This is a genomic window from Burkholderia sp. HI2500, assembly GCF_002223055.1.
Lineage (GTDB): Bacteria > Pseudomonadota > Gammaproteobacteria > Burkholderiales > Burkholderiaceae > Burkholderia.
Genome location: NZ_NKFL01000004.1, coordinates 739988 through 797658, shown reverse-complemented (window position 1 = coordinate 797658; position 57671 = coordinate 739988). Strand labels below are relative to the sequence as shown.

The window sequence follows — 57671 nt, the reverse complement described above, 5'->3', positions numbered from 1 at the left end:
CGTCGACGCCCCCACACCGCCCCCCAACGATTTCCTCCCGCGCCGCAGCATCCCCGATACAATCGAGTCCGCGTCGTCCGACGGCCCTATCCGTCAGACGTTTGTGTCGTGCTTTTCGCGAAACAAGCGTCGCCTAAGTCATCGCGAAGTCACAAACGTTTTCGATAATTTCCCGGCCGAAAACGTTTACATCGCAAGCTTTCATGACCTCGACCATCAAGGACGTCGCTGCCCTCGCGGGCTTCTCGATCGCCACCGTCTCGCGCGCGATCAACGCCCCGCATACCGTCAGCCCCGCCACGCTGCAAACGATCCGCACCGCGATCGACACACTGCAGTTCCGCCCGAGCCCGCTCGGCCGGCAACTGCGCGGCGAGCGCACGCGGCTCGTCGGCGTCGTCGTGCCGACGTTGTCGAACCCCGTGTTCGCCGACTGCCTGCAAGGCATCGACGAGCTCGCGACCGCGGCCGGCTTCAAGCTGATCCTGATGACGACCGAATACGACGCGGCGCGCGAGCGCCACGCGATCGAGACGCTGCGCGAGCAGCGCGTCGAAGGGCTGATCCTCACCGTCGCCGATGCGGATACCCACCCGCTGCTCGACATGCTCGACCACGACGGCCCGCACTACGTGCTGATGCACAACGACACGCAGCGTCGCCCGTCGGTGTCGGTCGACAACCGCCGTGCCGCGTATGACGGCGTGCGGCTGCTGACCGCGCGCGGCCACCGCCGCGTGCTGATGCTGGCCGGCTCGCTCGCCGCGTCGGATCGCGCACGCCAGCGTCATCTCGGCTATGCGCAGGCCCTCGACGAAATCGGCGTCGCCACGCTGCCGCCGGTCGAAGTCGACTTCAACGCGCCCGAGCTGCCCGACGCGGTGCTCGCGCATCTCACCGCACACGCGACGCGCCCGACCGCCCTCTTCTGCAGCAACGACCTGCTCGCGATGGTCGTGATGCGCGGCCTGCGCCGCGCGGGCTTCTCGATTCCCGACGACCTGTCGGTGCTCGGCTTCGACGGGATCGCGCTCGGCGAACTGCTCGCGCCGCCGCTCGCGAGCGTCGCGACGCCGAACCGCGACATCGGCCGCCACGCATGGCAGCGTCTCGTCGAAAGCATCGGCGGCGCAGCGATCGAACGCACGTCGCTGATCCTGCCGCACGTAGTGCGCGACGGCGCAACCGTGGCGCCGCCGGCCACCGACCTGCAATTGCGCAAGGCCTGAACCCGCGCCGCGCACCCTGTACACCACCCCACCACACCAGCGCCTCACCCTCGCCCGGAGACCTACCGTGTCCTTTCGCCTGACCTCGCTGCTGCGCGCGCTTGCAGCGCCCGTCGCCTGCGCCGCGCTCCTCGCCGGCGCGCCCGCCGCCCACGCCGACGAAACGGCGATCTGCTACAACTGCCCGCCCGAATGGGCCGACTGGGCCGCGCAGATCGCGGCGATCAAGCAGAAGACCGGCATCCGCGTGCCGTTCGACAACAAGAACTCGGGCCAGTCGATCGCGCAGCTGATCGCCGAGCAGAAGAGCCCGGTCGCCGACGTGGTCTACCTCGGCGTGTCGTCGGCGTTCCAGGCGAAGGACAAGGGCGTGATCGCGCCGTACAAGCCCGCGCACTGGAACGACATCCCCGCGAACCTGAAGGACCCGCAAGGCTACTGGTTCGCGATCCATTCGGGCACGCTCGGCTTCTTCGTGAACAAGGACGCGCTCGACGGCAAGCCGGTGCCGCGCTCGTGGGCCGATCTGCTGAAGCCGGAATACAAGGGCATGGTCGGCTACCTCGACCCGTCGAGTGCGTTCGTCGGCTATGCGGGCGCGGTGGCCGTGAACCAGGCGCTCGGCGGCAGCCTCGACAATTTCAAGCCGGCGCTCGACTGGTTCAGGAAGCTGAAGGCGAACGCGCCGATCGTGCCGAAGCAGACCGCGTATGCGCGCGTGCTGTCGGGTGAAATTCCGATCCTGCTCGACTACGACTTCGACGCGTATCGCGCGAAGTACAAGGACAGCGCGAACGTCGAGTTCGTGATTCCGAAGGAAGGCACGATCGCCGTGCCGTACGTGATGAGTCTCGTGAAGGGCGCCCCGCACGACGCGAACGGCAAGAAGGTGCTCGACTTCGTGTTGTCCGACGAAGGCCAGAAGCTGTGGGCCAACGCGTACCTGCGCCCGGTGCGCGCGCAGACGCTCGGCGCCGACATCGCATCGAAGTTCCTGCCGGCGAGCGAATACGCGCGTGCGAAACCGGTCGACTTCGGCAAGATGGCAGCCGGCCAGCAGGCATTCGGCCAGCAATACCTGCAAGTCATGCAGTAAGCGGCCGGACCTCATCGATGCTTGACCTGACCTTCCCGCTGCGCTGGCGCGTCGCGCTCGTCGCGCCGGCGCTCGCGGTGTTCGCCGCGTTCTGGCTGCTGCCGATGGCGGCACTCGTGCAGGTGTCCGCCGACGGCGCGTTCTTCCCGCACTACGCGGCGCTGCTCGGCAATGCGCGCTACATGAAGAGCCTCGGCGAGACCATCGCGCTGTCCGCGGGCGTCACGCTCGCGACGCTCGTGCTGTCGACGATCTCGGGCCTCCTGCTCGCTCGCCGCGAATTCGCGGGCAAGCGCGTGCTGCTCGCGCTGCTCACGTTCCCGCTCGCGTTCCCGGGCGTCGTCGTCGGCTTCATGGTGATCATGCTCGCCGGCCGGCAGGGGCTGATCGGCATGCTGTCCGCGAAGCTCACCGGTGACAAGTGGGTCTTCGCGTACTCGGTCGCCGGGCTGTTCATCGGCTACCTGTACTTCTCGATTCCGCGCGTGATCGTCACCGTGATCGCGGCGGCGTCCAAGCTCGACGCGTCGCTCGAGGAAGCCGCGCGTTCGCTCGGCGCGTCGCCGTGGCGCATCTTCGTCGACATCGTGCTGCCCGCGCTCGCGCCCGGGCTGATCGCGGCCGGCGCGATTTGCTTCGCGACCGCGATGGGCGCGTTCGGCACCGCGTTCACGCTCGCCACCGACCTGAACGTGCTGCCGATGACGATCTATACCGAGTTCACGCTGAACGCGAACATCGCGACGGCGGCCGGCCTGTCGATCGTGCTCGGCATCGTCACCTGGGCCGTGCTCGCACTCGCGCGCCGCTTCACCGGCCACACCGCCGCCGCCGCGGCCTGAGGATTCCTGCATGCAATCGCTTTCCGGCTCTTCCGCGCCGTCGCCGTCGCCGGCTCCCGCTCCCGTGCAGGCGAGCGGCGTCGCCCGCCGCGCGCCGCGCGTCACCGGCGCGCGCGCGATCGCCGTGCTGCAATGGGGCGTCACGCTGCTGCTGTGCGCGTTCCTGATCGTGCCGGTCGTGATGTCGGTGCTCGCGGGCCTCACCGTCAACTATTTCCGCGGCCTGTCGAGCGGCCTCACGCTGCGCTGGCTCGAACAGGTGTGGCAGCAGTATCACGGCTCGGTCGCACTGTCGCTTTACGTGGCCTTCGCGACGCTCGCGATCGTGCTCGCGGTCGGCGTGCCGGCCGGCTACGCGCTCGCACGCAGCAAGAGCCGCGCCGCGCGCGCGATCGAGGAGGCGCTCGTGCTGCCGGTCGCGCTGCCCGGCCTTGCATCGGCGCTCGCGCTGCTGGTCGTGTACGGCGGCTTCACCGCGTTCCGGATGAGCCTGTGGTTCATCGTCGTCGGCCACGTCGTGTTCACGCTGCCGTTCATGGTGCGCGCGGTGGCGGCCGTCGCGGCCGGCGCCGACCTGCGCACGCTCGAGGAAGGCGCGGCCAGCCTGGGTGCGTCGTTCGTCACGCGCTTCGTCACGATCGTGCTGCCGAACCTGCGCCCCGGCATCGTCGCGGGTGCGCTCGCGGTGCTCACGCTGTCGATCGGCGAATTCAACCTCACGTGGATGCTGCACACGCCCGACACCAAGACGCTGCCGGTCGGGCTCGCCGACACGTATGCGTCGCTGCGCCTCGAAGTCGGCAGCGCGTACACGATCCTGTTCCTGCTGATGACGCTGCCGCTGCTCGTCGCAATGCAGTGGCTCGGCGTCGATCCGTCCGGCACGCGGGCACTCAAGAAGCGCCCGCGCTGAATTTCTCGCAGACATGAAACTCGATTCCACTCCCATCACCCTCACCCGCTGCGCGAAAACGTTCCGCGGCACGCGCGTGCTCGAGCCGCTCGACCTGTCGATCGGCGCGGGCGAAACGCTCGTGCTGCTCGGGCCGTCCGGCTGCGGCAAGACCACGACGCTGCGCCTGATCGCGGGCCTCGACACGCCGGACGCCGGCGGCACGATCGCATTCGGCCATGACGACGTGACCGCGCTGCCGATCGAGCGCCGGCAGGTCGGCATGGTGTTCCAGAACTACGCGCTGTTTCCGAACCTGACGGTGCGCGGCAACGTCGGCTACGGGCTGAAGATCCGCAAGACCGAGCCGCGCGCGCTGCGCGAACGTGTCGACGAGTTGCTCGCGATGATGCGGCTCGACGCGCATGCGGACAAGCCGATCGACCAGTTGTCGGGCGGCCAGCGCCAGCGCGTCGCACTGGCCCGCGCACTGGCGGTGCGGCCGCGCGTGCTGCTGCTCGACGAGCCGCTGACCGCGCTCGACGCAAAGCTGCGCGACACGCTGCGTCGCGAGATGAATGCGCTGCTGCGCGAACTCGGCGTGACGACGGTCTACGTGACGCACGACCAGGCCGAAGCGATGGAGCTCGGCGACCGCATCGTCGTGATGGGCGCGGGCCGCATCGAGCAGATCGGCACGCCGCGCGACATCTACTACCACCCGGCCAACCGCACGGTCGCGCAGTTCATCGGCACGCTGAACCGGCTCGCCGGGCAATGGCGCGACGGCACGCTGGTGACCACGGGCGGCGCGATCGCGACGCCGCACGCCGCCGACGAGTGGTTCTTCCGCCCCGAGGATGCGCAACTGGCCGATCCCGCGCATGCGCCGTTGCGCGGCGTCGTGAGTGCATGCGCGTTCCTCGGCGAGCGCACGCGGCTCACGATCGAGCACGCGGCCCCCGACGCGCTCGTGATCGACGTGCCGGGCCGCATCGCACTCGCACGCGGCACGGCGGTCGGCCTCACGGTCGCGCCCGAAGGCCTGATCGCGCTCGGCGCCTGATCCGTCCTTCCGGCATCATTCATGCAGCACCCCACCGCGGCGCACGACGCCGTGACAACAATCAGACAATTCCGAGGAACGACGATGCTGCTTGCTCAAATCAGCGATCTCCACATCAAGCGTCCGGGACAGCTCGCGTACCGGCGCGTCGACACCGCGGCCGCGCTCACGCGCTGCATCGAAAAACTGAACGCGCTCGTGCCGCGCCCGGATGCGGTGCTCGTCACCGGCGACCTGACCGATTTCGGCCACGACGAGGAGTACGGCAACCTGCGCGGGCTGCTCGCCGCGCTCGAGATTCCGTACTACCTGATGATCGGCAATCACGACGACCGCGCCGGGCTGCGCCGCGCGTTCGCCGATCGCGCCGAGCTGCAGGCGGGCGAATTCGTGCAATACACGCTCGACATCGGCGCGGTGCGCGTGCTCGCGCTCGATTCGCAGGTGCCGGGCGCAAGCTACGGCGACCTGTGTGACGCGCGGCTCGCCTGGCTCGCCGCGCAACTCGACGCGGCGCGCGACCGCCCGGTGATCGTCGCGCTGCATCACCCGCCGTTCGCGTCGGGAATCGGCCACATGGACAAGCTGCGCCTCGCGCCGGCCGCCTCCGCGAAACTCGACGCGCTGCTGCGCGGCCATCCGAACGTCGAGCGCGTGCTGTGCGGCCACGTGCATCGCACGATGTTCACGCGCTTCGGCGGCACGCTCGCCGCCGCGGTGCCGTCGCCCGCGCATCAGGTCGCATTCGACCTGCGGCCCGATGGGCCTTCCGCATTCCGGCTCGAACCGCCGGCGTTCGCGGTCCATCACTATGTGCCCGATGCGGGGATGACGTCGCATCACGTGTATGTCGATGAGGGGGCCGGGCCCTATCCGTTCTATGAACCGACGGGTGAGCTGGTCGACTGACGGGTTGACGCACGCACGATGACGGGCAGCGGCCGGCCGGTTACACAGATTTGGCCGGTTTGGCCGATCTGCCCCCGTCCGGCAGGATTCCCGTCGCTCCGGTATGATCGGCAGCCTCGACGGCGCCCCGCCCGCCTGCGCACCCGACGCGTGCGCCGCGCGCTGCGCCGCCCCACTTCCGTTCGCGCAGCCATGTCCACCGCCCCCACCGACCGTCCGACCGACGCCGCCTCGCCTCACTATTCGCGCAGCCTGCTGTTGCTGCTCGCGACGATCGCGGGGGTGTCCGTCGCGAACATCTACTACAACCAGCCGCTGCTCGACAGCTTCCGCTCGGCGTTTCCCGACGGCGCTTCGTGGATCGGCGCGGTGCCGACCGCGACGCAGCTCGGCTATGCGGCCGGCATGTTCCTGCTCGCGCCGCTCGGCGACCGCTTCGACCGCCGCGGGCTGATCCTGATGCAGATCGCCGGCCTGTCGGTCGCGCTGATCGTCGCGGCCACCGCGCCGTCGCTGGCCGTGCTTGCCGTCGCGAGCCTCGCGATCGGCGTACTCGCGACCATCGCGCAACAGGCCGTGCCGTTCGCCGCCGAGATCGCGCCGCCCGCCGAACGCGGGCATGCAGTCGGCACCGTGATGAGCGGCCTGCTGCTCGGCATCCTGCTCGCGCGGACGGCCGCCGGCTTCGTCGCCGAGTATTTCGGCTGGCGCGCGGTGTTCGCCGCGTCGGTCGCGGCGCTCGTCGCGCTCGCCGCCGTGATCGTGCTGCGGCTGCCGCGCAGCTCGCCGACGTCGACGCTGTCGTACGGCAAGCTGCTCGGCTCGATGTGGCATCTGGCGATCGAATTGCGCGGGCTGCGCGAGGCATCGCTGACGGGTGCCGCGCTGTTCGCGGCATTCAGCGCGTTCTGGCCCGTGCTGACGCTGCTGCTCGCCGGCGCGCCGTTCCATCTCGGCCCGCAGGCCGCCGGCCTGTTCGGGATCGTCGGCGCGGCGGGTGCGCTCGCGGCACCGTACGCGGGCCGCTTCGCGGACAAGCGCGGCCCGCGCGCGATCATCTCGCTCGCGATCGCGCTGCTCGCGCTCTCGTTCGTGATCTTCGCGCTGTCGGGCTCGAGCCTCGTCGGGCTCGTGATCGGCGTGATCGTGCTGGACGTCGGCGTGCAGGCCGCGCAGATCTCGAACCAGTCGCGCATCTATGCGCTGAAGCCCGAGGCGCGCAGCCGCGTCAACACGGTGTACATGGTGTGCTATTTCATCGGCGGCGCGCTCGGCTCGTCGGCCGGCGTCGCCGCATGGCACGCGTTCGGCTGGATCGGGATGTGTGCAACCGGGCTGATGTTCACCGCGCTCGGGGGATGGTTCCACCATCGCGGCGGCCGGCGCGACTGAGCGCGACCGGCCACGGCCGCGTCACGCGTCGGCGCGGGGTGCGGCCGGTTCGGCGGCGGGTGATGGAGCGAACGCCGGTGCCGGTTCGGCGATGGGCGGCGTGGCGAACGCCGGTGCGGGTTCAATGACCGCGGCAGGATCCATCACGGCAGCCGGCGTCGGCACGGCCAGCGGAACGGCGGAAGGCGCCAGGATCGGCGCCGCCTCCGGCACCGCGATCTGTTCGGGCGCCGCTGCAGCCTCCGCCGTCGACGCAGCCGCCACGGCCGCCGAGCTGGCAGCCGCCGCGCGCGCCGCGGGCCGGCGCGCCGGATCGAATACGAACGACAGCCCGACGCTGCCGAGGATCGCGACGGTCGCGACCACCGTCGCCATCGTCACCGGCTCGCCAAGCAGCAGCGCACCGAGCGCGACCGCGACGATCGGGTTCACGTACATGCAGCTGCTCGCGATGATCGGGCTCGTGTGGCGGATCAGGTAGCCGTACGCGACGTACGCGGCCATCGTGCAGAACACCATCAGGTACAGGAACGCGAACACCGGCCCCACCATCAGGTGCTCGACGCGCTCACCGACCAGCCACGCGACGAGCGTCGAGATCATGCCGCCGAGGCCGATCTGCAGCGACGTGGACAGGAACAGGTCGGACGGCAGCTTGAGCCGCGTCGCGAGATGCGCGCCACCGGCCCAGAACAGGGCGCCGGCCAGCACGCAGATCGTGCCGAGCGCCGAATTGTGCGCGGCCGCGCCGCCCGAGTTCAGCACGACGATGCCGACCATCCCGAGCGCCACGGCCGACCACTCGCCTTTCGTGACCGGCCGCCCGGCAACTGCGGCGATCACGGTCGCGAACAGCGGCACCGTGGCCACCATCACCGCGGCCGAGCCGCTGCTGACCAGACTGATCCCGAGCGCGATCGTGCCGGACGACAGCGCGACGAGCATCGTGCCGACGATCCCCGCATTGCGGATTTCGAGCAGCGTCGGCCATTCGGGCTTGCGCCGCAGCGCGAAGATGAACAGGCCGATCCCGCCGAGCAGGTTGCGCAGCCCCGACAGCAGCAGCGGCGGGAACGACTGCAGCGCGAAATGCAGGCCGCTGTAGGTCGAACCCCAGACGAAATAGATGAAGACGAGCGCCAGCGCGACGCGACCGCCGCGGCTTTGCGGCAGCCGGATCCGGAACGAGAAGCGGGCGAAGAAATCGAGGAGGCGGTCGAGCGGCGTCATCGAGCAGCCTGCCCGCACGTCACGCCGCGTGCTCCGCTGAAAGGCGCCGGCGATGCCGGCAAACGGCCCTGGCGGGACCGGGAAGGCAGAGCGAACGTGCGGAACGACATGGCAGTGCGAACGGCGACGAAAGAGAACCGGCAAGCGGCGGCAGAGGGACAAAAAAAACGCGCGCAACCGTTTCGGCTGCGCACGCTCGGCATTATGGCATCAAGGATTCGAAAGCATCGTCGGACCAGTCTGAAAGGATCGCGAATGATGTTTCCGCGCGACATTTCCCGGCCGGCGGGCGGGTGAAATCGGGGGCCGGATACGCGACGCGCGTGCGTTGCCAGGGTGTCAATCCGACCCGCCATCCACGCCATCCGTCGCGATCGAGTCAGCCATCGGCCGAACGGCCAGTCCTGCACGCCGGCCCGCGCTTCCCCCTTATCGTGACGGTCGGCTCACGCGCGTCATGCGCTGGACGACCTTCCTTCGACACCCGCACCGCCCATACAAAATTTTGTATAATCCAACCATTCTCCCGCCGAAGCCTGTTGTCTTCGTCGGCAGCGCGCTAGCGGATCTTCGCGGCTTTCCGCTGCCCGCACGACGCGAAGCCGGCCACCAGATCGACCAGGTACAACGCGGGTTCGCGCCCGACGACTGGAAGCCGATGCGCACCGTCGGCATCGGCGTGCGGGAAATTCGCCTGCGCGATGCGAGCGGCGCGTTCCGGATCATTTACGTCGCGACATTCGCCGACGCCGTCTACGTGCTGCACCGCTTCCGGAAGCAAGCGGCGCGCACGACCAGGGCCGATATCGAACTGGCCGCCCGGCGCTATCGCGCGCTGACGATGGAGAGGAAACGATGACCAACGACCGTCATTCAAGCGTCTGGGACGCAATCGAGGGCCAGCCGGCTGAAGCCGAGAACATGAAGCTGCGATCCGAGCTGATGATCGCGCTCAAGCAGCGCATCGCACAGCTCGAGCTCAGTCAGGCCCAGGCCGCGAAACAACTGGGCGTCACGCAGCCGCGCGTCTCCGACCTGATGCGCGGCAAGATCAACCTGTTCGGGCTCGACGCGCTCGTGAACATGGCGGCGGCCGTCGGCCTGCGCGTCGACCTCCAGGTGCGCGAATCCGCGTGACACGTCACGTGCGATGCCGCGATGCCCGACGCATCGCGGCACGCGCATGCGCCGCCACCGCCCGCCACGCACCGCACCGCACCGCACCGCTCACGATCCGCCGAACCAGTTGTACCCCTGGTCGACCCAGTAGCCGCCCGGAAACGTATCGGTCACGAAGATCTCCATGATGTGCTTCGGATTCTTGTAGCCGAGCTTGGTCGGCATCCGCAGCTTCATCGGGAAACCGAACTCCGGCGGCAGCCGCTGGCCGTCGTAGTCGAACGCGAGCAGCGTCTGCGGATGCAGCGCGGTCGGCATGTCGATGCTTTCGTAGTAATCGTCCGCGCACTTGAAGCCGACGTACTTCGCCCGCGTGTCGGCGCCGGCGCGGGCGAGAAACGCGCCGAACGGCGTACCGCCCCAGCGGCCGATCGCACTCCACCCTTCCACGCAGATATGCCGCGTGATCTGTTCCGCGTGCGGCAGCGCATACAGTTCGTCGAGCGTCCACACGCGCTTGCCCGTCACGCGGCCGGACAGCACGAGCCGATACGTCGACGCGTCGACGTGCGGCACGTCGTCGATCCCGTAGTACGCGTTGAACGGGAACGGTCGCGTGATGTCGGCTTCGGTGTAGGTCGGCGCGAGCCGCTCGCCGCTGAACAGCCAGGCCTGCACGCGGTCGTTCATGCGCGACACCGTCTCAAGGAACGTGTTGACCGACGCGTCGTCCTTCAGCGTGCAGCCGGTCAGCATCGTCAGCCCGCCGAGCGTCAGCACGCGCCGGTTGAACAGCCGCCGCGACGGCATCTCGAGCTCGCGGCGCACGTCGAGTTCGAGCGACTTCCGGTCGAGCGTCCAGCGCGAACCGTCGCGCTTGGTTTCGGATTCCGACATGATGATTTCCTTCACCCGAGGTTGACGGGTCAGCGCCCGCGCAGCATCGCGAGCAGCGAGCGCGGCACCAGCAGCGCCATCGCGACGTGAACGGCAATGAATGCGACGAGCAGCGACATCGCCCAGAAGTGCACGACTCGCGCGTTGTCGTAGCCGCCGAACAATTCGCGCAGCAGCGGGAATTGCACGGATTTCCAGATCGTGAGCCCCGACAGCACCAGCACGACGAGATCGACGATCGCGGTCAGGTAGGCGGCGCGCTGCACCGCGTTGTAGACGCTCAGGTCGGCGTGCGACAGCCGCCCGCCCAGCGCGGCACGGATGTCGCGCCAGATCGACGCCGGCGTGACGGGCAGCATCTTGCGCGCGAGGCGCCCCGTCGCGATCGACATCGTCAGGTAGAACAGTCCGTTGAAGACGAGCAGCCACATCGCCGCGAAATGCCATTGCAGCGCGCCGCCGAGCCAGCCGCCGATCGTGATCCCGTGCGGGAACGTGAACGGCGGATAGATCGGCGACGCGTCGTAGATGCGCCAGCCGGACAGCACCATCAGGATCGCCGCGAGCGCGTTGAGCCAGTGGCTCGCGCGCACCCACAGCGGATGAATCGGGCGCACGGGCGGCGTGGCGGCCGCGCGGCCGGTGGCGGGAACGGTTTGCATGATGAAGACTCCCGGAATGAGTCAACGGGACGGGACGCGATGCGGGCGGCCGCCGTGCGACGCACGCGCCGGCCGCGCCGCGTCCGCCTTTCGTCAGTTCGACGGCGCCATCTTGTCGCCCGACGGCTTGCCCATCTCGTCGTGCGACATCGCGTCCTTCTTCATCGCGTCTTTCTTCATCGCATGCTTCTTCATGCCGTCCTTCTTCATCGCGTCATGGCCCATTGCATCCTTGGCCATCGCGTCGTGGCCCATCGCGTCCTTCGACATCGACGAGCCCGGCTGCGACATCGCATCGTTCTGCGCATACGCGCCCGTGGCGATCGTGGCGAAAGCGGCAACGCAAGCGGCAATCAGTACTTTTTTCATGACATCTCTCCAAAACAACATGGGTTTAAGGAGCCGAATAGACGGACGACGTCGCGGGAAATGACAGCCGCTGCGAAAATTTTTTTTGAAGTTGCGCGAAAGCGCGTCATGCTGCACCGCTTTGCCGCGGCCGGCCAAGCCGGGAGGCCATGCGGCAGCGACGCGCGCTGCCATTTCGACGGGCCACCGTACCGCCCGCCATGCTGCGGCCGCACCGGGGCAGCCGATCCTCTCCCGGTTGAAACCGCCGCCAAGCCAGTGTATCGTGTGCCCTGCTAACGCGGGGGTCCTGCAATGCGCCCGGTCAAACAACCGGCATTGCGGGTGAGAAATACCCTTTGAACCTGATCTGGATAATGCCAGCGCAGGGAAGCGTACGGATTTCGCCGCCATCCTTCTGACGAAATCCGCCGCCTCACCAAGCCTCGTCTCCTGCTTAGCTCGAGCCCCACATACGTCAAGGGCTCCGGGCAAGCGCCGAAGCGCCTGTCCGGCGCTCACACAGGAGATTGCATGAACGCCAATCCGAAGTTTCTGTCCGCCGACGCTCATGTCGATGCCGCGGCCGTCGCCCCGCTGCCGAATTCCCGCAAGGTTTATGTCACCGGCTCCCAGCCCGACATCCGCGTGCCGATGCGTGAAATCACGCAGGCCGACACGCCGACCGGCTTCGGCGGCGAAAAGAATCCGCCGATCTACGTGTACGACACATCGGGCCCCTACACCGATCCGGACGCGAAGATCGACATCCGCGCGGGCCTGGCCGCGCTGCGTCAGGGCTGGATCGAGGCACGCGGCGACACCGAAGTGCTCGGCGGCCTGTCGAGCCAGTACGGCCTCGAGCGCGCGGCCGACCCGGCCACCGCCGACCTGCGCTTCCCGGGCCTGCACCGCAACCCGCGCCGCGCCCAGGCCGGCAAGAACGTCACGCAGATGCACTACGCGCGCCAGGGCATCATCACGCCGGAAATGGAATACATCGCGATCCGCGAGAACCAGCGCCGCGCCGAGTACCTCGAGAGCCTGAAGGCGAGCGGCCCGAACGGTGCGAAGCTCGCCGCGATGATGGGCCGCCAGCACCCGGGCCAGGCGTTCGGCGCAGCGGCCTTCGGCGCGAACGCACCGGCCGAGATCACGCCGGAATTCGTGCGCTCGGAAGTGGCGTGCGGCCGCGCGATCATCCCCGCGAACATCAACCACCCGGAATCCGAGCCGATGATCATCGGCCGCAACTTCCTCGTGAAGATCAACGCGAACATCGGCAACTCGGCCGTCACGTCGTCGATCGGCGAGGAAGTCGACAAGATGACGTGGGCGATCCGCTGGGGCGGCGACACGGTGATGGACCTGTCGACCGGCAAGCACATCCATGAAACGCGCGAGTGGATCATCCGCAACAGCCCGGTGCCGATCGGCACGGTGCCGATCTACCAGGCGCTGGAAAAGGTCAACGGCAAGGCCGAGGACCTCACCTGGGAAATCTTCCGCGACACGCTGATCGAACAGGCCGAGCAAGGCGTCGACTACTTCACGATCCATGCGGGCGTGCGCCTGCAATACGTGCCGCTCACCGCGAACCGGATGACCGGCATCGTGTCGCGCGGCGGCTCGATCATGGCGAAGTGGTGCCTCGCGCATCACAAGGAAAGCTTCCTGTACGAACACTTCGAAGAGATCTGCGAGATCATGAAGGCGTACGACGTGAGCTTCTCGCTCGGCGACGGCCTGCGCCCCGGCTCGATCTACGACGCGAACGACGAAGCGCAGCTCGGCGAACTGAAGACGCTCGGCGAGCTCACGCAGATCGCGTGGAAGCACGACGTGCAGGTGATGATCGAAGGCCCCGGCCACGTGCCGATGCAGTTGATCAAGGAGAACATGGATCTCCAGCTCGACTGGTGCAAGGAAGCGCCGTTCTACACGCTCGGGCCGCTGACCACCGACATCGCACCGGGCTACGACCACATCACGTCCGGCATCGGCGCCGCGATGATCGGCTGGTTCGGCACCGCGATGCTCTGCTACGTGACGCCGAAGGAGCACCTGGGCCTGCCGAACAAGGACGACGTGAAGGAAGGCATCATCACGTACAAGCTCGCCGCGCACGCCGCCGATCTCGCAAAGGGCCACCCGGGCGCGCAGGTGCGCGACAACGCGCTGTCGAAGGCGCGCTTCGAGTTCCGCTGGGAAGACCAGTTCAACATCGGCCTCGATCCGGACAAGGCGCGCGAATTCCACGACGAAACGCTGCCGAAGGATTCGGCGAAGGTCGCGCACTTCTGCTCGATGTGCGGCCCGCACTTCTGCTCGATGAAGATCACGCAGGACGTGCGCGAGTTCGCGGCGCAGCAGGGCGTGTCGGAAACCGAGGCGCTGAAGAAGGGGATGGAAGTGAAGGCGGTCGAGTTCGTCAAGACCGGCGCCGAAATCTATCATCGCCAGTAAGCGAATGCGCGGTCCGGCGCTCCCCGCCGAATCGTCTCGCCAGGCACGAAGCCCGCTTTCGAGCGGGCTTTTTTGCGCATGTCGCGTGCCTGCCGGCCTATGCGAAACAATTGATTACGAAACCGCGCGAGCCTTAACAAGTCCTTACAGCAGCAGCGCGGGACGGCGCGTAGATTGGGGACATGCACGGCCGCCAGCCGGTCGTGCGCCTTCCGTTCACTACCACAAGGACAACGATCATGAATTCGATTCGGCGTTTTGGGGTATACGCTCTCCTCGTCGCGACAGTGGCCAGCCTGTCGGCCTGCGATTCGATGTCGCGACGCCAGCGTGATACGGCAATCGGTGCGGGCGTCGGCGGCGTCGCCGGCGCGGCGATCGGCGGCAACGCGCTGTCGACGCTGGGCGGCGCGGCGGCCGGCGGCATCATCGGTAACCAGGTCGGCAAGTAAGCAGTCCGACATCGGCCGGCCGGGCGTCGTCGCCCAGCGGCGGGCCGGGCGGTTCAACGGCGTTTCCGCGGGGCGGAAGCGCCGTTTTCGTCTGTCGCGCCGCAACTGGCGCGGCCGCCCCCCCGGAAATGATCGGTTACCGTTTCTCATACCGTGTCATCGGGACTCGGCCTAAGCTTCAAGCATCTGCCGATAGCCGGCTCCGCCGGAGACACATCATGAACAGGACCCTCGTCGCCGCGGCGCTTGCCTGCACGACGCTTGCCGGCTGCTATTACCCGTACGGTTACTATCCGGGCGGCTATTACACGGCGGCGCCGGTGCCGGTACAGCCCGCGCCCGTGTATGTCGATCCGGCCCCCGCCTACTACTATCCGGCGCCGGCCTATGCGCCCGCATGGGGCGGTTATTGGGGCCCGGCGCTGTCGCTCAATTTCGGCTTCGGCGGACGCGGCGGCTGGCGTCATCACTGACCTGATCGGCCGCGCCGCACGTGGCGGCGCGGCCGCCGGCCGGCGGCAAACCGGCGGAATGGCCGTTTCTTGTCGTTTCATCCGATCGTGAAACGACGGGGCGGTAACGCGGTGTAAGATTCCTCGCATCCCGTCCCCGCCCTCGCCGATCGATGTCACCCAAGAACGCTCTCCTGCTGACCGTGCTCGCCGCCCTGTGGGGCGCGTCCTTCCTGTTCATCCGAGTCGGCGTGGTCGATTTCGGCGTCGCGCCGCTGATGGCGTTGCGGGTGGGCATCGGCGCGCTGTTTCTCGCCGGCTTCGCGCTCACGCGCTTCAAACCCGCCGATCTCGGCGCCCGGCTGCGCCGTCATGCGTGGCCATTGTTCGTCGTCGGCGCACTGAACTCGGGCATTCCGTTCTGCCTGTTCGCGTTCGCCGAACTGACGCTGTCGGCCGGCGTGACGTCGGTGATCAACGCGACGACGCCGCTGTGGGGCGCGCTCGTGGCCTACCTGTGGCTGAAGGACAAGCTGTCGCTGCCGCGCGCGCTCGGCCTCGTGATCGGTTTCGCCGGCGTGCTCACGCTCGTGTGGAACCAGATCGCGAATGCGCACGGCGAAACGGGCGCCGCCGCGACCGCGCTCGCCGCCGCCGCGGCGCTCGGTGCGACGCTGCTGTACGGCATCGCAGCCAACTACACGAAGCGCAAGTTGACCGGCGTCGATCCGCTCGTCAACGCGACCGGCAGCATGATCGGCTCGACCCTCCTGCTGCTGCCGTTCGCGATCGCCACCTGGCCGGCCGCGCCGGTCAGCGCGCACGCATGGGGCTCGGTGCTCGCGCTGGGCGTCGCCTGCACCGGCATCGCGTATTTCATCTTCTTCCACCTGATCGCGCACATCGGCCCCGCGCGAGCGATTACCGTGACGTTCGTGATTCCCGTGTTCGGCCTGCTGTGGGGCGCGCTGTTCCTCGGCGAACACGTGTCGGCCGTGATGATCGAAGGCTGCGCGATCGTGCTCGTCGGCACCGCGCTCGCGACCGGCGCGATCAAGCGGATTCCCGGGATCCGGCCGCGCAGCGGCGAAGCGACCTGACGATACATTCGGGGGCACGCGCCGCCATCGCTGCGGCCGTGATGCGTGACGACCGGGCGCAGGCTGTTGATCGCCGCGCCCGCGGATAGTGCCGCGGCGCGACCGGCATTCGTCTGACGGCGACCTTCGCTCGCCACTTGCCGGCCGCCAGGATTTCCCGCCTCGCATGGCATGGCATGGCATGGCATGCTGCCGGATTGTCATGTGCGGCGGCGACGCCCGATGCTGCGCGGCGGTCATGCGCGGCGCGCATGCGAGCGGCGCCGGCCGCAGTTCCGTTCCCGCGTGTGTCTGGAGTTTCCCTGATACGCGAGCCGCCGCGTTCCCGCTACACTCCGGACACTTACCCGCAGAAGGCGGCCTCGATGTTCCATGTCCTTTCGCGTCCGCCGGCGCGTGCGACTGCTTCAGCGTGGCGGCGCGCCGTCGTTCTGCCGCTTGGCCCCGGGCACCGTTGACATGAAGCCCGCCCGCGACCTCTCGCTCGACTCCCTGCTCGAACGCCTCACGCCGACGCCCGGCGGCTGGGTCGCCACCTATCGCACCACGACATTGCGCAGCGTGTTCCAGCCCGTGCTGTCGATCACGCACAAGCGGGTCGTCGGCTACGAAGCGCTGCTGCGCGTCGTCGATCCGAACGGCGCCCTGATCTCACCCGCCGCGCTGTTCGACAAGACGCGCGCCGACGCCGACGCGCTGCTGCTCGACCGGCTCGCGCGCTGCCTGCACACGGCCAACTTCGTCGCGCAGGGCATCGGTGACGGCTGGCTGTTCCTGAACGTCAACCCGCGCGTGCTCGACTCGGGCCTCGTGCAGCGCGAATTCGTCGAGGCGCTGTGCCGGCATTTCGCGCTGCCGCCGAACCGCATCGTGCTGGAAGTCGTCGAACAGCCGTCGCGCGACGAAGCCGCGCTCGCCCGCACGATCGACATGATCCAGCATCGCGACTTCCTGATCGCGATCGACGACTTCGGCACGGGATTCTCGAATTTCGACCGCGTGTGGCGCGCGCGCCCCGACATCGTCAAGCTCGATCGCTCGCTCGTCGTCCGCTCGACCGGTTCGGCCGACGATCGCAGGATCATGCATCACCTCGTGTCGATGCTGCATCAGGCCGGTGCGATGGTGCTCGCCGAGGGCGTCGAGAGCGACGACTCGCTGCAGGCGCTGATGGAAGCCGACATCGATTTCGTGCAGGGTTTCCAGTTCGGCCAGCCCGATGCATCGATCGCCCATGCCAGCGCGGCAGCACCCGCGATGCTCGACGCCGCGTGGCAGCGCTTCATCGCGCGCCGGCACACACCGGTCGCCGCCGAGCAGCCCGGCTTCGACGCGATCGAGCGGCTCGTGCTGTCCGGCGCGGCGGCGTTTTCCGCAAGCGGCAACCTGCAGGACGCCGCGCAGCGCGTGTTCGCGGTGCCGGCCGCGCGCCGCGTGTTCGTCACCGACGAAACCGGCGAGCAGTTCCTGCCGTCGATCGGCGCGCGCGCCGACGACGGCCAGGCGGGCTTCACCCGCCTCTCGCCGCTCTTCCCGGAAACCCACAGCAACTGGTCGCGGCGCCCGTATTTCCAGCGCGCGATCGCCGCGCCCGGACGCGTCGCGCTGATGGGCCCGCACTTCTCGCTGACGGAAGGCCGCGACTGCTATACGGCCGCCGTCGCGATCCGCGCGCAGAACCGGCTGGTCGTGTTCTGCGTCGACTTCGTGCTCGACAGCGCCGGGACCGTGATGCGCTAGCCGGCACGACGGCGGGCGACCGGCTACCGCACCCGTCGTTCGTCCGCTCATCCATTCGTTAGTCGGTCACCTTCCCTCTTCCCGACTTCACCACGCTGCGGCGCGACTTGTGCTCGAGCCGCCGCTCCTTCGACGCACGCGTCGGACGCGTGGCGACCCGCGCGCGCGGCGTGAATGCAACGCCGCTGATCAACGCATCGAGTCGCGCCAGCGCGGCTTCGCGATTCTTCTCCTGGGTGCGATATTCCTGCGACTTGATCACGACGATGCCGTCACGCGTGATGCGCTGGTCGGACAGTGCAAGGAGCCGCTCCTTGATGACGGGCGGCAACGACGACGCGCGGATATCGAAGCGCAGGTGGATCGCGCTCGACACCTTGTTCACGTTCTGCCCGCCCGCGCCCTGCGCGCGCACGGCCGTCCATTCGACTTCGGCCGGATCGAGCGTATAGCGGATCATCATCGCGCAACCTCCTTGCGGCGCCGTGCCAGCGCCTCGTCGACGCGTGCCGCGAGCCCAGAATCGCGCTGCGTACGCGTCGCGACCGCCTGCGCGAGCACGCGCCGCGGCCCGATCACCTGCACGCGCGTGCGGGCACGCGTGACGGCCGTATAGACGAGCTCGCGCGTGAGCACGCGGCCGAACGACGCCGGCAGCACGAGCGCGGCTTCGTCGAATTCCGAGCCCTGCGACTTGTGGACCGTCAGCGCGAACGCGGTTTCGTGCGGCGGCAGCGCGGCCGGCGACACCGCGCGCGCGGTGCCGTCCGCGCGCCTGAACCACACGCGCAGCACGCCGTGCGCGTCGGGCAGCGCAATGCCGATATCGCCGTTGAACAGCCCGAGCGCATAGTCGTTGCGCGTCACCATGATCGGCCGCCCCGTGAACCAGTGCGCGCCGACCGCCAGCGGCACCCGCGCCGCGTGGCGCACGTGCGCGGCCACGAGCGCATTGACGTGCTCCGCGCCGCGCAAGCCGCTACGGGTCGCGCACAGGATCCGGAACCGGTTGAGCGCGTCGAACAGCGGCAGCGGATCGGGCGCCGGCGCGGCCAGCGTGTCGCGCAACGCGTCGAGGTAAGCGCCGAAGCGCCGCGCGAGCCGCTCGACCGTCGACGACGCGAGCGACTCGCCCGCATCGTCGTGGAATGACGCGGCGGCCGAATCGTCGGCGGGCAGCGCGTCGAGCGCGGCCTGCACGTCGCCGCTGCGGATCGCGAGCGACAGCCGCCCGATCGGTGAATCGAGACCGAAGCGGTAATTGCGTTCGAGCCAGACCACGCAGTCGGCGAGCGGTGCGGGTGCGGGTGCAGGTGCGGGCGTGGCGGGCGCGGCGGCGGGTTCGCCCGGCAATATCGATGTGATCGACGCAAGCGCCGCGTCGCCCGCGTCGAACGGCGGCAGCTCGACGGCGTCGAGCCACGCAAGTTCGTCGACCTCGATCCACGCGGGGGCGTCGCCTGCCGCGCCAGCCTCACCCGGCTCACGGGTTTCGGTCAGCGCCGGACCTGCGGCCGGCGGCGGCGCGACGCTGGACGGCGAACTGTCGTCATCCTGCGGTTCGTCGTCGAAAAGCGATGCCTGTCGCTCATCGACTTTCCGTCGCGACGCTGGTTTGCGCGTAGCGGCCGCGGCAGGCGCCGGCGCCTCGACCGCGACGGAAGCCGGATGCGCAGCGGGAGCGGCGGCGGTCGCGGCGTCGTCCCGCACCGGCAGCGCCGCGACGAATGCCGCCTCGTCGATGCCGAGCGCCTGCGCGATGCGCGTGCGCGCCGCGACGGTAAACGCCGGCCGCGCGCTCAACTCTGCAAACACGGCACCCGCCTCGACCGCGGCCAGTTGGTCCTTGTCCCCGAGCAGCACGAGCCGCGCGCCCGGCGCGAGCGCATCGAGCAGATGCGCGGCGAGCGCGACGTCGATCATCGACGCCTCGTCGACGACGATCAGGTCGTACGGCAGCGGATTGTCGCGATGATGCCGGAACCCGGCCGCCCCGCCGCCGCCGAGCAACCGGTGCAGCGTGTATGACGTATCCGGCAGGCGCGCCGCGAGTTCGGGCGGCAGGTCGCCGGCCCGTGCATGCAGCGCTTCCTGCATCCGCTGCGCGGCCTTGCCGGTCGGCGCGGCCAGCGCGACGCGCAGCCCCGGATGCGCGTCGAGCAGACAGGCCAGCACGCCGACGACGGTCGTGGTCTTGCCCGTGCCCGGGCCGCCGCTGACGATCGTCACGCGGCCCGTCAGCGCGACGATCGCCGCGACGCGCTGCCAGTCGACTTCGCCGGTTGCCGGCCCGAAGTAACGCGCGAGGCTGTCGCGCAACCGGTCGGGCGCTAGACCTTCGTCCGGCGCGGCCACACCGGCTTGCGCGACGAGCGCATCGGCAAGCCGCCGTTCGTAGTCGAAATAGCGCGACAGGTACAGGTGATCGTGGCGGTCGACGATCAGCGGCCGCTCGTCGCCGCGTGCGAGCGTGCCGAACGCGACCACGCCGCTCGCGGCAAGCGCCGCACGGACTTCGTCGAGCGGGGCTTCGTAGCGCTGCGCGAGCGCGCCGAGCGCGACGCACACGTGGCCGCCCGCGGTCGCGCGACTCGTCGCGAACGCGGCACGCGCCGCCCAGCGCGCGACCGCGGCCGGCGCACCGGCGCGACGAGCCAGATCGCCGATGCGGCGCGCAAACCCTTCCGCGAGCGCGATGCCGAAATCGGCGGGTTCGGGCAGCCGCGCGACGAGGCCGCCGGTAAATTCGAGCGTGTCGTCCTGCGCGTTCATGCGCGGCCCCCTTCCATCATCCGGTCGAGTGCGTCGACGAGCGCACGCTCGGGCCGCCGCGCATGCACGCCGGCCGGTTCGCCGCCGCTGCGCCAGCCGGGCCGTACACCGCGCACGAACAGGTACAGGTAGCCCGCGATATGCGTGTCGTAGTCATAGTCGGGCAGCCGGCCGCGCAGGTAGCGATGCAGCGCGACCGTATAGAGCAGCGCCTGCAGGTGATACGCGTGATCGGCCATCGCGACGTCGAGCGCGCGCGGGCCATAGGCGTCCGGCGTCGTGCCGAGATGGTTCGACTTCCAGTCGACGATCCAGAAGCGGCCGTCGTGTTCGACGATCATGTCGATGAAACCCTTGATGAAACCGGCGAGCATGCCCGCCTCCAGTGCAACGTCCGGGTAGCCGTGCGCGACCAGCAGCCGGCGCAGCGCCATCAGGTCGAGCGCGGGCGCCGGGAACAGGAAACCCATTTCGTCGAGCCGCTTCGCGGGATCGAGATCGGCGAGCCGCATGCCCGGCACGAGCTCGGTGTGCACGACATCGTCGACCAGCTGCACCATCATCGCCGGCAGGCGCGCGGCCAGCTCGGGCACAGCCTCGACCGGCCGGTCGTGCAGCGCGCCGAGCGCGGCCCTGGGCCACGACTCGGGCTCGGTGAAGCGGCTGAGCTCGAACAGGCGGTGCAGGCACTCGCCGGCCGCCGCGCCGCGCGGGAACACGAGGATATCGTCGTCCGGCGGCTCGGGCGCAACCGGATCGGCCAAGAGCCATTCGCCATCCGGCGCCACCGCGGCCAGTGCATCGTGATCGGGCCGCAGCTCGTCATCGGGCACGGCCGCGACACCCGCCTCCTCACGCGCCATCGACGCGGTCAGCGAACTGAAGCTGGCCATCCGCCACGCATCGCGCAGCACGCGCGTCGCATGGCGCGCCGCGAGCGTCTGCGATGCGTCGTGCCCGGCCGCGAGACGTTCGGGTCGCACGGGCGCCGGTAGCGGCGCGACGCTCACGGGGCCACCCGCGAGCGCCTTCCACGCTGTATCGAGCGCAGCCTCGTCGGGCGGCTCGTCGAGCCACGCATCGAATGACTGGCCGGCGCCCGCGACGAGCCAGTTGAGCACGCTGCGCCGTGATTCACGCGTCGAGCGCGACGACAGGTACGGCCCGGCGACGACATAGCAGCGATAAACCGCGCGCGTGAGCGCCACGTAGACGAGCCGCGCGCGTTCCGCCGCCTGCTCGCGCAGCGCCTGCCGCGCCGCATGCTCGGCCGCCTCGTCGTCGCAGCCGTAATGCAGCACCGCGTCGCCCGCCTCGTCGTGATACTCGCGCGCATCGGGCAATGCGGACGCGGGCGGCTCGCGCAACGCGCCGTCGTTCAGGAACGGACAGAACACGATCGCGTATTCGAGGCCTTTCGACTTGTGCACGGTGACGATCTGCACGAGGTTGCGATCGGATTCGAGCCGCAGCTGCGCTTCCTCGCCGCCGCCGTCGAGCCGTTGCGCGGCGAGCCAGCGCAGCGTCGGCGCGATGCCCGGCTGCGCGGACGCGCGTGCCTGCGTCAGTTCGGCCAGATGGTTGATGTCGGTCACGCGGCGCTCGCCGTCCGCGCCGGCCATCAGGCGCTCGGCTATCCGCAGCTCCCGCGTGAACGTGCGCCACATCACCGCGAAGCCGCGTTCGCGCCACAACAGCCGATACCGCGAGAAGCGCTCGACCCAGCTCATCGCGTCGGCGCTGTCCGCCGCCGATGCTTCCCGTTGCGCGTCGCCGTCGCCCTGCTCCATCCGCCACAGCGCACCGGCATCGAGGCCGAACCAGTCGGATGCGAGCGCCGCGCGCAAGCGCCGCAGGTCGCCCGGTGCATCGATCGCCGCCAGCACGCGCTCGAGCTGCTCGGCGTCGCCGGTCGAGAACACCGAAGCCTGCGCCAGTTCGACGCTACCGATGCCCCACGTCGACAGCACGCGCTTCACGAGACTGCCCTGCCGGTGCGTCTGCACGAGCACCGCGATGTCGCCCGGCGACAGCGGTGTCTCGCCGAGCCGCACGCGCCCTTCGCGCGCGCCGCGCATCAGCCGCGCGATCTCGGCGGCGCAGGCCTGAGCGGCCTGTGCCTGTGCATCACGCTTGAGCAACGTGCCTTCGCCGCCTGGCAACGCCCACACCCGGAAGTCGCCTGCCGGGCCCGGATCGGTTGCGTCGACGAACGGCGCGCGCACGCGCGTGCCGGCACGCACCGCGTAGTAGTCGAGCCCGTCGAGCACGAACGCGCGCGGATTCGACATGAAGAAGCGGTTGCATGCATCGACGATCGCGGGCGTCGAACGTTGGTTGACCGCGAGCGTGTAGCACGCGCTCGCCCGTGCGCGCGCGGCGAGATAGGTATGCAGATCGGCCGCGCGGAAGCTGTAGATCGCCTGCTTCGGATCGCCGACCAGAAACAGCGGGCCGCCCGGCGCAAAGATCCGGTCGAAGATCGCGAACTGCAGCGGGTCGGTATCCTGGAACTCGTCGATCAGCGCGGCCGGATAGCGCGCGCGCAGCGTTTCGGCAAGCCACGGATGCGCATGCAGCGCGTGGTACAGGTTCGCGAGCAGATCGTCGAACGAGACGACGCGCCGCGTGCGCTTGCGCTCGGCCAGCTCGCCCGGCGCCATGTCGAGCCATTCGGCGATCAGCGCGAGCCAGCGCGCGCGCTGCGCGGCCTCGGCCGCGGCCACGGCCGCTTCGAGCGCGTCGGCCACGTCGAAGAATGCGTGTTCGGGCGTCGCGCCGCCTTTTTTCGTGGCTTTCACGAGCGCGGTGTGCGTGAGCTTCAGCGCAGCCTTCGGCAGCGCAGCCGTCGCGTCGCCCTGCGCGAAATGCGCGGTCCATGCGGCCAGCGCATCGGCCACGGCCTCGGGTTTGTGCGAGCGCTGGTTGAGCGCGGACTGCGCGGTGCGCAGCAACGCATCGATCGCGTCGCGCTCGGCCGCCCACATCCGCTCGGCCTCGGCGAAGCATTCGGCGGCCGCCGCCTCGGCCGATTCGTCCGGCTCGGTCACGCCGTCCCAGCGCAGCGCGGCGAGCGGCTTCTTCAGCCGGCGCGCGAGCTGCGCATCGAGCGCGGCCGGGCCGGCGCCCGATTCGACGAGCCAGGTCGCGAAGCCCGGCCAGCGCGCGGCTGCCGGCTCGACGCGCGTGCGCCAGAAATCCGCTGCCAGTTCGAAGCGCAGCGACGCATCGTCGGCCTCCATGTCGAACGCGAAGGGCATCGCCGCCGCGAACGGCGCTTCCTGCAGCGCGCGCTGGCAGAACGCATGGATCGTATGGATCGCGGCCTGGTCGAACGCGCGCAGCGCACGCCGGATCCGCTTCGCGGCCGTTTCGGGATCGAGCGCACCGTCTTCGCCGAGCGTGGTTTCCAGCAGACGCTCGATGAACGGATCGCCGCCGTCGTCACCCGTGTCGAGCGCATGCGCGAGCTGCGCGAGGCGACCGCGAATCCGTTCGTGCAGTTCGGCGGTCGCCGCTTTCGTGAAGGTCACGACGAGGATTTCATCCGCACCGAGATCCTTCTCCAGCAGCAGGCGCACATACAGTGCGCAGATGTTCCAGGTCTTGCCGGTGCCGGCCGACGCCTCGATCTGGTTGACACCGTCGAGCGGGCACGCGAACACGTCGAGTTCGAGCGCCTGCTGCGGCTGCGACACGGCGCTCATGCGACCTCCTTCAGATGTGCGACGAGCGGATCGAACACGAGCCGCGCGAGGGTGCCGAACGGCTCGTCGAGCGATGCATGCGCACCGCGCCACGCGATCGCGATGGCCGGATCGTCGGCCTCGCTCACGACCCGTTCGTTGATCCAGACGCTCGCGGCCTTCGCCTCGCCGTCGGACACCCTCGCCCACGCGCTGCGCGGAAAAAACCGCAGCGGCATGCGCCGCCCCGCGCGAAACAGCGCGGCCAGCGGCGCGAGCTGCTCGAGCGGCGCCGCGACGGGCGTCAGCTCGAATGCACCGCCGCTGCCGAACCACAGCGTGCGGCGCGGGCCACCGGGCTCCACCGCGCAGTAGACAAGATGCGCGAGCCACGCGGACAGGTAGTCGCGCGCACTCGGCCGTGCATAGCGATAGATGATCTGCCCGGCCGGCGTGAGCCGGTTCAGCGTGCCGTGCAGGTCGAGCGGCGCGCTCACCGCGTCGCCCGACAGCCGCGCGTCGTCGGCGCCGAACAGCGCCTGTTCGGTGTCCGGCCAGGCCGGCACGACGGTGAGCGTGAACGGCCGCCGCTCCATCCCGTCGGCCAGCGCGCGGCGCACGTTCGACGCAAGCTGCGTCATCGATCCGAGCGCCTGGTCGCGCCACACGGCGCCGGTCGCGCCGCCCGGCAGTTCGGGGCTCGCGTCCGCAATGCGCAGCGCGTGATCGTGCACGCCGCCCTCGTCCGACTCGATCAGCAACGGCAGCACGCGCTCGGCGAGTGCATCGCTGCCGGCGAAGTCGAGCGCGAACGGCTCGGTGTCGAGCAGTTCGGCCTGCGCGTCGGCGAGCACGATGCCGAGCCGCGCGCGCAGCAGCGCACGCGCGGGATGGCGCCAGAAGCGTTCGAATTCGCTGAATGCGACAGGCTCGACCGGTTCGGCCGGCAGCGGCTGCGCGAAGAACGGCAACTCGCGCGGCCCGTCGCGCGACGCCTCGGCGGCCAGCAGCGACGCGAGCGTCGCACGCTCGGCGTCAAAGGAAACGAGTTCGCTGCCGGGCTGGAAATAGGCGGCCGCGAACGGTTGCAGCGGATGCTCGACGACGAATGCACGCCGCGCGGCATCGACCGCGTCCGGCGCCGCGTCGGGCCCGGCCGTGACGAGCGCGAGATGGTCGAGCAGTTCGTCGACGAGTGCCGCGGGCGGCAACGGCGCGTTGTCGCGAATGCTGCGGCCCGTGTAGGCAATCATCAACCGGTCGCGCGCGGCGAGCAGCAGGTCGAGAAACAGGTTGCGCTCGTCGTCGCGGCGCTGGCGGTCGCCCAGCTTCGGCAACACGGCCATCAGGTCGAATTCGTCGGCGCGCGCGAGGCTCGGCAGCACGCCATCGTCCATCCCGAGCAGGCAGACGACGCGATACGGCAGGCCGCGCAGGCTCGTCAGCGACGAGAACGTGACGCCGCCCCACGGCACGCCGCCGCGCGCCGGATCGTCGAGCGCGGCGGCCAGCCCCGCCCGGACGACCGCCGCCGGCAACGCTTCGTCCGGCGCGCCCTCCGTCATCGCGGCCAGCATCGCGTCGAGCGCGTCGCGCACGCCCGCGAGCGCGTCCGCATACGCGGCGCCCGAATCGAAAAACCGCGCGAGCGTATCGGCGAACAGCTCGCTCCAGCCTTGCGGCGTATGCGATTCGGCCAGCCGCCGCGAGAAGCCGTCGAGATCGTCGGTGAAGCGTGCGAGCCGGCCGAGCAGTTCGGCCTCGCTGCCGGTGGCCGCCTCGATCGGCAGCCACGCGCCGACCGGCGCCGCGCCCTCAGGCATCGCATAACCGAGAAAGAGCCGCGCGAGCGCATCGGAGAACGTATGGCGCGGCGACGGCACGGCTGCATCGTCGCTCGCGAGCGGCGACAGCCCGCGCCGCGCGCCGGCGGCCGCGAGCCAGGTCTGCACCGTCTCCAGCGCCGCCGCATCGATACCGTAGCGCGCCGCCACCGCGTCGACGCGCAGCCATTCGACCAGTTCGGGCGCACCGACCTGCCGCTCCGGCAACGCGAGCCAGTCGAGCAGCACGCGCGCGACCGGGTTCGCCTGCGACGGCGGCAGGCCGGTGATCCGGTAAGGCACACGCGAGCCGCCGGCGCCGGCCGTGCCGAACACCGCGTCGATCAGCGGCCCGGCCGCGGCGAGATCGGCCACCGCGACGAGCACGTCGGACGGCTGCAGGCTCGCGTCGGCGTCGAACCACGCGAGCAGCCGGTCGTGCAGCACCTCGAGCTGGCGCGCGAGGCTGTGGCACACGTGCACCTCGATCCCGCGCTCGGCCGGCGTGTCGCCGATTTCGGCCTCCGGCTGCAGTTCGAGGATCGCGTTCTGCACGCGCGCAAGCCACGTCGGCGCGGGATTCTCGACGAAACGCGACGCGTCGCCCGACGCGGCGCTTTCAGTCAGCTCGTGCAGCATGTGCAGCTGCGCCTGGGTCTGCCTGCCCCATTCGGCGAGCAGCGGATGGCCGACTTCCTGGTAATCGAGCCGCCCGGCCGCATCGAGCGCCTCGGCATGCGCGGCAGTCACGATGTCGAACCAGAATTCGCGGCACGGGTTCAGCGCATAGACGCGCACGTCGATCCAGCGCGACAGCTCGCGCAGCAACGCGACGTGCAGCGGCGGCATCGTCGGCAGCGCGAACACGCTGACCGATTCCGGCCAGTCCGCGCGCGCGATGGCTTGCGGATCGAGATGGCGCGCCTCGACGAGGAAACGGTGCGCCGGCGGCGTGCCGCTGTCGCTCAGCTCGGCGAGCAGCGCGCGCCACAGCGCGGCCTGCCAGCGTTCGTCGTCGCGTGCGGCGTCGCTGATCCCGCGCGGCGCGCCGTCGCCCGCGAGCACGGACTCGCCGGCCTGCCATGCGGCCAGCCATTCGGGACGATAGGTCAGGTAATGATCGAGCACGGCCGCGACGCGGTGTGCCAGCTCGTAGCGCATCGCATCGTCGGACGCGGACAGATACGCGGCCAGCCGCGGCGACGCGAGCCACGGCGCGCCGTCGGCCGCCTGCGCGAACAGCCGGTAGCAGCGCCACACGAGGCGATCGGGTGCGAACGGCGAACGCGCGGGAACCGTCAGCACGCGGCCGATCTGCGCCCACAGCCATTGCGCGAGATACGTGAACTCGACGTTCGCGCACACGCCGTTGCGCGCGGCGATGTCGAGCTCGAGACGGCGGCGCAGCGCCGCGCTCGGCACGATGACCTGTTGCGGCGCCCACGGGCCATTGCGGGCCGGGAACGCGGCCAGATCCTCGAGCAGCGCATCGGCCAGCGTTTCGTGACGGTTCGAATAGAAGAGATGGAGCATGAAGCAGGCGTCGGAACCTCGCGCCGGCCGGGCCGGGCGAACAGGATCACCAAGGATAGCAAATGGGCCGCCGTCGCGAACCTCGTCCGGAAGGCCAGGTTTTACGGATCGCGAAATACGATAGACTCGTCGCCAGTCAAGATGCCGCCCCCGGGCGTCTTCGTCTGCTATTCAGCCCATCGATGCGCTATTCGGTCGAAATCAGAAAGTTTTTCTACAGCCAGTACTTTTTCGGCGGCCTGCGGATCGCGGTCGGCGTTTCGCTGCCGGCCGTGCTGTGCCTGATCGTGTTTCACAACCGGGAGCTCGGCTTCACGATCTCGACGGGCGCGCTCGGCGCCTGCGTCGTCGACATGCCGGGCCCGCTCAAGTACAAGCACAACGAAATGCTCGCTTGCAGCGTGATCGGTTTTCTGGCCGCGCTCGCCACCGGCCTCGCGACACCGAACATCTTCGTGCTGTGGCTCACCATCGTGCCGCTCACCTTCGTGCTGTCGCTGATCGTCGTCTACGGCAACCGCTGGCCGCAGATCAGCTTCGCGACGCTGTTCATGATGGTGATGACGCTCGAGGAGAAGTTCACGCCGCTGCAGGCGTTCATCAACGCCGGCTGGATTCTCGCGGGCGGGCTCTGGTACACGTACTGGGCCACGCTCGTGTCGCAATGGCAGGCGCGCCGGATCGAGCAGCAGGCGCTTGCCGAGAGCCTGTTCGCGTGCGCCGACTACCTGCTCGCGCGCGCGCAGTTCTACGATCTCGATGCCGATCTCGACGAGTGCTACCGCAATCTCGTCGCGAAGCAGATCACGGCGGTCGAAACGCAGGAAACCGCGCGCGACATCGTGCTGCGCAACCTGCCGAAGCTGCGGCGCGGCAAGCTCGACCCCGGCCGCACGACGATGTACAACCTGTTCATCAACAGCGTCGACCTGCACGAGCTGTTCGTCGGCGCCCACACCGATTACCCGCTGGTGCGCAATACGTTCGGCGGCTCCGACCTGATCATTTTCTACCGCGACCTGATCCGCAAGGCGGCTGCCGATCTCGAGGAAATCGGCCTCGCGGTGCTCGAGAACCGCGCACCGCATTCGCGGATCAGCGTGAAGGCCGAGCTGCGCGCGATCGAGTATGAGATCGAGCTGATGCGCAAGAAGAACTTCCCGGCCACCAATGCGGAAGCGTATGCGGCCGTGCTGGCCACGTTCCGGCGCATCTGGAGCGCGACGCGCCTGATCGACCGGATGCGCCGCAACCTGTCGGGCCACGCCGATCCGCAGCAAACCGAACTGAAGATCGACAAGGCGCTCACGCGCTTCCTGCAGCGCCGCCGGATGTCGCCGCTCCTGATCTTCTCGAACCTGAACATGCGCTCGCCGAGCTTCCGCCACGCGCTGCGCGTGACGATCGCGGTGGCGGTCGGGTTCTGGCTCGGCCGGCTGCTGCCGCTCACGAATGCGTACTGGATCGTGATGACGACCATCATCATCCTGAAGCCCGGCTACTCGCTCACCAAGCAGCGCAACGCGGCGCGTATCGTCGGTACGCTGATCGGCTGCGCGGCGAGCGTCGCGCTGATCTACACGGTCAAGGATACGCACCTGCTGATCGCGATCATGTTCGGGTCGATGGTGATGAGCTACAGCCTGCTGCTGTTCAACTACGCGGCGAGCGTCGTGTTCACGTCGTCGTACGTGCTGCTGATGTTCCACCTGCTCGCGCCGGGCAGCATGCGGATCATCGGCGAGCGCGCGATCGACACGGTGGTCGGCTGCATGATCGCGATCGCCGCGAGCCGGCTGTTCCCGTACTGGGAATACCGGCTGATGGGCAAGCAGGTCGCCGACATGCTCACCGCCACCCGCAAGTATTTCGAAGCCGTGTGGCGCGCCGGGCGCGGCATGTCGCCGCCGCCGGTGCCGGCCGCCGACGGCGCGGCCGTCGTGCCGGTCGTCGCCGCGGCCATCGAGACACCGTCCACGGCCCTCGACGACGACTACCGCTACCGCCTCGCGCGCAAGGACGTGCACATCGCGTTCGCGAATCTCGGGCAGGCGTTCCAGCGGATGATGATCGAGCCGAAGGCGCACCAGCGCTTCGTGCCCGAACTGAACGACCTGCTCGTGCAGACGCACGTGCTCGGCGCGCAGATCACGGCCGCCGCGCCGCTGATCCGCACGGCCTGCGCGGCCGACGGCAGCATCCTCCACGATGACGCGCTGCATCGCGGCCTCGCCGCCGTGCTCGACAATCTCGAGAAGGCCGAAGCGGGCGAGCCGCCGCCCGCCGACCAGCTCGACGCGTCGAAGCAGATCACGCGCGACCTCGACGCGATGGTCGTGTCCGCGGAGCAATCCGATGCGGTGGGGGCCGAGCTCACGCACGACCTGAAGGTGCTCGCGCACCAGTGCAAGCAGATGCTCGCGTCGTCGCTGCTGATCCGCAAGGATGCGAGCGTGATCCGCCTGCCCGCCTGACCCAGGCTTGACCCCGCCGGTGGCCGGCCCGCGCCTGCCGCGGATCGGCCCCGGCGCCCCCCGATTCAGCGATCCCCGAAGCATGACCCGCCCGTTCCACGCGGCCCGCGCCCTCGTAGCGCGACCGCCCCGCCCCGCATTGCGCCCGTCGCGCCAGTCAGGGAATACCCGATTCCGGTCACCCGGCCCGGCTTGTTATCATTTGTTCACATTTAAGTTGTCTATACAACTTGAGCCAATCGGACCGGCTCCGCTCGCCCGGTCCGTCGCATAACGATATCGGAGACACGATGAAAAACTTGCAGCGCCACCTGAGCGCGCGGCACATCCGCTTTCTCGCGCTGGGTTCGGCGATCGGCACGGGCCTGTTCTACGGGTCGGCGTCCGCGATCCAGCTCGCGGGCCCGGCCGTGATCCTGGCGTACATCCTGGGCGGCGCGGCCGTCTACATGGTGATGCGCGCGCTCGGCGAGATGGCCGTGCGCGAACCCGTCGCCGGCTCGTTCGGCCACTACGCGACCGAGAACCTCGGCCCGTTCGCCGGGTTCGTCACCGGCTGGACCTACACGCTCGAAATGGTGATCGTCGCGATCGCCGACATCACCGCGTTCGGCATCTACATGGGCTTCTGGTTTCCGGATGTCCCGCAATGGATCTGGGTGCTCGGCGTGGTCGCGATCATCTGCGGGCTGAACCTGTGCCACGTGAAGGTGTTCGGCGAGCTCGAGTTCTGGCTGTCGATCATCAAGGTCGGCGCGATCGTCGCGATGATCGGCGGCGGCGTCGCGATCCTGCTGACCGGCATGCACTTCGGCCATTCGGCCGACGTGCCGACGTTCGCGAACCTGTGGAACCATGGCGGCTTCCTGCCGAACGGCGTCGGCGGGCTGATCGCGTCGCTGTCGGTCGTGATCTTCGCGTACGGCGGGATCGAGGTGATCGGCATGAGCGCCGGCGAGGCGAAGGATCCGGAGCGCGTGATTCCGCGCGCGATCAACGCGGTGCCCGCGCGCATCCTGCTGTTCTACGTGCTGACGATGGTCGTGCTGATGTCGATCAGCCCGTGGACGGGTGTCGGCAACGACGGCAGCCCGTTCGTGCAGATCTTCTCGGCGCTCGGCGTGAAGTCGGCCGCAACCATCCTCAACCTGGTGGTGATCAGCGCGGCGATCTCCGCGATCAACAGCGACATCTTCGGCGCGGGCCGGATGATGTTCGGCATGGCGCGCCAGGGCCAGGCGCCGGCCGTGCTGATGACGACGTCGCGGCACGGTGTGCCGTGGGTCACGGTGCTCGTGATGGCGGTCGCGCTGCTCGTCGGCGTGCTGCTCAATTACCTGATGCCGAAGGACGTGTTCCTGATGGTCGCCGCGATCGCGACGTTCGCCACCGTGTGGGTGTGGCTGATGATCCTGCTGTCGCAGGTCGCGATGCGCCGCCGGCTGTCGAGCGCCGAAGTCGCGGCGCTGAAGTTCAAGGTGCCGTTGTGGCCGGTCGCGCCGGCACTGACGATCGCGTTCATGGGCTTCGTGATCGTGATGCTCGGCTGGTTCGAGGACACGCGCGTCGCGCTGGTCGTCGGCGCGGCCTGGCTCGCGCTGCTCGCGGTCGTGTTCTACGCACGGATCCGCCCGAAATTCGCCGCTGCGTCACGTTGACGCACGACTGACCTGCCTACGCGGCGCGCCGGTTCCGGCGCCCGCTTCTCTCCCGGCTCCGCGCGGCATCCCGCGCGCCAGCAGCCGGGGATTCCTCCCCTTCGCATGCACCTGCGTGCGCGGCCCGCCGGGCCGCGCATCGGTACGTCAGTGCGACGCCGCGCTCGCGGCCTCGGCCGGATGGGCCTCGTCGTACGCGTGCTTCTGCGAAATCGCGTTGTACAGGATCGTCCCGATCACGAGCAGCACGGCCACGACGATCAGGATGCTCACGTTGCGGACAGGGTTCTTCTTGCGCTGATCGTTCATGGTCGGGGCGATTCCGTCAAATTCATCGAAGCGGGCATTCTACGCGCTTGCGCGCCCGCTGCGACGCGCCGTTTCCGATCCCCTTCCCCGTCCTCCGCCCGCCCACCGCAAGCTTTCATTTGATAACCATTCCCATTTCGATCTAGAATCTCAAGTCTTTCATTTTGTAATGTTTCGGGTCGCTCGGGCGGCAGGCGCGCCCCGGAACGCTCCCATCGTCCACCTGCCCCTTCCGGAGTCTTCATGTCGAATCCGCGCACCCGCCTGCTGCCGCTTGCCGGCGCCCTCGCCCTTGCCGCCGCCGCATTCGCGCCGCTGGCCCACGCGGCCGAGGAAGTGAGCCTGTACACCACCCGCGAACCGAAGCTGATCCAGCCGCTCATCGACGCCTTCACGAAGCAGAGCGGCGTCAAGGTCAACACGGTGTTCGTGAAGGACGGCCTGCTCGAGCGCGTGAAGGCGGAAGGCGCGCAGTCGCCGGCCGACGTGCTGATGACGGTCGACGTCGGCAACCTGCTCGACCTCGTCGACGGCGGGCTCACGCAGCCGGTGCGCTCGAAGGCGCTCGACGACGCGATTCCCGCGAACCTGCGCGGCGCGAACGGCGACTGGTACGCGCTGTCGCTGCGCGACCGCGTGCTGTACGTCGAGAAGGACCTGAAGGTCGATGCATTCCGCTACGAGGATCTCGCCGATCCGAAATGGAAGGGCAAGGTCTGCATCCGCTCGGGCCAGCACCCGTACAACACGGCGCTCGTCGCGGCGATGATCGCGCACGACGGCGAAGCGGCGACCGAGAAGTGGTTGCGCGGCGTGAAGGCGAACCTCGCGCGCAAGGCGACGGGCGGCGACCGCGACGTCGCGCGCGACATCCTCGGCGGCATCTGCGACGTCGGCCTCGCGAACGCTTACTACGTCGGCCACATGAAGAACGCGGAGCCCGGCAGCGACGCGCGCAAGTGGGGCGACGCGATCAAGGTCGTGCGGCCGACGTTCGCCAACGCGAAGAGCGGCGGCACGCACGTGAACATCAGCGGCGCGACGGTCGCGAAGCACGCGCCGCACAAGGCCAACGCGGTGAAACTGCTCGAGTACCTCGTATCGCCGGAAGCGCAGGCGCTGTATGCGCAGGCGAACTACGAATACCCGGTGCGCGCGAACGTGAAGCTCGACCCGGTGATCGCCAGCTTCGGCACGCTGAAGATCGACCCGCTGCCGCTGGCGGACATCGCGAAGCATCGCAAGCAGGCGAGCCAGTTGGTCGACAAGGTCGGTTTTGACAACTGACGCAACCACCGGCGGCGCGCGCCGGCCGAGCGTGCTGCCGCGCGCGGGCAGCCTGTGGCTGCTCGCGGCGCTGGCGATCGCCGCGGCGGTCGCGGCGCCGCTTGCGGTACTCGTGGCCGCCGCGTTCGACGCCGATCTCGCGCACTGGCGCCATCTCGCCGAATTCGTGCTGCCGCAGGCACTCGTCAATACGCTGCTGCTGCTCGCGGGCGTCGGCGCGATCGTGTCGGTCGTCGGCACCGGCTGCGCGTGGCTCGTCACCGCGTACGACTTTCCCGGCCGCCGGATGCTGACGTGGGCGCTGCTGCTGCCGCTCGCGGTTCCCACCTACATCGTCGCGTTCGCCTATCTCGACCTGCTGCACCCGATCGGCCCGGTGCAGGGCGCGATCCGCTGGCTGCTCGGCTTCGACAGCCCGCGCCAGTTCCGCCTGCCCGACCTGCGCTCGCTGCCCGGCGCGATCTTCGTGCTCGGCTTCGTGCTGTATCCGTATGTTTACCTGAGCACGCGCGCGATGTTCGTCACGCAGTCCGCGAGCCTGCTCGAAGCCGCGCGCACGCTCGGCGCGGGACGCATCGCCACGTTCTGGCGCGTCGTCGTGCCACTCGCGCGGCCCGCGATCGCGGTGGGCGTGAGCCTCGCGCTGCTCGAAACACTGAACGATATCGGCGCGTCGGAATTCCTCGGTGTGCAAACGCTGACCGTGTCCGTCTACACGACGTGGATCACGCGCTCCGACCTCGCCGGCGCCGCGCAGATCGCACTCGCGATGCTCGCGATCGTCGTCGGCATGATCGTGCTCGAACGCTACGGGCGCCGCCGCCAGCGCTATGCGCATGGCCGGCGCATGCGGCCGATCGCGCCGCGCCGCCTGACGGGCACGGCCGCGCTGGGCGCCGCGGTGCTCGGCTGGCTGCCCGTGCTGCTCGGCTTCGGCGCACCGGCCGCGTACCTCGCGGTCGAGACGGCCAAGCGGCTGCATCTGGTCGGCGGCGTATCCGCACAGCTGGTGACGGGGCTCGCGAACACGCTGACGATCGCCACCGCCGCCACCGTCGCGACGCTCTTGTGCGGGCTTGTCGTCGCATGGGCCGCGCGCGCGCAACGCGACAGCGCCCGCGCGGGCCCGGCCCGCGTGTGCGCGAGAATCGCCAGCCTCGGCTATGCGGTGCCCGGCACCGTGCTCGCGATCGGCCTGCTGATCCCGTTCGCGGCGGCCGACCGGCTGTTCGGCATGGTGCTGGGCCGCGACGGGCTGCTGCTGATGGGATCGACCGCCGCGCTCGTGATCGCCTATACCGTGCGCTTTCTTGCGATCCCGGCCGGCAGCATCGAGGCCGGCCTCGCGCGCATTCCGCCGTCACTCGAACAGGCGGCGCGCTCGCTCGGCGAGACGGCCGGCGGCACGCTGCGCCGCGTGCACCTGCCGCTGCTGCGGCCCGCGCTCACGACGAGCGCGCTGCTGGTGTTCGTCGACGCGATGAAGGAATTGCCGGCGACGCTGCTGCTGCGTCCGCTGAACTTCGACACGCTCGCGACCTGGCTGTATGCGGAAGCCGCGCGCGGCACCTACGAGGAAGGCGCGGTCGCCGCGCTCGCGATCGTGCTGGCCGGGCTCGTGCCCGTGATCCTGCTCGCCCGCACCCGCCACAAGATCGGAGCCTGACACCGTGAACCTGCTCGAACTCGATGACCTCTGCCTCGCCTACGACACGCCGCACGGCCGCCGCACCGTGGTCGACGGGCTGAGCCTCGCGCTGCCGCGCGGCGACATCGGCTGCCTGCTCGGCGCGTCCGGCTGCGGCAAGACCACCGTGCTGCGCGCGATCGCCGGCTTCGAGCCGGTGCGCATGGGGCGCATCATGCTGGACGGCGTGCCCGTCGCGGCGCCGTCGCTCGACGTGCCGCCCGAGCGGCGGCGCATCGGCATGATGTTCCAGGATTACGCGCTGTTCCCGCACCTGAGCGCGGCGGACAACGTCGCGTTCGGCCTGCGGCGCATGCCGAAGGCCGAACGGCGCGTGCGTGTCGCGGAAATGCTGGAACTCGTCGGCCTTGCCGATTCCGGCGGCGCGTATCCGCACGAGCTGTCGGGCGGCCAGCAGCAGCGCGTCGCACTCGCGCGTGCGCTCGCACCGTCGCCGGAGCTACTGCTGCTCGACGAGCCGTTCTCGAATCTCGATGTCGATACGCGCGAGCGGCTTGCGTTCGAGCTGCGCGACATCCTGAAACGCACGGGCCACACCGCGATCCTCGTCACGCACAACCAGGCCGAAGCGTTCGCGATCGCCGACCGGATCGGCGTGATGAAGGATGGCCTGCTCGCGCAATGGGATACGCCGTACGCGCTGCATCACCATCCGGCCAGCCCGTTCGTCGCGGATTTCGTGCGCCGCGACGCGCTGGCCGACGAACGCGCGCGCGCACTGGCGCGCGGCCGCTGAACCCGCGGGCGCGATGCGCGCCCCGGTTGGTTCATCGCCGCGTTTCGTTGCCGCGCTTCATTGCCGTGTCAGGCCGGCTCGGCAAGATCGCGCACGGGCAGCGCGGTCGAATACTTGATCTGCTCCATCGCGAACGACGAGCTGACGTCGAACAGCGGCACCGTGCGAATCAGCTGCTTGTAGACGCGGTCGTAATCGTCGATGCCGGCCACCACGACGCGCAGCAGGTAATCGGTCTCGCCGCTCATCCGGTACACCTCGACCACTTCCGGCATGTCGCGCACGGCCTGCGTGAAACGCTGCGCCCATTCCTCGGTGTGCTGGTTCGTGCGGATCGCGACGAACACGGTCGTGCCGACCCCGAGCTTGCGCGGATCGCACAGCGCAACCTGCGCGCGAATCGCGCCGGTTTCCTTGAGCCGCTGCACGCGCTTCCAGCACGGCGTCTGCGACAGGTTCACACGCTGCGCCAGTTCCGCGATCGGCAGCGTGGCATCGGCCTGCAACAGCTCCAGCAGCTTGCGATCGATGGCGTCCATTTCTCCAGTCCCTCGTAGATAGAAATTTATTCTATTCATCCTGCACAACGGGGAACAATATGAAAACGGCTTCGCCGCGTCGACCGGTATAAATACCGATCCGGCACGCGCGCGCAGCGAGCGAATCCGCCGCCACACCGCACGCGCCAAATGAAACAGGCGACTCCGCCCGTGAAGGTGGAATCGCCTGGCGTTCCTGCACGTCGCGGCCAGCCCGGCGCTCACGCGCCACGGGCCAGCGTCAGCGCACTGCTCAATACGCGACCGTCGCGATCTCGTGCACGAAGCTGCCTTGCTCGAGCGCGTCGACGAACGCGACCGCGTAGTCTTCCGCCGAGATCTTGCTGTTGCCTTGTGCGTCCGCGATCAGCTTGCCGACGCCCGTGCGGAACGTGCCCGTGCGCTCGCCCGGGGCGATCAGCGCGGCCGGCGCGAAGAACGTCCAGTCGAGATCGCTGACCGTCTTCAGGTAGTCGAGTGCGTCGCGGTGCGCGAGCGCGACCGCCTTGTACGCCTCCGGGAAACCTTCGCTGTCGACCAGCTGCTTGCCCGGCGCAACTTCGAGCGAACCGGCGCCGCCCACCACTACGAGCCGCTTCAGCCCCGCCTGGCGCGTGCCGGCAACCAGCGCCTTCGCAGCTGCGACGACCTTCGCCGCATCATCCTGCTTCGGGCCGTACGCGCTCGCAACGACGTCATGGCCCGGCAGTGCGGCCGCAATGCTGGCCGCGTCGAACAGGTCGGCCGCCTTCGCGGTGATGCCGTCGCCGGCTGCGCCCGGATGGCGCGACAGCGCGGTCACGCGATGGCCGCGTCGTGCCGCTTCCGCGGCGATGCGCGAGCCGATCGTGCCGGTGGCGCCGAACAGCGCGATATTCAAGGTACGTTGCGTCATATCGATTCTCCAGTAAGAAAAATATGTAACGTAGTTAATTACATATAAGACCGAAAAAAACGGGGCAAAGCCCCCCTTGCGCCGGTCGCCACGCCTCTCGCGCCGTCCGGCCTCCTGCCTTGCCGCCACTCACCCGCCGGCGCGTGCCGCCTGCTGCGTGCGCTGCTCCAACTCCAGCACGTCGGCCGTCACGTCGGCCAGCGTGCGCGTGCCAAGCGATGCTTCCATCGCACGCTGCGCGTCGCCGATGTAATCGATCAGCGCGCCCTGGATGTGCCGTCCGACGAGACACGCCGGATTCGGCGCCTCACGGTGCAGCGCGAACAGTTGCGCATCGTCGACCGCGCGATACACGTCGAGCAGCGTGATCGCGCCGGGCTCGCGCGCCAGCAGCGCACCGCCGCCCGCACCCAGTTGCGACGTGGTCAGCCCCGCGGCCGCCAGCATCGACAGCAACCGGCGGATCAGCGCCGGATTCGTGTTCACGCTGCCCGCGATGATGTCGGACGACAACGGCACGCCCTCCTGCATCGACAGCAAGGCAAGCACGTGGACGGCAAACGCGAACCGGCTGCTGGTATTCATTCCTGACTCACTTGACGACGCCGGCCCATCCCGCAGCCGGCGACATGTGTAACCATCATAATTACATTTAGCGGATCATGCAAGCCCGCGTCACTCTCCGCTCGCGGGCTTGGCGCCCGGCGCATTCTGCTGGCTCCACTGCTGGAGCTTCTTGCCGGCTTCGGCGATCTTCGCGCCGGCTTCGGAAGCCGCATGCGCGACGACCGCGGACGCGGCCGCGTCGATCTGTGCCTGCGCGGCGGAGGCGAGGCCGCTCGCGGACAGCGGCGGCACGGCCGACGCCGCGGACGCGATGCCGGCCTTCGCGGCGTTGAGCTGCTGGTTGACGGTGCTCGCCACCTGGTCGAGCGCCTTGGCCGCATTGTTCGCGGCATCGGCGGCCGCGCTCGCGGCCGTATCGGGTTGCGTGACCGGCGCGCCGGACTTCTCGCAGCCCGCGAGCAACAGCAGCGCACCGGCGGTCACGGCCGCCAGTACGGACCCGGGCACGCGACGCGCCCGCGATGTCTTCATGTTCATCAGCAATCTCCGGCCGCGCGTCGCGCGGCCTCGTGGTTGGACCGACGTCGATGATACCGCCTGTGGAACAGGGCCAATCACGCACCGTGATTAAAAATGGCTTTCAATTTCGGACTCGTCTGATTCAATCGCACACGCGAGGACACTAAAGTGGGCACGCTTCAATCCGCTTTGGACGCGCCCCCTTTTTCTCATGGATTTCCTCGTCGACTGGTTCATCGCCCTGGCCGCCGTACTCGCCGCCACCCTTTTCCTGTGCCTGCGCCCGCCGTCGGCGCGCCGCCTGGCCGAATCCGGGCGCCCGCGCCGCGTCGCGTCCGCGCGCCTGCTCACACAGGCCGTGATCGGCTTCTGGACGGCCGCGCTGATCGTCGCGGAAGGCATCCTCGGCCCCACCGCCGACGGTCAGTCGCTGGCGGGCTTCGCGGCACTCGCGTTTGCCGCCCTCGGGCTGGCGACCGTCGCCGCCTACTGGTCGGCGTGCGCACTGCGGCTGCGCCGGCCGCCGCTGCTGTTCCCGCGCCACTGACGCGCCGAAACGGTGCGCGGCACCGCACCACCACGCACCACGTCGCGCCAATCGGCCCATCACGCGCACCAGTTCCGCACACGTCGCACCACACGCGTGCAATCGGCATCCCGTCGCACCCGCAAGGGCCACGCCCCCTTCCCGTGCACGATTCACCGGATTGCCGCACCACACGGTGTTGAAGCACCAACTCCACGCAGCCGTTCACCAAGTTGGCTCGATACTTGCATTCCTCGCCCGTTTTTTGCGCAAGGAAGCCACGGCATGGATGGTCTGAAATCCGGCGTCGACACACTGTTCCTGTTGATCGGCGCCGTCATGGTGCTCGCGATGCACGCGGGCTTCGCATTTCTCGAACTCGGCACGGTCCGCAAGAAGAACCAGGTCAACGCGCTCGTGAAGATCCTGGTCGACTTCTCGGTGTCGACGCTCGCGTATTTCTTCATCGGCTACACGATCGCGTACGGCGTCGAGTTCTTCGACGACATCGGCACGCTGTCGCAGCACAGCGGCTATGCGCTCGTGCGCTTCTTCTTCCTGCTGACCTTCGCGGCGGCGATCCCGGCGATCGTGTCCGGCGGCATCGCCGAACGCGCGAAGTTCAATCCGCAGCTCGTGGCGACGCTGATCATCGTCGGCTTCATCTATCCGTTCTTCGAAGGGATCGCCTGGAACAACCGCTTCGGCGTGCAGGCCTGGCTCACGCACGCGTTCGGTGCGCCGTTCCATGATTTCGCGGGCTCCGTCGTCGTGCACGCGTTCGGCGGCTGGGTCGCGCTGCCCGCCGTGCTGCTGCTCGGCGCGCGCCACGGCCGCTATGCGAAGGACGGCCGGATCGCCGCGCACCCGCCGTCGAACATCCCGTTCCTCGCGCTCGGCGCGTGGGTACTCGCGGTCGGCTGGTTCGGCTTCAACGTGATGAGCGCGCAGACGCTCGACAAGGTCAGCGGCCTCGTCGCCGTGAACTCGCTGATGGCGATGGTCGGCGGCACGCTCGCCGCGTGGATGGCCGGCCGCAACGACCCGGGCTTCACGTACAACGGGCCGCTCGCGGGCCTCGTCGCGGTGTGCGCGGGCTCCGACGTGATGCACCCGATCGGCGCGCTCGTCACCGGCGCCGCGGCCGGTGCGCTGTTCGTCGCGATGTTCACCTGCGTGCAGAACAAGTGGCGCATCGACGACGTGCTCGGCGTGTGGCCGCTGCACGGCATGTGCGGCGCGCTCGGCGGCATCGCGGCCGGCGTGTTCGGCCTGCCCGCGCTCGGCGGTCTCGGCGGCGTGTCGTTCATGTCGCAGCTCGTCGGCACGCTCGGCGGCATCGCGATCGCGACCGCCGGCGGCACGCTCGTCTACGGCGCGCTGAAAGCGACCGTCGGGCTGCGCCTCGACCGCGAAGCCGAGTTCGACGGCGCGGACCTGTCGATCCACCGCATCTCGGCGACGCCCGAACGCGATTGAGCGCAAACGCTTGCGACCAGCGGCCGTCCGTTCACCTGACGGCCGCCCGACACATCATTACGTTTTTAATTCAAAAAACTTTCATCTAGCGTCCCTACACTTCCGTCCAGTTTTCAATTTGCCTTCGCCGAGCTTGCCGACCGCCTGCTTCGCAAAGGCCATTCTTCCAACAACTGAAACTGGACTCCACATGCCCGCGTTGCCCAATGCTGCCCGTCGTCAGGCCCTGAAGATCCTCGCCGGCGCGCCGATGCTTCCCCTTTCCGGCCTCGCGCTGCCGGCCCTGCTGACGGGTTGCGGCGGCGACGACAATCCCGCGTCGACGCCGGCCCCGGTCGCCGCTGCATACACGTCGGCGACGTTCTCGGCGATGGCCGCCCCGACGCTCGACAACGCGGCCGCGATGGCCACGACGACGGTCGGCTCGACGCTGTCGGTGTCGTTCTCGGACGGCTCGGCGCGCAACTTCAAGCTCGCGTACCGGCCGTTCTTCGTGACGGGCGACCTGGTGCCGGACGGCAAGGGCGGCACGACGCTCGCGGGCGGCTACTACGACATCAACAACCAGCCGATCATCGATCGCTCGGTGGCCGGCAAGGAGCGCCAGTTCTATTCCGACTGCCCGGACGGTAGCTCGCTGCTGACGCTGAAGAACGCGAACGTGCCCGGCGTGAAGGGCAACACGGTGTTCGCCGTCGTGCAGTTCGAATACACGACGCGCGACCAGGCGAGCGCGTCGCAATACGGCCAGTTGCCGTCGCCGATCGCGGTGATCACGCTCGATCAGGATCCGGCCAACGGCGCGCTGAAGGTCGTCAAGTACCACAACGTCGACACGTCGAAGGCGCACGGCCTGTGGATCACGTGCGGCGCGAGCCTGTCGCCGTGGGGCACGCACCTGTCGAGCGAGGAGTACGAGCCGGACGCGACGAAGGTCGCGACCGACGCGCAGTTCAAGGCGTTCAGCAAGAACACGTTCGGCGACGAGACGAAGGCGAACCCCTACCACTACGGCCACCTGCCCGAGATCACCGTGAATCCGGACGGCACGGGCACCGTGAAGAAGCACTACTGCCTCGGCCGCATCTCGCACGAGCTGATCCAGGTGATGCCGGACCAGCGCACCGTGATGATGGGTGACGACGCCACCAACGGCGGCCTGTTCATGTTCGTCGCCGACAAGGCGGCCGACCTGTCGGCCGGCACGCTGTACGTCGCGAAGTGGACGCAGACGTCGTCGGCCGGCGCGGGCACCGCGACGCTCACGTGGATCAAGATCGGCCACGCAACCAGCAGCGAGATCGAAGCGCTCGCGAACACGCTGAAGGCGTCGGACATCATGGACCTCGCGACCACCGACCCGAACGATGCGAGCTACACGAAGATCCACTTCGGCGGCAAGTTCAACTGGATGCGCGTGAAGCCGGGGATGGAAAAGGCGGCCGCATTCCTCGAGACCCACCGCTACGCGGCGCTGCTCGGCGGCAGCATGGGCTTCACGAAGCTCGAAGGCACGACCGTGAACGCGAAGGACAAGATCGTCTACACGGCGATGTCGCGGATCGAGACGTCGATGGTCAAGGGCAATGCGGTGTCGCGCGACGTCGCGGTCGACAAGAAGATCGCCGCGGGCGCCGTCTATGCACTGAACCTGAAGGGCAGCCAGCGCGACACGACGGGCAGCGCGATCGACAGCGAATGGGTGCCGGTCGACATGGGCGCGCCGGCCGCGCTCGTCGGCGAGGATCTCGCCGCGGCCGACGGGCTCGGCAACCTCGCGAACCCGGACAAGATCGCGAACCCGGACAACCTGAAGTTCTCCGAAAAGCTGCGCACGCTCTTCATCGGCGAAGACTCGGGCATGCACGTGAACAACTTCCTGTGGGCCTACAACGTCGACACTAAGTCGCTGGTACGCGTGCTGTCGTGCCCGGCCGGCGCCGAATCGACGGGCCTGCACGCGGTCGACGAGATCAACGGCTGGACCTACATCATGAGCAACTTCCAGCACGCGGGCGACTGGGAATCGCCGCTGCACGACAAGGTCAAGCCGACGCTCGATCCGCTCGTGCGCACGAACTTCAAGGACCGCTTCGGCGCCAGCGTCGGCTACCTGACGGCCGAGCAGACCAGCATCCAGCTCGCGAAGGCCTGACCGGGTCACGCGAGGAGGTCCGCCCCCTGGTGGGCCCCTTTCTTCATCACCGTTCATTCGTCGGCGCTCCACGCCGTTTGATGCGCGATGCCCAGGGCGGGCATCGCGCTTTTTTTTGCGCACGCGAATCACGCAAGGCGCGCGCGCAAACAGACGCTGCCCGCGTTCAAACGGGGGTTGCGACGATCGGGGGATAATACGGGCCTGACGCGTCCGGGCGGACGGGCAGAAAGACAGGCAAAAAAAAGCGCCACGGAGACCGTGGCGCTAAAAAAGTTCTAGCCATTCCGAGGGCCGTGCTAGAACCTGAGAGACTGCGCGAAACATCGTTGCCGGTTAAACTCTTGAAACGATGTTTCGAAAACGTGAGACATTCTTTCCGTTTCCGCCCGACAAGTCAAGCGGTATTTGCACCGGTTCATGCACTTTCTGGCAACGCTCATTTGAGCGTTTTCCTAATAAACCAAGGGTGAACCCGTAAAATCTCATCCAATGACCGGTTCGCCCGCAGAACATGCATCCTTTGACAATAGTCCTACAATACCAACAAAATTGAAATCGAGTTTCGGAATTAGAGAGAATCCCTCGTGTCGACAACTGTAACCCCTCCCGCGTCGCGGGACCGTGAATCGTCGCCCGACGAGATCACCGCCCTTGCCCGCGGCCTCGCCGTGCTGCGCCGCATCGCGGCGGCCGACGCGCCCGTCAGCAACCGCGAGCTGACCGAACTGACCGGCATCCCGAAGCCGACCGTCTCGCGCATCACCGCGACGCTCGTCAGCGCCGGCTTCCTGTTCCAGTTGCCCGACAGCGAGCGCTTCGTGCTCACCGCGTCGGTGCTCGAACTGAGCCACGGCTTCCTGCGCAACTTCGACATCCGCGCGCGTTCGCGGCCGTTCATGATCGAGCTGGCCGAACGCACGTCGCTGTCCGTGCACCTCGCGGTGCGCGACCGGCTCGACATGGTCGCGATCGACGTGATCCGTCCGCGCTCGGCCGTACTCGTCACGCGCCTCGAAATCGGCTCGCGGATGGACATCGCGCGCACCGCGGTCGGCCGCGCGTATCTCGCCGCACTCGAGGACGACGAACGCCGCCAGTTGCTCGAGTCGCTGCGCACCACGGCGGGCGACGACTGGCCGCATGTGTCGGCCCGCCTGACCCCCGCGCTGGACGACGCGATGCGCGACGGCCACGCGATCGCGATCGGCGAATGGCGCGAAGGCCTGAATGCCGTCGCGGCCGGTTTCGTCGGCCCGTCGGGCCAGCGCTATTCGGTGAATTGCGGTGGCGCGTCGCACCAGTGCCCGCCCGAGTGGCTGCACGAACACGTGGTGCCCGCGCTGCATGAATGTATCGCGAAAATCACCCGCGAGATCGGCGGCGCACCGGCCCGTCGCATCAGCGTGTAATCGTTTCGTCATCGCACTGTCGCGTTCTGTAACGACCGTAACCCGTTGAAAGATAGGCCACTGGACTGTAACGGGGACGGGACGTAGGATCATGCCCATCGTCGCGCCGCACTCGCGGTGCGCACCGCTCTTTTCCCGCGCAGACCGGCGGGGGCCCGGACCGAGCCGGGCGCCTCCCCCGGCACCGCTTGCCCACGCGCAGCCCGGCAGCCCGATTTCCGGCCCGCCGCGCCGTCTTCCTGACAGATCACGATGGATAACGAACAAAAGCCCACGCCCCCTTCGAAAGACCCCGCGCCCCCCGCCGCGCGGCGCCCGCGCCGCACGCTGATGGCCGGCGCACTCGCGGTCGTCGTCATCGGCGGCGTGCTGTGGTGGCATCCGTGGAACCGCACGCCGGCAGCCGGCAGTGGTGCGAGCGGTGCGGGCGCAAGCGCCGCCGGGGGTGCCGGCGGCCACCGCGGCCGTGGCGGCCCCGCCGCGATGGCGAACGTTCCGCAACCCGTGCAGGTCGCGACCGCGACCCAGGGCGAAATGCCGATCGTGCTGTCCGCGCTCGGCACCGTCACGCCGCTCGCGAACGTGACGGTCAAGACGCAGTTGTCCGGCTACCTGCAGTCGGTCGCGTTCCAGGAAGGCCAGATCGTCAAGAAGGGCGACCTGCTCGCGCAGATCGACCCGCGCCCGTACCAGGTCGCGCTCGAGAACGCCGAAGGCACGCATGCGCGCGACTCGGCGCTGCTCGCGACGGCCCGCCTCGACCTGAAGCGCTACCAGACGCTGCTGTCGCAGGACTCGATCGCGTCGCAGACCGTCGATACGCAGGCCTCCCTCGTCAAGCAATACGAAGGCGCGGTGAAGACCGACCAGGCCGCGATCGACTCCGCGAAGCTGAACCTCACGTATGCGCGCATCACCGCGCCGGTGTCGGGCCGCGTCGGCCTGCGCCAGGTCGACCCCGGCAACTACGTGACGCCCGGTGATACCAACGGCCTCGTCGTGATCACGCAGTTGCAGCCGATGAGCGTGATCTTCACGACGTCGGAAGACAACCTGCCGCAGATCCTCAAGCAGGTGAACGCGGGCCAGAAGCTGTCGGTCACCGCGTACAACCGCAACAACACGGTGCCGCTCGAGACGGGCTCGCTCGCGACGCTCGACAACCAGATCGACACGAGCACGGGCACGGTCAAGCTGCGCGCGAACTTCGATAACAAGGAAGGCATGCTGTTCCCGAATCAGTTCGTGAACACGCGCCTGCTGGTCGACGTGCTGCGCAACGCGACGATCGTGCCGACCTCGGCCGTGCTGACCGGCTCGATCGGCCAGTTCGTCTACGTCGTGAAACCCGACAACACGGTGACCGTGCGCAAGGTCACGATCGGCCCGGTCGACGGCGAACGCACGAGCATCGTCAGCGGCGTGTCGCTCGGCGAGCGCGTGGTGACCGACGGCTCCGACCGCCTGCGCGAAGGCGCGAAGATCTCGATCCCGGCCGACAAGCCGAAAGGCGCGTCGGGCGCGCGCGGCGCCGGTGCGGCGTCGGGCGCATCGGGCGCCGGCGGCCATCGCGGCGAACGCAAGCACGGCGCGTCGCAGGCAGCGGCCTCCGCGGCCCAGTAACGCGCGGGCCGCTCGATGAATCCATCCCGCCTCTTCATTCTCCGGCCGGTCGGCACCGCCCTCCTGATGGCGGCGATCATGCTGGCCGGTCTCGTCGCGCTGCGCTTCCTGCCGCTCGCCGCGCTGCCGGAAGTCGACTATCCGACGATCCAGGTCCAGACCTTCTACCCGGGCGCGAGCCCGGAGGTGATGACCTCGTCGGTCACCGCGCCGCTCGAGCGGCAGTTCGGGCAGATGCCGTCGCTGAACCAGATGTCGTCGCAAAGCTCGGCCGGCTCGTCCGTGATCACGCTGCAGTTCTCGCTCGACCTGCCGCTCGACATCGCCGAACAGGAAGTGCAGGCCGCGATCAACGCGGCCGGCAACCTGCTGCCGTCCGACCTCCCTGCCCCGCCGATCTACGCGAAGGTCAACCCGGCCGATGCGCCGGTGCTGACGCTCGCCGTCAAGTCGAAGACGCTGCCGCTCACGCAGGTGCAGGATCTCGCCGACACGCGCCTCGCGATGAAGATCTCGCAGGTCGCGGGCGTCGGTCTCGTCAGCCTGTCGGGCGGCAACCGCCCGGCCGTGCGGATCCAGGCGAACCCGACCGCGCTCGCGAAGTACGGGATGAACCTCGACGACCTGCGCACGACGATCTCGAACCTGAACGTGAACACGCCGAAGGGCAACTTCGACGGCCCGACGCGCGCGTACACGATCAACGCGAACGACCAGCTGACGAGCGCCGACCAGTACAACAGCGCGGTCGTCGCCTACAAGAACGGCCGCCCGGTGATGCTCACCGACGTCGCGACGGTCGTCGCCGGCTCGGAGAACACCAAGCTCGGCGCGTGGGTGAATGCCGACCCCGCGATCATCCTGAACGTGCAGCGCCAGCCGGGCGCGAACGTGATCGCGACCGTCGACGCGATCAAGGCGCAGCTGCCGAAGCTGCAGGAAACGCTGCCGGCCGCGCTCGACGTGGAGATCGTCACCGACCGCACGACGATGATCCGCGCCGCCGTGCGCGACGTGCAGTTCGAACTGATGCTCGCGGTCGCGCTGGTCGTGCTCGTGATGTACCTGTTCCTCGCGAACGTCTACGCGACGATCATCCCGAGCCTGTCGGTGCCGTTGTCGCTGATCGGCACGCTCGCGGTGATGTACATGGCCGGCTTCTCGCTGAACAACCTGTCGCTGATGGCGCTCACCATCGCGACCGGCTTCGTCGTCGACGACGCGATCGTGATGATCGAGAACATCGCGCGCTACGTGGAGGAAGGCGAGACGGGGCTCGAGGCCGCGCTGAAGGGCTCGAGGCAGATCGGCTTCACGATCATCTCGCTGACGGTGTCGCTGATCGCGGTGCTGATCCCGCTGCTGTTCATGGGCGACGTGGTCGGGCGCCTGTTCCATGAATTCGCGATCACGCTCGCGGTGACGATCGTGATCTCGGCGATCGTGTCGCTCACGCTCGTGCCGATGATGTGCGCGAAGCTGCTGCGCCATTCGCCGCCGCCCGAGAGCCATCGCTTCGAGGCGCGCGTGCACCGGGCGATCGACTGGGTGATCGCGCGCTACGCGGTCGCGCTCGAATGGGTGCTGAACCGCCAGCGCTCGACGCTCGTCGTCGCGCTGCTGACGCTCGCGCTGACCGGCCTGCTGTACGTCTACGTGCCGAAGGGCTTCTTCCCCGCGCAGGATACCGGCGTGATCCAGGCGATCACGCAGGCGCCGCAGTCGATCTCGTACGGCGCGATGGCGGAGCGCCAGCAGGCGCTCGCGGCCGAGATCCTGAAGGATCCGAACGTCGAGAGCCTCACGTCGTTCATCGGCGTCGACGGCAGCAACATCACGCTGAACAGCGGCCGGATGCTGATCAACCTGAAGGCGCGCGACGAACGCGCCGAGTCGGCCGCGCAGATCATCCGCGACCTGCAGCACCGCGTCGCGAACATCACCGGCATCTCGCTGTTCATGCAGTCGGTGCAGGACCTGACGATCGACTCGACCGTCAGCCCGACGCAGTACCAGTTCATGCTGACGAGCCCGAACTCGGAAGAATTCGCGACCTGGGTGCCGAAGCTCGTGGCCCGGCTGCAGCAGGAGCCGTCGCTCGCCGACGTCGCGACCGACCTGCAAAGCAACGGCCAGTCCGTCTACATCGAGATCGACCGCCCGAGCGCCGCGCGCTTCGGCATCACGCCGGCGACCGTCGACAACGCGCTGTACGACGCGTTCGGCCAGCGCATCGTGTCGACGATCTTCACGCAGTCGAACCAGTACCGCGTGATTCTCGAGTCCGAGCCGAAGGAGCAGCACTACGCGCAATCGCTGAACGACATCTACCTGCCGTCGGCGGGCGGCGGCCAGGTGCCGCTGTCGTCGATCGCGTCGTTCCACGAGCGGCCGTCGCCGCTGCTGGTCGCGCACCTGTCGCAGTTCCCGTCGACCACCATCTCGTTCAACCTCGCGGCGGGCGCGTCGCTCGGCGAGGCGGTCAAGGCGATCGGCGCCGCCGAGAAGGACATCGGGCTGCCCGCGTCGTTCCAGACGCGCTTCCAGGGCGCGGCGCTCGCGTTCCAGGCATCGCTGTCGAACCAGCTGTTCCTGATCCTGGCCGCGGTCGTCACGATGTACATCGTGCTCGGCGTGCTGTACGAGAGCTACATCCACCCGATCACGATCCTGTCGACGCTGCCGTCGGCCGGCGTCGGCGCGCTGCTCGCGCTGATGATCACCGGGCACGACCTCGACATCATCGGCATCATCGGCATCGTGCTGCTGATCGGCATCGTGAAGAAGAACGCGATCATGATGATCGACTTCGCGCTCGAGGCCGAGCGCGTCGAAGGCAAGCCGCCGCGCGAGGCGATCTACCAGGCGTGCCTGCTGCGCTTCCGGCCGATCCTGATGACCACGCTCGCCGCGCTGCTCGGCGCGGTGCCGCTGATCGTCGGCTCCGGCGCGGGCTCCGAGCTGCGCCAGCCGCTCGGGATCGCGATCGCCGGCGGCCTGATCGTGTCGCAGGTGCTGACGCTGTTCACGACGCCCGTGATCTACCTCGGCTTCGACTCGCTCGCGCGCCGCGTGCGCGGCTGGTTCGAACGCCACGGCCCGCAAGCCGGCCCGCGCACGGATGCGTAGCAAGCAATGAACCTGTCACGCCCCTTCATCACCCGCCCCGTCGCGACGACGCTGCTCGCGATCGGCGTCGCGCTCGCGGGCCTGTTCGCGTTCGTCAAGCTGCCGGTGTCGCCGCTGCCGCAGGTCGACTTCCCGACGATCTCGGTGCAGGCGTCGCTGCCCGGCGCGAGCCCGGAAACGGTCGCGACCAGCGTGACGAGCCCGCTCGAGCGGCATCTCGGCTCGATCGCCGACGTGTCCGAAATGACGTCGACGAGCACGGTCGGCAACGCGCGGATCATCCTGCAGTTCGGGCTGAACCGCGACATCGACGGCGCTGCGCGCGACGTGCAGGCCGCGATCAACGCGGCGCGCGCCGACCTGCCCGCCGCGCTGAAGAGCAACCCGACCTACCGCAAGGTCAACCCGGCCGATTCGCCGATCATGATCGTGTCGCTGACGTCCGAGACCTCGTCGCCCGCGAAGCTGTACGACTCCGCGTCGACGGTGCTGCAGCAGTCGCTGTCGCAGATCGACGGGATCGGCCAGGTGACGGTGAGCGGCTCCGCGAACCCGGCCGTGCGCGTCGAGCTCGAACCGCAGGCGCTGTTCCACTACGGGATCGGCCTCGAGGACGTGCGCGCGGCGCTGGCCTCCGCGAACGCCAACGCGCCGAAGGGCGCGATCGAGTTCGGCCCGCGGCACTACCAGCTCTATACGAACGACCAGGCATCCCAGGCGTCGCAATACCGCGACCTCGTCGTGGCCTACCGCAACGGCTCGGCCGTGCGGCTGTCCGACCTGTCGGACGTCGTCGATTCGGTCGAGGATCTCCGCAACCTCGGCCTGTCGAACGGCAAGCGCGCGGTGCTCGTGATCCTCTACCGCTCGCCCGGCGCGAACATCATCGACACGATCGACCGCGTGCGCGCGGCGCTGCCGCAGCTCACCGCGTCGCTGCCGGCCGACATCACCGTCACGCCCGTGCTCGACCGCTCGACCACGATTCGCGCGTCGCTGAAGGACACCGAGCACACGCTGCTGATCGCGGTCAGCCTCGTCGTGATGGTCGTGTTCCTGTTCCTGCGCAACTGGCGCGCCACGCTGATCCCGAGCGTCGCGGTGCCGATCTCGATCATCGGCACGTTCGGCGCGATGTACCTGCTCGGCTTCTCGATCGACAACCTGTCGCTGATGGCGCTGATCGTCGCGACCGGCTTCGTCGTCGACGATGCGATCGTCGTGCTCGAGAACATCTCGCGGCATATCGAGAACGGCAAGTCGCGCATGCAGGCCGCGTTCGACGGCGCGCGCGAGGTCGGCTTCACGGTGTTGTCGATGAGCATTTCGCTCGTCGCGGTGTTCCTGCCGATCCTGCTGATGGGCGGCATCGTCGGGCGACTGTTCCGCGAGTTCGCACTGACGCTGTCGCTCGCGATCGCCGTCTCGCTCGCGGTGTCGCTCACGGTCACGCCGATGATGTGCGCGCGCCTGCTGCCCGAGTCGCACGACCCGCAAAACGAAGGCCGCTTCGGGCGTTTCCTGGAACGTTGTTTCAGCCGCATGCAGCGCGGCTACGAGCGCTCGCTGTCGTGGGCGCTGCGCCGGCCGCTCCTGATCCTGCTGACCCTGTTCGCGACGATCGGGCTGAACGTCTACCTGTACATCGTCGTGCCGAAGGGTTTCTTCCCGCAGCAGGACACCGGGCTGATGATCGGCGGCATCCGGGCCGACCAGTCGACGTCGTTCCAGGCGATGAAGCTGAAATTCTCCGAGATGATGCGCATCGTGCAGAGCAACCCGAACGTGAAGAGCGTCGCGGGCTTCACCGGCGGCACGCAGACCAACTCGGGCTTCATGTTCGTCACGCTGAAGGATCGCACCGAGCGCAAGCTGTCCGCCGACCAGGTGATCCAGCAACTGCGCGTCCCGCTGTCGGATGTCGCCGGCGCAAGCACGTTCCTGCAGGCCGCGCAGGACATTCGCGTCGGGGGCCGGCAGAGCAACGCGCAGTACCAGTTCACGCTGCTCGGCGATTCGAGCGCCGACCTGTACAAGTGGGGACCGATCCTGACCGAGGCGCTGCAGAAGCGCCCCGAGCTGACCGACGTGAACTCCGACCAGCAGCAAGGCGGCATGGAAGCGATGGTGACGATCGACCGGGCGACGGCCGCGCGGTTCGGCATCAAGCCCGCGCAGATCGACAATACGCTGTACGACGCATTCGGCCAGCGCCAGGTCTCGACGATCTACAACCCGCTGAACCAGTACCACGTGGTGATGGAAGTCGCGCCGAAGTACTGGCAGAGCCCCGAGATGCTGAACCAGGTGTGGATCAGCACGTCGGGCGGCAGCGCGAACGGCTCGCAGACCACCAACGCGGCGGCCGGCACCTACGTCGCGACCTCCGCCGGCACGTCGAGCGCCGGCACGGCCACGCAGAGCGCCGCGGCGATCGCGTCCGACTCCGCGCGCAACCAGGCGCTCAACTCGATCGCGGCGAGCGGCAAGTCGAGCGCGTCGTCGGGTGCGTCGGTATCGACGTCGAAGTCGACGATGATCCCGCTGTCGGCGATCGCGACGTTCGGGCCGAGCACGACGCCGCTGTCGGTCAACCACCAGGGGCTGTTCGTCGCGACGACGATCTCGTTCAACCTGCCGCCCGGCGTGTCGCTGTCGCAGGCGACGCAGGTGATCTACCAGACGATGGCGCAGGTCGGCGTCCCGCCGACCATCGTCGGCAGCTTCCAGGGCACCGCGCAGGCGTTCCAGCAGTCGATGAACGACCAGCCGATCCTGATCCTCGCGGCGCTGCTGGCCGTCTATATCGTGCTCGGGATCCTGTACGAGAGCTACATCCACCCGATCACGATCCTGTCGACGCTGCCGTCGGCCGGCGTCGGCGCGCTGCTCGCGCTGCTGCTGTTCAAGACCGAGTTCAGCATCATCGCGCTGATCGGCGTGATCCTGTTGATCGGGATCGTGAAGAAGAACGCGATCATGATGGTCGACTTCGCGATCGACCAGACGCGCAACAACCAGAAGTCGTCGTTCGACGCGATCCACGAGGCGTGCCTGCTGCGCTTCCGCCCGATCATGATGACGACGATGGCCGCGCTGCTCGGCGCGCTGCCGCTCGCGTTCGGCCACGGCGACGGCGCCGAGCTGCGCGCGCCGCTCGGGATCGCGATCGCCGGCGGGCTGATCGTGTCGCAGGTGCTGACGCTCTATACGACGCCGGTCGTCTACCTGTACATGGACCGCTTCCGCGTGTGGGCCGAGAAACGGCGCAACCGCCGCGGGAACAACGGCGGGCCGGCCGTCGCCGGGGAGTGATGAAGCGGCCCGCGGGCGGGACATGTCGTACCGCCCGCTCCGTTCGTCGGCCCGCGTCGCCGCGAACGTGGCGCGCGGCCGGCGCCCGCGCCGGTGGACCGCGACGACGGCCGATGGCGCTCAGCGGTGGGCGGCCTCGGCCGGATCGGCCAGCGCGTCCGACAGGCGCCGCGCCGCGTCGCCGATCATTTCCGGTATCTGCCGCCATCGCGCGTCGTCCGGCACATCGAGCGCGACGCCGATCGCGAGCGCACCGCCCGCATCCACCGGCATCGCGACGATGCCGGCCGCCTGCCGGGACGCGCCCTGCCGGCCCAACCGCCGGACGGGCTGGCCGTCGGGCTCGACCGCATCGTTTTCGCCATCCACATCCGCCACCGCCCGCCCCGCGAACCGCGCCCCGACGCGCGTGATGAGGCAGGCGGCCCCGTCGGGCGCCGCCTGCGCGAGCACGACGACTTCCGCGCCATCCCGTCCGAGCAACTGCGCGGCGAGCCCGCTGCGCGCGCACAACGCGTCCAGCACCGGCTGCGCATGCGCGACTTCAGGCCGCGCGCCGAGATACGCGGCCGCGACACGCGCGGCAGCCGGCCCGGGTCGATAGCGGCCGTGCGGATCGACGACGAGAAACGCGTACCGAACCAGCGTTCTCAGCAGCCGGGCGATCGAGTTGCGCGGCACGCCGAGCCGCGACGCGAGGTCCGCGGCGGTCGCGGACGACGACCCGGCCGCAACCGCTTCGAGAATCGCGAGCCCGCGCGCGAGCGCCGGCACCCGATGGCGCGCTGCGCGGTCATCCATGTCGTGCAAGGTCATACAGGTCCCGTGCGTTGCGCGCATAGCGGCGCGGCGCCATCCCCGACCAGCGATGGAACGCGCGCGCGAACGCCTTCTCCGACGTGTAGCCGACCCGCTCGGCGATCTCGATCAGCCGCAGCTTGCCGTTCGCGAGCTCGCCGCTCGCCAGATACATCCGGTAGGCGGTCAGATGACCGATCGGTGTCTCGCCGACGAGTTCGGCGAAATGCGTGCAAAAGCGCGACCGCGACATGCCGGCCTCGGCCGCGAGGCTCGCGAGCTGCCAGTTGCGCCGCGGATCGCGATGCATCAGCGCCATCGCGCGGCCGATCTGCGGATCGGTGAGGCCACGCAGCCAGCCCGTGTGATTCGCCGACGATTGCAGATGCGCGCGCAGCAACTGCACGAACAGCACGTCGGCCAGGCGCGTCGCGGCGATCGCCCAGCCCGGCTGGCACGCCATCGATTCCTGGATGAAGCTCTGCAGCGTGCTCGCGAGCCACGGCGCGACGGCCGCATCGTTGGCGCGCACGTGGATCAGCGTCGGCAACACCGAGAACAGCGGACTGCGCACGATGTCGCGATACACGACGATCCCCGTATAGAGTTCGCTGGTCGCGCCACCGCCGCCCGCGGCAAACGCGAGCGGCGTGTCGAAGCGCGGCCGGATGCCCTTGTCGGCCATCAGCGTATCGAACGGCACGGGCGGCACGTCGAGCGACGACGCCATCACGTGCTCGTCGCCGTGCGGCAGCAGCACGAAGTCGCCCGGCTCGACGTGCACGGGCGCGGCGCCGGCGACCGACAGAAAGAACGGGCTGCCCGCGCAGGTGCGAAATGGCGCGCCCGCGACGGCCGGCTTGCGGATCGCCCACGGTGCGCTCAGTGTGAAGCGTCCCGTGACCACTGCACCGGCCCGCAGGTCGGTCAGCACGTCGCTGAGAAGATCGGTCGTCATCGTCGAAATCTCCGTGGAGCGCGCCGCCGCGTCAGAAGCGCTGCTGGATGCCCGCCATCGCACCGACCTGGTCGCGGCCGGTGCGGACCGTGCCGCCTGCCGCCACCGCCGACGTGCCGAGCGCGCTGTTCATCATGTAACCGACGGACGTATAGACCAGCGTGCGCTTCGACAGGCTGTAGTTGGCCCGCCCGACGAACAGGTTCGAGTCGTAGCGGCCACGCAGCAGATAGCGCACGGCCTGTGCGTCGAATGATAGCGCCGGCGTCGCGTAGACCGTGCCGCCCGCGAAAAAGAGGTCCGACTGGCCGTGGGCCGCGGCCGCCGTGTTGCGGCGGATCCAGCCCGCGCCGAGTTTCGCGATGCCGAACTTGACGTACGCATCGACGATCGTGCGCGTGTCGGTATAGCCGGGGTTCGACAGCGGCGCCGACGCGCCCGTGCCGCCGTGCATCACGTCGTACGAAGCGGCCATGCCGAACTGCGGCGCGTCGTACGCGACCATCATCGTGTATTGCCGGCAGGCGACAGGGTCGCCCGGCACGTTGCCCGCGCAGTTCGTGGCCGACGGGCCGGCCGGGCCCGCCGCATCGCGCCCGGTGCTGTACGTGCCGCCGAGCGTCACGCCGCCGAAGTGACCGAGATAGCCGATCGCGCTGTCGCTGCGCGCGTTCGGCAGATAGCTGTCGAAGCTCGCCATCGAATGAATCGACGGGCCGATCACGTCGGCGTTGAGCAGCACGAGCATCGACATGTTCATCTGCCGCCCGAGCGTGAGCGTGCCATACGGCGAATCGATGCCGACGTTCGCCTGTCGGCCGAACAGGCGGCCGCCGTAGTTCAGCGCGCCCGAGTTCAGCGCGAAGCCGTTTTCGAGCACGAAGAACGTGCGGAAGCCGCCGCCGAGATCCTCGACGCCGCGCAACCCGAAGCGCGACGGCACTTCGCCGGTCAGCGACGGCATGCCGGCGACCGCGCCACCGCCGGCTGCATGGTTGTAGTACTGCACGCCGGTGTCGACGATGCCGTACAGCGTCACGCTGCCCTGCGCCTGCGCGTCCGGCGATGCGGCGGCGGCGGCCGCGAACGAGATGGCCGTCGCGGCCGAGCGAAAGGTTTTCATCGAAGTCTCCAGACCAATCGTGTAGTTATGCTTTCTATCGACCGGCGACGCACTCGGCGCCGCCGGCCGGTGGGGGATATCGGGTCGTTCAGGTCGCGAGCGGCGTATCGAACGGCATCGCGCGCGGCCGCTCGCCGGTCGCGCGCCAGATCGCATCCGCCACCGCCGGTGCGACGGGCGGCAACGCGACCTCGCCGCAGCCTTGCGGATCGCGGTCGCTGTCGACGATCACCACTTCGATCTTTGGCATCGCGGCCAGGCCGAGCAGCGGATAGTCGGCGAAATTGCGCTGCACGACCGCGCCATGCTCGAACGTGATTTCGCTCCTGAACGTGTTGGTGAGCGCAAAGCCGACGCCGCCCTCGACCATCTCGCGAATCAGCAGCGGATTGATCGCGCGGCCGCAGTCGATCCCGCACACGATCCGTTCGAGCTTCACGTTGCCGCGCGTGACGCGCACCTCGGCAATCGCCGCGACGTACGTGCTGAATGCGCCGCCGCGCCCGGTGTACAGCGAATACGCGACCCCGCGCGACAGGCCGGCCGGCGCGCGGCCGAACCAGTTCGCGCGCGCGGCCGTCGCCTCGAGCACGCGCAACGCGAGCGCATCGTGCTTCAGCAACGCGCGCCGGTATTGCACCGGGTCGGCCCGCACCGTATGCGCGAGCTCGTTCACGAAGCTTTCGAGGAAGAACACGGTCGACGTGCTGCCGACGCTGCGCATGAAGCTGACCGGGATCGGCTGCATCACCGTGACCGAATCGACCAGCAGGTTCGGCACGTCGTAGCAAAGGTCGTACAGGCCGTCGAGCATCGTCTCGTCCCAGCCGCCCGCCTTGTTGTAGCGGTCGCGCTTGATTGCCGCATACAGCGAATGACCGGCGACGCGCGCATGCAGCGCGACCGGCAGGCCGTCACGGCCGAGCGCCGCGCGAAACCGCGCGGACGCGCACGGCCGGTAGAAACCGTGACGGATATCGTCCTCGCGCGAACGGATCACCTTCACGGGCCGCCCGACCGCCTTCGACGCGACGGCCGCATGCACGACGAAATCCGGCACGTACTTGCGGCCGAAGCTGCCGCCGAGAAACGTCGTGTTGACGATCACGCGCTCGGCCGGCACGCCGAACAGCGCCGACAGCGTCCAGCGCACCTTGTCCTGCCCCTGGATCGGCCCCCAGACCTCGATCTCGCCGGCCCGCACGTGCGCGGTCGCGTTGACGGGCTCCATCGTCGCGTGAACGATGTACGGCGTGTGGTAGTCGGCCTCGACGACGCTGCCGGACTCGGCAAGATGGCGCCCGGGCTCGCCGATCTGCGTCGCGACCACCGCGTGCTCCGCCTGCAGCGCGCCCTTGCGCTGCGCGAGGATCGTCGCACTGTCGAATGCCGGCGTCGGGCCCGCGTCCCACACGATGTCCGCCGCATCGCACGCCTTCTTCGCCTGCCAATAGGTCTGCGCGACGACGATCACCGCGTCCTTCGCGAGCACGACGTCCGTCACGCCCGCCATGGCGCGCAGCGCGTCGCGGTTCTTCACGGCGGTCGGCTTGCCGTTCAGCGTGGGCGCCATCGTCAGCGCGCCGACCAGCATGTCGGGCACCTGCACGTCGATGCCGAAGATCGCGCTGCCGTCGACCTTCGCGGGCACGTCGAGCTTGTGCAGCGGACGGCCGATCAGCGTGTACGCGGAGGCCGGTTTCAGGCGCGGCTGCAGATCGTGCGGCAGCCTGGCCGCATCGTCGACGAGCACGCCGTACGACAGCGAACGACCACTCGGCGGATGGACGACGCGGCCGTCGCGCGTCACGCACTGCGTGTCGCGCACGCCGAGCCGCGCGGCGCCGGCCCGCAGGAACGCCGAGCGCGCCTGCGCACCCGCGATCCGCAAGCGCGTGTAGAACATCGTCGCCGACATCGACGCGCCGACGAATTGCTGCGGCGCCTCGTTCGCGGCATCGATCCGGTACGCATCGCGCCCCGTGACGAACTCGACCGTCACGCTGCGCCAGTCCGCATCCATCTCGTCAGCCAGCACCTGCGGCAGCCCGGTATAGACGCCCTGCCCGACTTCCGCCTGCGACAGCCCGATGATCGTCCTGCCGTCCGTATCGACGCGCACCCAGTCGTTGATCTCGCGAAAGCGCGCACCGTCGCCGTCCGCCTGAACGACGTCGCCGAACGCCAGGGGCAGCAGCAGGCTGCCCGCCAGCGCGACGCCGCCCTTCAGGAACACGCGCCGCGCCACGTTCGGCACCGGCTGTACCCGCACCGCGTCAGCCGGCCGCGACATGGATCGCCTCGCGAATGCGTTGATAGGTCGCGCAGCGGCACAGGTTCGTGACGGCCGCGTCGATCTGCGCGTCGGTCGGCTTGCGGTGGCGCACGAGCAGCGCGGCCGTCGCCATCACCATCCCCGACTGGCAATAGCCGCATTGCGGCACGTCCTTCTCGATCCACGCGCGCTGCACCGGATGCGAGCGATCGTGCGACAGCCCCTCGATCGTCGTGACCGCGCGGCCCGCGACGCTCGCCGCCGGCAGCACGCACGCACGCGCGGCTTCGCCGTCGAGGTGCACGGTGCAGGCGCCGCACGCGCCGATGCCACAGCCGTACTTGGTGCCCGTCAGTCTGGCCGAGTCGCGAATGACCCACAGGAGCGGCGTATCGGGATCGCCGTCGAAATCGAACGGCTGGCCGTTCAGCATGAAGCGCATCGTCTGTCTCCCTGTTGCGCATCGCCCGTTCGTCATCC

44 protein-coding genes and 1 riboswitch are annotated in these 57671 nt (G+C 68.8%); of the genes, 26 read left to right on the top strand and 18 right to left on the bottom strand.

Annotated elements, in window-relative coordinates; genetic code table 11:
* Positions 1-203 precede the first annotated feature (203 nt).
* The 7 genes from CFB45_RS06325 to CFB45_RS06295 all read left to right on the top strand — a co-directional run bounded on the left by CFB45_RS06325 (position 204) and on the right by CFB45_RS06295 (position 7426).
* A complete protein-coding gene (locus CFB45_RS06325; protein ID WP_089424932.1) occupies positions 204-1229 on the top strand; it encodes a LacI family DNA-binding transcriptional regulator in 1026 nt (341 codons plus the stop codon).
* Positions 1230-1296: 67 nt separating this feature from the next.
* Positions 1297-2325 carry an ABC transporter substrate-binding protein gene (locus CFB45_RS06320; RefSeq protein WP_089424931.1) on the top strand — a complete coding sequence of 343 codons (1029 nt, stop codon included), beginning with the start codon at positions 1297-1299 and terminating at the stop codon, positions 2323-2325.
* Between the two features lie 17 nt (positions 2326-2342).
* Positions 2343-3167 carry an ABC transporter permease gene (locus CFB45_RS06315; RefSeq protein ID WP_089424930.1) on the top strand — a complete coding sequence of 275 codons (825 nt, stop codon included), beginning with the start codon at positions 2343-2345 and terminating at the stop codon, positions 3165-3167.
* Positions 3168-3177: 10 nt separating this feature from the next.
* Positions 3178-4080, top strand: coding sequence for an ABC transporter permease (locus CFB45_RS06310; protein ID WP_089424929.1), 903 nt, complete (start codon positions 3178-3180; stop codon positions 4078-4080).
* Positions 4081-4093: 13 nt separating this feature from the next.
* A complete protein-coding gene (locus CFB45_RS06305) occupies positions 4094-5125 on the top strand; it encodes an ABC transporter ATP-binding protein (RefSeq protein WP_089424928.1) in 1032 nt (343 codons plus the stop codon).
* Positions 5126-5209: 84 nt separating this feature from the next.
* Positions 5210-6034, top strand: coding sequence for a phosphodiesterase (locus tag CFB45_RS06300; RefSeq protein WP_089424927.1), 825 nt, complete (start codon positions 5210-5212; stop codon positions 6032-6034).
* Between the two features lie 192 nt (positions 6035-6226).
* A complete protein-coding gene (locus CFB45_RS06295) occupies positions 6227-7426 on the top strand; it encodes an MFS transporter (RefSeq protein WP_089424926.1) in 1200 nt (399 codons plus the stop codon).
* Positions 7427-7447: 21 nt separating this feature from the next.
* Here CFB45_RS06295 and CFB45_RS06290 read toward each other — a convergent pair whose 3' ends face one another.
* Positions 7448-8656 carry an EamA family transporter gene (locus CFB45_RS06290; RefSeq protein ID WP_089425874.1) on the bottom strand — a complete coding sequence of 403 codons (1209 nt, stop codon included), beginning with the start codon at positions 8654-8656 and terminating at the stop codon, positions 7448-7450.
* 505 nt (positions 8657-9161) lie between these two features.
* Between CFB45_RS06290 and CFB45_RS06280 the strand changes: the two genes are divergently transcribed.
* Positions 9162-9515 (top strand): type II toxin-antitoxin system RelE/ParE family toxin, encoded by a 354-nt coding sequence (locus tag CFB45_RS06280; RefSeq protein ID WP_089424925.1) that lies wholly within the window; start codon positions 9162-9164, stop codon positions 9513-9515.
* Positions 9512-9793: a helix-turn-helix domain-containing protein gene (locus CFB45_RS06275; RefSeq protein WP_089424924.1), complete on the top strand. Its 282-nt coding sequence runs from the start codon at positions 9512-9514 to the stop codon at positions 9791-9793. Before CFB45_RS06280 ends, CFB45_RS06275 begins: the two co-directional genes overlap by 4 nt.
* 90 nt (positions 9794-9883) lie before the next feature.
* Here CFB45_RS06275 and CFB45_RS06270 read toward each other — a convergent pair whose 3' ends face one another.
* From CFB45_RS06270 to CFB45_RS06260, 3 genes are all read right to left on the bottom strand, one after another.
* On the bottom strand, positions 9884-10672 hold the full coding sequence (locus CFB45_RS06270) for a molybdopterin-dependent oxidoreductase (protein WP_089425873.1): 789 nt from the start codon (positions 10670-10672) through the stop codon (positions 9884-9886).
* A 29-nt stretch (positions 10673-10701) separates the two neighbouring features.
* On the bottom strand, positions 10702-11334 hold the full coding sequence (locus CFB45_RS06265; RefSeq protein ID WP_089424923.1) for a cytochrome b/b6 domain-containing protein: 633 nt from the start codon (positions 11332-11334) through the stop codon (positions 10702-10704).
* 93 nt (positions 11335-11427) lie between these two features.
* Positions 11428-11703, bottom strand: coding sequence for a pentapeptide MXKDX repeat protein (locus tag CFB45_RS06260; protein WP_011351498.1), 276 nt, complete (start codon positions 11701-11703; stop codon positions 11428-11430).
* A gap of 272 nt (positions 11704-11975) precedes the next feature.
* A riboswitch (TPP riboswitch) is annotated at positions 11976-12092 on the top strand.
* Positions 12093-12216: 124 nt separating this feature from the next.
* Between CFB45_RS06260 and thiC the strand changes: the two genes are divergently transcribed.
* The 5 genes from thiC to CFB45_RS06235 all read left to right on the top strand — a co-directional run bounded on the left by thiC (position 12217) and on the right by CFB45_RS06235 (position 17892).
* Complete coding sequence (gene thiC / locus CFB45_RS06255) at positions 12217-14148, top strand: phosphomethylpyrimidine synthase ThiC (RefSeq protein ID WP_048024440.1); 1932 nt, start codon at positions 12217-12219, stop codon at positions 14146-14148.
* Positions 14149-14387: 239 nt separating this feature from the next.
* Positions 14388-14600 carry a glycine zipper 2TM domain-containing protein gene (locus CFB45_RS06250; protein WP_069247576.1) on the top strand — a complete coding sequence of 71 codons (213 nt, stop codon included), beginning with the start codon at positions 14388-14390 and terminating at the stop codon, positions 14598-14600.
* 218 nt (positions 14601-14818) lie between these two features.
* The gene (locus CFB45_RS06245; protein WP_089424922.1) at positions 14819-15073 is read left to right on the top strand and encodes a hypothetical protein; all 255 of its coding nucleotides are present in this window, start codon (positions 14819-14821) and stop codon (positions 15071-15073) included.
* Positions 15074-15225: 152 nt separating this feature from the next.
* Positions 15226-16152: a DMT family transporter gene (locus CFB45_RS06240; RefSeq protein ID WP_089424921.1), complete on the top strand. Its 927-nt coding sequence runs from the start codon at positions 15226-15228 to the stop codon at positions 16150-16152.
* 459 nt (positions 16153-16611) lie between these two features.
* Positions 16612-17892 (top strand): sensor domain-containing phosphodiesterase, encoded by a 1281-nt coding sequence (locus CFB45_RS06235; protein ID WP_089424920.1) that lies wholly within the window; start codon positions 16612-16614, stop codon positions 17890-17892.
* A gap of 58 nt (positions 17893-17950) precedes the next feature.
* Here the strand turns inward: CFB45_RS06235 and arfB are convergent, their stop codons facing one another.
* Genes arfB through recC form a run of 4 tightly spaced genes read right to left on the bottom strand, consistent with a single transcriptional unit; the run spans position 17951 to position 27706 of the window.
* Entirely contained in the window at positions 17951-18355 is a 405-nt protein-coding gene (gene arfB / locus CFB45_RS06230; protein WP_011351491.1) for an alternative ribosome rescue aminoacyl-tRNA hydrolase ArfB, read from the bottom strand.
* Positions 18352-20664 carry an AAA family ATPase gene (locus CFB45_RS06225; RefSeq protein WP_089424919.1) on the bottom strand — a complete coding sequence of 771 codons (2313 nt, stop codon included), beginning with the start codon at positions 20662-20664 and terminating at the stop codon, positions 18352-18354. Before CFB45_RS06225 ends, arfB begins: the two co-directional genes overlap by 4 nt.
* On the bottom strand, positions 20661-24371 hold the full coding sequence (gene recB / locus CFB45_RS06220; RefSeq protein WP_089424918.1) for an exodeoxyribonuclease V subunit beta: 3711 nt from the start codon (positions 24369-24371) through the stop codon (positions 20661-20663). The genes CFB45_RS06225 and recB overlap by 4 nt, the downstream gene beginning before the upstream one ends.
* Positions 24368-27706: an exodeoxyribonuclease V subunit gamma gene (recC, locus tag CFB45_RS06215; protein ID WP_089424917.1), complete on the bottom strand. Its 3339-nt coding sequence runs from the start codon at positions 27704-27706 to the stop codon at positions 24368-24370. Before recC ends, recB begins: the two co-directional genes overlap by 4 nt.
* 182 nt (positions 27707-27888) lie before the next feature.
* Here recC and CFB45_RS06210 point away from each other — a divergent pair, with 182 nt between their 5' ends.
* Positions 27889-30180, top strand: a complete 2292-nt coding sequence (locus CFB45_RS06210) for an FUSC family protein (protein WP_089424916.1) — start codon at positions 27889-27891, stop codon at positions 30178-30180.
* A 290-nt stretch (positions 30181-30470) separates the two neighbouring features.
* Positions 30471-31838: an amino acid permease gene (locus CFB45_RS06205; RefSeq protein WP_089424915.1), complete on the top strand. Its 1368-nt coding sequence runs from the start codon at positions 30471-30473 to the stop codon at positions 31836-31838.
* Between the two features lie 147 nt (positions 31839-31985).
* On the opposite strand, the gene CFB45_RS06200 is transcribed toward CFB45_RS06205, so the two are convergent.
* Positions 31986-32147, bottom strand: coding sequence for a hypothetical protein (locus CFB45_RS06200; protein WP_006476417.1), 162 nt, complete (start codon positions 32145-32147; stop codon positions 31986-31988).
* Between the two features lie 243 nt (positions 32148-32390).
* Here CFB45_RS06200 and CFB45_RS06190 point away from each other — a divergent pair, with 243 nt between their 5' ends.
* The 3 genes from CFB45_RS06190 to CFB45_RS06180 are packed head-to-tail and all read left to right on the top strand — an operon-like array spanning position 32391 to position 35878.
* Positions 32391-33434 carry a Fe(3+) ABC transporter substrate-binding protein gene (locus CFB45_RS06190; protein ID WP_089424913.1) on the top strand — a complete coding sequence of 348 codons (1044 nt, stop codon included), beginning with the start codon at positions 32391-32393 and terminating at the stop codon, positions 33432-33434.
* On the top strand, positions 33424-35100 hold the full coding sequence (locus CFB45_RS06185; protein WP_089424912.1) for an ABC transporter permease: 1677 nt from the start codon (positions 33424-33426) through the stop codon (positions 35098-35100). Before CFB45_RS06190 ends, CFB45_RS06185 begins: the two co-directional genes overlap by 11 nt.
* A 4-nt stretch (positions 35101-35104) precedes the next feature.
* The gene (locus tag CFB45_RS06180; protein ID WP_089424911.1) at positions 35105-35878 is read left to right on the top strand and encodes an ABC transporter ATP-binding protein; all 774 of its coding nucleotides are present in this window, start codon (positions 35105-35107) and stop codon (positions 35876-35878) included.
* Between the two features lie 68 nt (positions 35879-35946).
* On the opposite strand, the gene CFB45_RS06175 is transcribed toward CFB45_RS06180, so the two are convergent.
* From CFB45_RS06175 to CFB45_RS06160, 4 genes are all read right to left on the bottom strand, one after another.
* Positions 35947-36417, bottom strand: a complete 471-nt coding sequence (locus CFB45_RS06175; protein WP_006484401.1) for an Lrp/AsnC family transcriptional regulator — start codon at positions 36415-36417, stop codon at positions 35947-35949.
* A 253-nt stretch (positions 36418-36670) separates the two neighbouring features.
* Complete coding sequence (locus CFB45_RS06170; protein ID WP_089424910.1) at positions 36671-37312, bottom strand: NAD(P)-dependent oxidoreductase; 642 nt, start codon at positions 37310-37312, stop codon at positions 36671-36673.
* 129 nt (positions 37313-37441) lie between these two features.
* On the bottom strand, positions 37442-37897 hold the full coding sequence (locus CFB45_RS06165; RefSeq protein WP_089424909.1) for an Rrf2 family transcriptional regulator: 456 nt from the start codon (positions 37895-37897) through the stop codon (positions 37442-37444).
* Positions 37898-37987: 90 nt separating this feature from the next.
* Positions 37988-38416, bottom strand: coding sequence for a hypothetical protein (locus CFB45_RS06160; RefSeq protein WP_089424908.1), 429 nt, complete (start codon positions 38414-38416; stop codon positions 37988-37990).
* A gap of 193 nt (positions 38417-38609) precedes the next feature.
* On the opposite strand from CFB45_RS06160, the gene CFB45_RS06155 reads away from it, so the two are divergent.
* The 7 genes from CFB45_RS06155 (at position 38610) to CFB45_RS06125 (ending at position 52037) form a co-directional block, all read left to right on the top strand.
* Entirely contained in the window at positions 38610-38945 is a 336-nt protein-coding gene (locus CFB45_RS06155; protein ID WP_089424907.1) for a hypothetical protein, read from the top strand.
* 264 nt (positions 38946-39209) lie between these two features.
* The gene (locus tag CFB45_RS06150) at positions 39210-40403 is read left to right on the top strand and encodes an ammonium transporter (RefSeq protein ID WP_089424906.1); all 1194 of its coding nucleotides are present in this window, start codon (positions 39210-39212) and stop codon (positions 40401-40403) included.
* A 190-nt stretch (positions 40404-40593) separates the two neighbouring features.
* Complete coding sequence (locus CFB45_RS06145; RefSeq protein WP_089424905.1) at positions 40594-42558, top strand: PhoX family protein; 1965 nt, start codon at positions 40594-40596, stop codon at positions 42556-42558.
* Between the two features lie 587 nt (positions 42559-43145).
* Positions 43146-43970 carry an IclR family transcriptional regulator gene (locus CFB45_RS06140; RefSeq protein ID WP_089424904.1) on the top strand — a complete coding sequence of 275 codons (825 nt, stop codon included), beginning with the start codon at positions 43146-43148 and terminating at the stop codon, positions 43968-43970.
* A 252-nt stretch (positions 43971-44222) separates the two neighbouring features.
* Positions 44223-45593 carry an MdtA/MuxA family multidrug efflux RND transporter periplasmic adaptor subunit gene (locus tag CFB45_RS06135; RefSeq protein ID WP_089424903.1) on the top strand — a complete coding sequence of 457 codons (1371 nt, stop codon included), beginning with the start codon at positions 44223-44225 and terminating at the stop codon, positions 45591-45593.
* A 15-nt stretch (positions 45594-45608) separates the two neighbouring features.
* Entirely contained in the window at positions 45609-48722 is a 3114-nt protein-coding gene (locus CFB45_RS06130; protein ID WP_089424902.1) for an MdtB/MuxB family multidrug efflux RND transporter permease subunit, read from the top strand.
* Positions 48723-48728: 6 nt separating this feature from the next.
* Positions 48729-52037 (top strand): efflux RND transporter permease subunit, encoded by a 3309-nt coding sequence (locus CFB45_RS06125; RefSeq protein ID WP_089424901.1) that lies wholly within the window; start codon positions 48729-48731, stop codon positions 52035-52037.
* A gap of 120 nt (positions 52038-52157) precedes the next feature.
* Here CFB45_RS06125 and CFB45_RS06120 read toward each other — a convergent pair whose 3' ends face one another.
* The 5 genes from CFB45_RS06120 to CFB45_RS06100 form a co-directional block, all read right to left on the bottom strand.
* Complete coding sequence (locus CFB45_RS06120; RefSeq protein WP_256978138.1) at positions 52158-52838, bottom strand: helix-turn-helix domain-containing protein; 681 nt, start codon at positions 52836-52838, stop codon at positions 52158-52160.
* Positions 52831-53793: an AraC family transcriptional regulator gene (locus CFB45_RS06115; protein WP_089424899.1), complete on the bottom strand. Its 963-nt coding sequence runs from the start codon at positions 53791-53793 to the stop codon at positions 52831-52833. Before CFB45_RS06115 ends, CFB45_RS06120 begins: the two co-directional genes overlap by 8 nt.
* Before the next feature lie 31 nt (positions 53794-53824).
* A complete protein-coding gene (locus CFB45_RS06110) occupies positions 53825-54916 on the bottom strand; it encodes a porin (RefSeq protein WP_089424898.1) in 1092 nt (363 codons plus the stop codon).
* Between the two features lie 88 nt (positions 54917-55004).
* Positions 55005-57209 carry a xanthine dehydrogenase family protein molybdopterin-binding subunit gene (locus tag CFB45_RS06105; RefSeq protein WP_089424897.1) on the bottom strand — a complete coding sequence of 735 codons (2205 nt, stop codon included), beginning with the start codon at positions 57207-57209 and terminating at the stop codon, positions 55005-55007.
* Positions 57193-57633 (bottom strand): (2Fe-2S)-binding protein, encoded by a 441-nt coding sequence (locus CFB45_RS06100; protein ID WP_089424896.1) that lies wholly within the window; start codon positions 57631-57633, stop codon positions 57193-57195. Before CFB45_RS06100 ends, CFB45_RS06105 begins: the two co-directional genes overlap by 17 nt.
* Between the last annotated feature and the right edge of the window lie 38 nt (positions 57634-57671).

Coding starts and splice junctions, on each gene's coding strand:
- CFB45_RS06190 (WP_089424913.1), top strand. CDS start 32,391: ATGTCGAATCCGCGCACCCGCCTGCTGCCGCTTGCCGGCGCCCTCGCC.
- CFB45_RS06165 (WP_089424909.1), bottom strand. CDS start 37,897: ATGAATACCAGCAGCCGGTTCGCGTTTGCCGTCCACGTGCTTGCCTTG.
- CFB45_RS06155 (WP_089424907.1), top strand. CDS start 38,610: ATGGATTTCCTCGTCGACTGGTTCATCGCCCTGGCCGCCGTACTCGCC.
- CFB45_RS06110 (WP_089424898.1), bottom strand. CDS start 54,916: ATGAAAACCTTTCGCTCGGCCGCGACGGCCATCTCGTTCGCGGCCGCC.
- CFB45_RS06225 (WP_089424919.1), bottom strand. CDS start 20,664: ATGAACGCGCAGGACGACACGCTCGAATTTACCGGCGGCCTCGTCGCG.
- CFB45_RS06275 (WP_089424924.1), top strand. CDS start 9,512: ATGACCAACGACCGTCATTCAAGCGTCTGGGACGCAATCGAGGGCCAG.
- CFB45_RS06115 (WP_089424899.1), bottom strand. CDS start 53,793: ATGACGACCGATCTTCTCAGCGACGTGCTGACCGACCTGCGGGCCGGT.
- CFB45_RS06315 (WP_089424930.1), top strand. CDS start 2,343: ATGCTTGACCTGACCTTCCCGCTGCGCTGGCGCGTCGCGCTCGTCGCG.
- CFB45_RS06200 (WP_006476417.1), bottom strand. CDS start 32,147: ATGAACGATCAGCGCAAGAAGAACCCTGTCCGCAACGTGAGCATCCTG.
- CFB45_RS06170 (WP_089424910.1), bottom strand. CDS start 37,312: ATGACGCAACGTACCTTGAATATCGCGCTGTTCGGCGCCACCGGCACG.
- CFB45_RS06150 (WP_089424906.1), top strand. CDS start 39,210: ATGGATGGTCTGAAATCCGGCGTCGACACACTGTTCCTGTTGATCGGC.
- CFB45_RS06305 (WP_089424928.1), top strand. CDS start 4,094: ATGAAACTCGATTCCACTCCCATCACCCTCACCCGCTGCGCGAAAACG.
- arfB (WP_011351491.1), bottom strand. CDS start 18,355: ATGATGATCCGCTATACGCTCGATCCGGCCGAAGTCGAATGGACGGCC.
- CFB45_RS06265 (WP_089424923.1), bottom strand. CDS start 11,334: ATGCAAACCGTTCCCGCCACCGGCCGCGCGGCCGCCACGCCGCCCGTG.
- CFB45_RS06100 (WP_089424896.1), bottom strand. CDS start 57,633: ATGCGCTTCATGCTGAACGGCCAGCCGTTCGATTTCGACGGCGATCCC.
- CFB45_RS06260 (WP_011351498.1), bottom strand. CDS start 11,703: ATGAAAAAAGTACTGATTGCCGCTTGCGTTGCCGCTTTCGCCACGATC.
- CFB45_RS06210 (WP_089424916.1), top strand. CDS start 27,889: ATGCGCTATTCGGTCGAAATCAGAAAGTTTTTCTACAGCCAGTACTTT.
- CFB45_RS06250 (WP_069247576.1), top strand. CDS start 14,388: ATGAATTCGATTCGGCGTTTTGGGGTATACGCTCTCCTCGTCGCGACA.
- CFB45_RS06245 (WP_089424922.1), top strand. CDS start 14,819: ATGAACAGGACCCTCGTCGCCGCGGCGCTTGCCTGCACGACGCTTGCC.
- CFB45_RS06240 (WP_089424921.1), top strand. CDS start 15,226: ATGTCACCCAAGAACGCTCTCCTGCTGACCGTGCTCGCCGCCCTGTGG.
- CFB45_RS06105 (WP_089424897.1), bottom strand. CDS start 57,209: ATGTCGCGGCCGGCTGACGCGGTGCGGGTACAGCCGGTGCCGAACGTG.
- CFB45_RS06125 (WP_089424901.1), top strand. CDS start 48,729: ATGAACCTGTCACGCCCCTTCATCACCCGCCCCGTCGCGACGACGCTG.
- CFB45_RS06270 (WP_089425873.1), bottom strand. CDS start 10,672: ATGTCGGAATCCGAAACCAAGCGCGACGGTTCGCGCTGGACGCTCGAC.
- CFB45_RS06145 (WP_089424905.1), top strand. CDS start 40,594: ATGCCCGCGTTGCCCAATGCTGCCCGTCGTCAGGCCCTGAAGATCCTC.
- CFB45_RS06310 (WP_089424929.1), top strand. CDS start 3,178: ATGCAATCGCTTTCCGGCTCTTCCGCGCCGTCGCCGTCGCCGGCTCCC.
- CFB45_RS06175 (WP_006484401.1), bottom strand. CDS start 36,417: ATGGACGCCATCGATCGCAAGCTGCTGGAGCTGTTGCAGGCCGATGCC.
- recC (WP_089424917.1), bottom strand. CDS start 27,706: ATGCTCCATCTCTTCTATTCGAACCGTCACGAAACGCTGGCCGATGCG.
- CFB45_RS06325 (WP_089424932.1), top strand. CDS start 204: ATGACCTCGACCATCAAGGACGTCGCTGCCCTCGCGGGCTTCTCGATC.
- CFB45_RS06130 (WP_089424902.1), top strand. CDS start 45,609: ATGAATCCATCCCGCCTCTTCATTCTCCGGCCGGTCGGCACCGCCCTC.
- CFB45_RS06295 (WP_089424926.1), top strand. CDS start 6,227: ATGTCCACCGCCCCCACCGACCGTCCGACCGACGCCGCCTCGCCTCAC.
- CFB45_RS06235 (WP_089424920.1), top strand. CDS start 16,612: ATGAAGCCCGCCCGCGACCTCTCGCTCGACTCCCTGCTCGAACGCCTC.
- recB (WP_089424918.1), bottom strand. CDS start 24,371: ATGAGCGCCGTGTCGCAGCCGCAGCAGGCGCTCGAACTCGACGTGTTC.
- CFB45_RS06160 (WP_089424908.1), bottom strand. CDS start 38,416: ATGAACATGAAGACATCGCGGGCGCGTCGCGTGCCCGGGTCCGTACTG.
- CFB45_RS06300 (WP_089424927.1), top strand. CDS start 5,210: ATGCTGCTTGCTCAAATCAGCGATCTCCACATCAAGCGTCCGGGACAG.
- thiC (WP_048024440.1), top strand. CDS start 12,217: ATGAACGCCAATCCGAAGTTTCTGTCCGCCGACGCTCATGTCGATGCC.
- CFB45_RS06120 (WP_256978138.1), bottom strand. CDS start 52,838: ATGGATGACCGCGCAGCGCGCCATCGGGTGCCGGCGCTCGCGCGCGGG.
- CFB45_RS06290 (WP_089425874.1), bottom strand. CDS start 8,656: ATGACGCCGCTCGACCGCCTCCTCGATTTCTTCGCCCGCTTCTCGTTC.
- CFB45_RS06205 (WP_089424915.1), top strand. CDS start 30,471: ATGAAAAACTTGCAGCGCCACCTGAGCGCGCGGCACATCCGCTTTCTC.
- CFB45_RS06135 (WP_089424903.1), top strand. CDS start 44,223: ATGGATAACGAACAAAAGCCCACGCCCCCTTCGAAAGACCCCGCGCCC.